This window comes from Bacillus cereus group sp. BfR-BA-01356 (genome assembly GCF_022663635.1).
GTDB lineage: Bacteria > Bacillota > Bacilli > Bacillales > Bacillaceae_G > Bacillus_A > Bacillus_A cereus.
Map to the genome: position 1 here is coordinate 1 of NZ_JAKUFX010000033.1, position 46,042 is coordinate 46,042.

A 46,042-nucleotide genomic window follows, 5' to 3' on the forward strand; every position below is an offset into this window, starting at 1 on the left:
GGCCCAACAGGAGCAACAGGCCCAACAGGAATAACAGGGGCAACAGGAATAACAGGGGCAACGGGTCCAACGGGGGCGACAGGAGGAACGGGAGCAACGGGTCCAACGGGAGCGCCAGGCGCAACAGGCGCAACAGGTCCAACTGGAGCGACAGGCCCAACAGGAGCAACAGGCTCAACCGGCTCAACCGGGGCTACAGGTACAAGTATCACGGCGACATATGCATTTGCAAATAATACGTCGGGAACAGCGATATCGGTAGTTCTTGGTGGAACGAATGTCCCGCTTCCGAATAATCAAAATATCGGTCCAGGTATTACGGTTTCCGGGGGAAATACAGTATTTACGGTTGCAAATGCTGGAAATTATTATATTTCATATTCGATTAATATAACAGCTTCATTATTGGTCAGTTCACGAATTACAATTAATGGAGCACCACTTGCTGGGACGATAAATTCTCCTGCTGTCGCAACCACATCATTTAGCGCAACAATCATTACAACTCTTGCAGCAGGAGATGCTATTAGCTTACAATTATTTGGTTTGTTAGCTGTCGCAACATTATCAACAACTACTCCAGGAGCAGTGTTAACGATAATAAGATTAAGTTAAACTATAACTCTCGTACTCTTTTAAGATTAAGAGAGTTTCTACATATAATAAGAAGTTAATGAAGTAAAGCATAGTTATGTAAAAGTCAGAATATTATGATTGTAACGTTATGGTGACTATAATATAATGAAAATAACCATCATGAATGAACATTCATTTATTTTTTATGTATTTGAAGGGGGAATGAAGGTGGAAAAACCATGGTTGAAAAGTTATCCAGAGGAAATTCCTAGTACGATTTCTTATGATATTCAGCCGCTTCATAGATATGTAGAACAGATGGCATCTCGCTACCCAGAAAAGAAAGCGCTTCACTTTTTAGGGAAGGATATTACGTTTTCGGACTTCCATGATAAGGTGAAGAGGTTTGCAAATTATCTTCAAAAGCTCGGTGTGGAAAAGGGTGATCGAGTTGCTATTATGTTGCCGAATTGTCCGCAAGCTGTAATTGGTTATTACGGCACATTACTTGCGGGAGGTATCGTAGTACAAACAAACCCACTGTATACAGAAAGAGAATTAGAATATCAGCTTCATGACTCGGGAGCAAAAGTAATTCTTTGTCTCGATTTAGTGTTTCCAAGAGTAACGAATGTTCAATCTGCTACAAAAATTGAGCATATTATCGTAACTCGTATTGCGGACTTTTTACCATTCCCTAAAAATCTATTGTATCCATTTGTGCAGAAAAAACAGTCAAATTTAGTTGTGAAAGTATCAGAGAGTGAAACGATTCATCTTTGGAATTCAGTAGAAAAAGAAGTGAATACGGATGTTGAGGTGCCTTGTGATCCTGAAAATGATCTAGCTCTTTTACAGTACACAGGAGGAACAACCGGATTTCCGAAAGGCGTTATGTTAACGCATAAAAACCTCGTCTCTAACACGTTAATGGGAGTTCAATGGTTATATAATTGCAAAGAAGGAGAAGAAGTCATTCTTGGGGTTCTTCCATTTTTCCACGTGTACGGCATGACGGCTGTTATGAATTTGAGTGTTATGCAAGGATACAAAATGGTCCTTATTCCAAAGTTTGATATGAAAATGGTTTTTGAAGCGATTAAGAAGCATAAAGTGACACTATTTCCAGGGGCACCAACTATTTATATCGCTCTTTTAAATAGCCCACTTTTAAAAGAATACGATATTTCTTCTATTCGTGCTTGTATTAGTGGGTCAGCACCACTACCAGTAGAAGTACAGGAAAAGTTCGAAACAGTTACAGGTGGTAAACTAGTAGAGGGATATGGTTTAACAGAATCCTCTCCGGTTACACATAGTAATTTTTTATGGGAAAAGCGGGTGCCAGGTAGCATTGGAGTTCCGTGGCCAGATACAGAAGCAATCATTATGTCACTTGAAACTGGTGAGGCATTACCGCCAGGAGAAATAGGGGAAATTGTAGTGAAAGGTCCTCAAATTATGAAAGGATACTGGAATAAGCCAGAGGAAACAGCGGCTGTATTGCAAGATGGCTGGCTCCATACAGGGGATGTTGGCTACATGGATGAAGATGGATTCTTCTATGTAAAAGATCGCAAGAAAGATATGATTGTCGCGAGTGGATTTAATGTGTATCCTCGTGAAGTTGAAGAAGTATTATATGAGCATGAAAAAGTGCAAGAAGTAGTGACAATTGGAGTTCCAGATCCGTACCGAGGAGAGACAGTTAAAGCATTTGTTGTGTTAAAAGAAGGTACGGAGTGCTCTGAGGAAGAATTAAATCAGTTTGCACGTAAATATTTAGCGGCTTATAAAGTGCCGAAAGTATATGAGTTTAGAGATGAATTGCCAAAAACGACAGTAGGGAAAATTTTACGCCGTGTTCTAATAGATGAAGAGAAGAGAAAGAATGAGGATGAGCAAACGGGCTAAGGCCCTTTCTTTTTGAAAAAATAGGATTGACACTTTTCTAAATAGTCAGTATTATAAGAATATGAATGGCTATTCATTCAGTCATCTTCTTGAAGGGGACAGTAAAGTGAAGAAAAATAGACCGAAATACAATCAAATTATTGATGCGGCAGTCATTGTGATTGCGGAGAATGGGTACCACCAAGCGCAAGTTTCTAAAATCGCAAAGCAAGCTGGGGTAGCTGATGGCACGATTTATTTATATTTTAAAAATAAAGAAGATATATTAATATCCTTATTCCAAGAGAAGATGGGAGAATTTGTCGAAACAATTCGTCAAAAAACAGCAGGAATTGAAAGCGCTGTATCGAAGTTATTCATGTTGGTAGAAACGCACTTCTTGCTGTTGTCGCAAAATGATCCTCTTGCTATCGTTACGCAATTAGAGCTGAGGCAGTCCAATCAAGACTTGCGCCTTAAAATAAATGAAGTATTAAAAGGCTACTTACAAGTTATGGATGAGATTTTAGAGACTGGTATAAAACAAGGTGAATTTCAAGCAGATTTAAATGTTCGCGTGGCAAGACAAATGATCTTTGGAACAGTAGATGAAGTAGTGACCAATTGGGTAATGAGCGATCATAAGTATGATCTGGTCGCACTTTCAAAAACGGTACACGGGCTACTTATTGCAGCTTGTGGTTATCGTCAATAATGGGAGGGATCATGTTGAAATTCCTATCTGTAAGAGTTGAAGATCATATCGCGGTGGCGACATTAAATCACGCACCAGCGAATGCGATGTCTTCACAAGTTATGCATGACGTTACTGAATTAATTGATCAAGTGGAAAAGGATGATAACATTCGTGTTGTTGTTATTCACGGTGAAGGACGTTTCTTCTCAGCGGGAGCAGATATTAAAGAATTTACATCTGTTACTGAAGCGAAGCAAGCAACAGAATTAGCACAGCTTGGACAAGTTACGTTTGAGCGTGTTGAAAAATGTTCAAAACCAGTTATTGCGGCAATTCATGGAGCGGCACTGGGCGGCGGCCTTGAGTTTGCTATGTCTTGCCACATGCGCTTTGCAACTGAAAGTGCAAAACTTGGTTTACCTGAATTAACACTTGGATTAATTCCTGGCTTTGCAGGTACACAGCGCTTACCACGTTATGTTGGGAAAGCGAAAGCTTGTGAAATGATGTTAACAAGTACACCAATTACTGGTGCAGAAGCATTAAAGTGGGGACTTGTTAACGGATTGTTCTCTGAAGAATCTCTTTTAGATGATACGCTTAAAGTTGCAAAACAAATTGCTGGAAAAAGTCCAGCAACAACTCGTGCTGTACTAGAGTTATTGCAAACGACAAAATCGTCTCATTACTATGAAGGTGTACAACGTGAATCACAGATTTTTGGTGAAGTATTTACGAGTGAAGATGGAAGAGAAGGTGTAGCTGCATTTTTAGAAAAGCGTAAACCTTCATTTAGTGGCAGGTAGTTCAATTATTTTTTAATATAAATTAACAGAAAATTAAAATTGATAGAATCTTTCTGAAAAACAAGGGGGTAAATGGAATGAACATCTACGTACTCATGAAACGAACATTTGATACAGAAGAAAAAATCGTAATTAAAAACGGTGCAATTTACGATGGCGAAGCGGAATTCATCATCAACCCTTACGATGAATATGCAATTGAAGAAGCAATTCAAGTAAGAGACGCACAAGGTGGAGAAGTTACAGTTGTAACAGTTGGTGGCGAAGATAGTGAGAAAGAACTTCGTACTGCATTAGCAATGGGCTGTGATAAAGCTGTATTAATTAATATTGAAGATGATGTAGAAAATGGTGACCAGTTCACGACAGCAAAAGTGCTTGCTGAATATTTAAAAGATAAAGATGCAGATTTAATTTTAGGCGGAAACGTTGCAATTGATGGTGCATCTGGACAAGTAGGACCACGCGTAGCTGAAGCGTTAAATATTCCGTATGTAACGACAATTACAAAACTTGAAATTGACGGTACAAATGTGAAGATTGAGCGTGATGTTGAAGGTGATACAGAAGTGATTGCAACTTCATTACCAGTTTTAGTAACAGCACAGCAAGGTTTAAATGAACCGCGTTATCCATCGCTTCCAGGTATTATGAAAGCGAAGAAAAAGCCGCTAGAAGAATTAGAATTAGATGATTTAGATTTAGAAGAAGATGATGTGGAAGCAAAGACAAAAACAATTGAAATCTATTTGCCTCCTAAGAAAGATGCAGGAAAAGTGTTACAAGGCGAGCTGCAAGATCAAGTAAAAGAACTTGTATCGTTGCTCCATACAGAAGCGAAAGTAATCTAATAAAATACGAAATTATATATGCAGGAGGGAAAATCTATGGCTCGTAAAGTATTAGTAATGGGTGAAGTTCGTGATGGATCGCTACGTAACGTTTCTTTTGAAGCGGTAGCAGCAGCAAAAACAATTGCAGAAGGCGGTGAAGTAGTAGGTCTTCTAATTGGAGACAGCGTTGCCTCTTTTGCAAATGAATTGATTCATTACGGTGCAGATCGCGTTGTGACAGTTGAAAATGATAAATTAAAATCATATACATCTGATGGTTATGCACAAGCGTTTTTAGCTGTACATGCTGAAGAAAATCCAGAAGGTATCGTTTTTGGACATACAGCACTTGGTAAAGATTTATCACCAAAATTAGCAGCGAAGCTTGAAGCTGGTTTAGTTTCTGACGTAACTGCTTTAGAGGTTGAAGGTGGAAATGTTATCTTCACTCGTCCAATTTACTCTGGTAAAGCATTCGAGAAGAAGATTGTAACAGACGGCATCTTATTTGCGACAGTGCGTCCAAATAACATTGCAACTCTGGAAAAAGATGAGTCTCGCAGCGGTGACGTATCTTCTATTACAGTTGATGTGAAAGATTTACGTACAATCATTCAAGATGTTGTCCGTAAAACAGCAGAAGGTGTGGATCTTTCTGAAGCAAAAGTTATTATCGCTGGCGGACGTGGTGTGAAGAGTGAAGAAGGCTTTAAGCCATTAAAAGAGTTAGCAGACGTACTAGGCGGCGCTGTTGGGGCATCTCGTGGTGCTTGTGACGCTGAATACTGTGATTACTCATTACAAATTGGTCAAACTGGTAAAGTTGTTACGCCAGACTTATACATTGCATGTGGTATTTCTGGTGCGATTCAGCATTTAGCAGGTATGTCAAACTCAAAAATAATCGTTGCGATCAATAAAGATCCAGAAGCAAGTATCTTTAAAGTAGCTGACTATGGTATTGTCGGTGACTTATTCGAAGTTGTACCTCTTTTAACAGAAGAGTTTAAAAAGTTAAAAGTACATTCATGATTTAAGTACCCTTGAGTTCCAAGTGAAGTACCCCTATATATAGAAAAAGGTGAGAGATCCCCTGTCTCTCATCTTTTTAGTATTTAATCCGTATTTTTATATAGTATAAAGGAACATTTTTTTGTTACAATACATAACGATACATATTATTCGCCACGTATATAAGTTAATGATATACTCTTGGTAGAATATACTTGAAGGAGGAAATAAAATGGCAATTGTAAACGCAAATGACCAAAGCTTCGCAGCAGAAACTAGCGAAGGTGTTGTATTATTAGATTTCTGGGCACCTTGGTGTGGACCTTGTAAAATGATCGCTCCTGTATTAGAGGAAATTGATGCAGAACTAGGCGAAAAAGTAAAAGTAGTAAAAGTAGACGTTGATGAAAACCAAGAAACTGCTCGTCAATTCGAAGTAATGAGCATTCCAGCTCTTTTCGTATTAAAAGACGGTAAAGTAGTTGATCAAGCGTTAGGTTACAAACCGAAAGAAGCGTTAGTAGAATTAGTTTCTAAACACTTCTAAAATAAAAAAAGCTACCATTTGGTAGCTTTTTTTATTTTCTTTTTTACAGTCTTTCCGTTACAATAAAAGAACGTATGTTGGGTGTTTGGGCATAGTATGTTTTCAAGGGAAAATAAAAATGCTAAGTATGTAGAAATGGAGGGAGACGAGTGCACGAACATTTGAAAGAGAAGTTGGCTATTTTACCAGATCAACCTGGTTGTTATTTGATGAAAGATAAGCAAGGAACGGTTATATATGTCGGAAAGGCAAAAGTGCTTAAAAATCGTGTGCGCTCGTACTTTACTGGTTCACATGATGGGAAAACACTGCGGCTTGTAGGAGAAATTGTTGATTTTGAATATATTGTAACCTCTTCGAATTTAGAAGCACTTATTTTAGAGTTAAATCTAATTAAAAAATATGATCCGAAATATAATATTCAATTAAAAGATGATAAAACATATCCTTTTATTAAAATTACGGCGGAGAAGCAACCGCGCTTACTCATTACTCGAAACGTAAAAAAGGATAAAGGGAAATATTTTGGTCCTTATCCAAATGCACAATCTGCTCATGAAACGAAAAAACTGCTAGATCGTATGTATCCACTTCGGAAATGCACGAATATGCCAGATAAAGTTTGTTTGTATTATCATATGGGTCAATGTTTAGCGCCTTGTGTGAAAGAAGTGACGGAAGAACAAAATAAAGAAATTGTAGATGAAATTATTAAGTTTTTAAACGGTGGACATAAAGAAGTTCGTTCAGAACTAGAAATAAAAATGTATGAGGCCTCAGAGAAACTAGAGTTTGAACGTGCAAAAGAGTTGCGTGATCAAATTGCTCATATTGATGCGATTATGGAAAAACAAAAGATGATTATGAGTGACTTAGTGGATCGTGATGTGTTTGGGTATGCAGTGGATAAAGGATGGATGTGTGTTCAAGTTTTCTTCGTTCGAAAAGGAAAGCTAATTGAACGTGATGTTTCTATGTTTCCAATTTACGATGAACCAGAAGAGGGTTTTTTAACGTTTATCGGCCAATTTTATGAAAACAGTAGTCATTTTAAGCCGAAGGAAATTGTCGTTCCAGGAAGTATAGACTCGGAATTAGTAGAGCGCTTTTTAGAAGTGGAAGCGACGCAGCCGAAACGTGGTAAGAAAAAAGACCTTGTAGAATTGGCAAATAAAAATGCGAAGATTGCTCTTGAAGAGAAGTTTTACTTAATTGAACGTGATGAAGAACGAACGATTAAAGCGGTAGATCATTTAGGGAAGCAGCTTGGGATTGAAACGCCGTATCGTATTGAAGCGTTTGATAACTCAAATATTCAAGGAACAAATCCCGTTTCTGCAATGATTGCTTTTATCGATGGGAAACCGGCGAAGAAAGAGTATCGAAAATATAAAATTAAAACGGTTCAAGGGCCAGATGATTATGAGTCTATGAGAGAAGTTGTGAGGCGCCGTTATACAAGGGCACTTAAAGAAAATTCACCTTTACCTGATTTGATTATTATTGATGGAGGAAAAGGCCATCTAGCGGCTGCAAGTGATATTTTAGAGAATGAGCTCGGATTATATATTCCGATGGCAGGTCTTGTAAAAGATGATAAACATAAAACCTCCCATTTAATTATTGGGGATCCACCGGAACCTGTGATGCTTGAGAGAAATAGCCAAGAATTTTATTTATTGCAGCGTATTCAAGATGAGGTGCATCGATTTGCGATTACATTCCATCGTCAATTACATGGGAAATCTGTCATTCAATCAGCATTGGATGATATTCCAGGAATCGGTGATAAACGGAAAAAGGTATTGTTAAAACATTTTGGTTCATTAAAGAAGATGAAAGAAGCTTCTATAGAGGAATTTGTCGAAGCGGGTATGCCGAAAAATGTCGCGGAGACGATTTATACGTATTTAACAGATAAGAAGACGTTGTAGTTTACAACGTCTTCTGTTTTTTGGTATAATTTCTGAAGATTTAAAATAAACTCATCTGAATGAAAATACAAAAAAGTCAACTAAACTGATATGTCTAGTTGACTGTAGGTAATGCTTACACTTCAATGAGATCTTTTATATCCCATTTTACAAGAAATGTAATAGAGTCAGAACGTTTTTTCTTTTCTTCGTATGACTCTGCAACGACGTTCCGTTGCTTTTGGATTTGTTCAGCGATGAATCCGGCTTCTAGTTGATAAGAAGAATGTCGTTTTTGTTTTTGACGTTCTGCGATGAGTGTGCCTTTAAGTTGGAACTGCATTTCACGACGCTTATGTTCAACAATGCTTAAAGTGCCCCAGCCAGCCTTTTCAAAGAACTGAATGATTTCTTCAATTGTTTCTAGCGGATATTTTCTTGCAAGGTTTCTACCAGACCAGTATAAAATACCATCTAAATCGTTGCCGATTAAATCAGGTAGTAATTCTTCACGTAGCAATTCATAAGCGAAGGCGTTCAATGAAACATCTTCTAAAGATGTTGTATCGATTGTATTTTTACTCACAATATTCCCCTCTTTCTATAGGGATTATTATATAACATTTCACATTTATAAAAACAGATTTTTCTTTAGGAAAATCTGAATATATAAGAAGAAAAAAAGAATTGGCAAATTATATGCAAATTATGTATACGTTTTCTTGACGCTTCGACAAAAATAGGAGTAAAATGAACTTGGTATCAAATTATGCTGAAATATTTCGAATAATTTTTTCAGTTTTTCTTATGCCAATAGTGAAAAAACATTATTGTCATAAACTAATCTGAAAACAGCAGTCAAACATTCAAGGGGGGTAATGGGGACATGAAAGGCCGCGAGTATACGTTTCGTAAGTGGCACTCATTAATGGGGGTCATCCCGGTTGGTGTCTTTTTGACGCAACATTTAATTGTAAACAACTTTGCAACACGAGGAGCAGAGGCTTTTAACAAAGCTGCAGGCTTTATGGAGCTCCTTCCATTCCGGTATGCGCTAGAAATTTTCATCATCTTTTTACCGATACTGTACCATGCTATATATGGCTTATATATTGCATTTACAGCTAAGAACAATGCGGTTTCTTACGGTTATTTCCGTAACTGGATGTTCGTCTTCCAAAGAATTTCAGGTATCGTTACGCTGATCTTCATTTCTTGGCACGTCTGGGAAACTCGTATTCAAGCAATGTTAGGTAAAGAGGTAAACTATGATATGATGGCAGATATTTTAAACAATCCAGCTATGTTTACATTCTACTTAGTTGGTGTTGTTTCAACAATTTTCCACTTTGCAAATGGACTATGGACATTCTGCATCAGCTGGGGAATTACAGTATCTCCACGTTCACAAAGAATCTCTACTTATGTAACATTAGCTATTTTCTTAGGTTTATCTTATGTAGGTGTGAGTGCATTATTAGCGTTCATCGATCCACAGCTAGCAAACCAGTAAGGAGTGGGAGAGCATGAAAGGGAAACTTATAGTAGTCGGCGGTGGCTTGGCTGGCTTAATGGCAACGATTAAAGCGGCAGAAGCAGGAGTAAATGTTGAACTGTTTTCTTTAGTACCAGTAAAACGTTCACATTCTGTATGTGCTCAGGGCGGAATTAACGGTGCCGTAAATACGAAAGGTGAAGGGGATTCTCCATGGATCCACTTTGACGATACAATTTATGGTGGGGACTTCTTAGCGAACCAACCACCAGTTAAAGCAATGTGTGAAGCAGCACCTGGTATCATTCATTTAATGGACCGTATGGGTGTTATGTTCAACCGTACGGAAGAAGGACTTCTTGATTTCCGTCGATTTGGTGGAACGCAACATCACCGTACAGCATTTGCTGGTGCAACAACTGGACAGCAATTACTTTACGCATTAGATGAGCAAGTACGTCGTCACGAAGTAGCAGGACTTGTAACGAAATATGAAGGTTGGGATTTCTTACGAGCTGTTGTTGATGATGAAGGTGTGTGCCGAGGAATCGTTGCACAAGACTTACAAACTATGGAGATTAGAAGTTTCGGAGCAGATGCCGTGATTATGGCAACAGGGGGCCCTGGTATCATTTTCGGAAAATCAACAAACTCCATTATCAATACAGGTACAGCAGCTTCTGCTGTATATCAACAAGGCGCATATTATGCAAACGGTGAGTTCATTCAAATTCACCCAACGGCAATTCCTGGAGACGATAAATTACGTCTTATGAGTGAATCTGCACGTGGTGAAGGTGGACGTGTTTGGACATATAAAGATGGTAAACCATGGTACTTCTTAGAAGAAAAATATCCGGCTTACGGAAACCTTGTACCTCGTGACATCGCAACGCGTGAAATCTTTGATGTTTGCGTAGAGCAAAAACTAGGTATTAACGGTGAAAACATGGTGTACTTAGATCTTTCTCATAAAGATCCAAAAGAACTAGATATTAAACTAGGTGGAATTATTGAAATCTATGAGAAATTTACAGGGGATGATCCTCGTAAACTACCGATGAAAATCTTCCCAGCTGTTCACTATTCAATGGGCGGACTATGGGTTGATTATAAACAGATGACAAATATTCCAGGTTTATTTGCAGCAGGTGAGTGTGATTATTCTATGCACGGTGGTAACCGTCTTGGTGCGAACTCACTATTATCAGCAATTTATGGTGGTATGGTAGCAGGACCAAACGCAATTGAGTATATGAAAGGTCTTTCTAAATCATCTGATGCTGTTTCATCTACTGTATATGAGCAAAATGAATTAATCGAAACAGAGAAATTTAACAATATTTTAACGATGGATGGTAACGAAAATGCGTATGTTCTTCATAAAGAGCTTGGAGAATGGATGACAGATAACGTTACAGTAGTTCGTGAAAATAAAAAATTATTAGAAACAGATGCGAAAATTGAAGAATTAATGGCTCGTTACAAACGTATTAACATTAACGATACAGCAAGATGGAGTAACCAAGGTGCTTCATTTACACGCCAACTTGCAAATATGTTTGAGTTAGCACGTGTTATTACAATTGGCGCATATAACCGTAATGAGAGCCGTGGGGCGCATTACAAACCTGAATTCCCAAATCGTGATGATGCAAACTTCTTAAAAACTACGATGGCAAAATTTGAGGGAGAAGGAAATGCACCAGCATTCCATTACGAGGACGTTGATATTTCGTTAATTAAACCGCGTAAACGTGATTATTCTTCAAAACACGATGTAGCTGCTAAGGGTGAAGAGAAGGGGGATAAACAACATGTCTGAGAAAACAATCCGCCTCATCATTACGAGACAAGACGGGCCAGATGCGCAAGCGTTTGACCAAGAGTTTGAAATTCCATATCGTCCGAATATGAATATTATCTCAGCACTTATGGAAATCCGTCGTAATCCTGTTGATTCAAAAGGGAACCAAACAACTCCGATTGCATGGGATATGAACTGCTTAGAGGAAGTATGTGGTGCATGTTCGATGGTGATTAACGGAAAACCACGTCAATCATGTACGGCACTTATTGATCAATTAGAGCAACCAATTCGCTTAAAACCGATGAAGACATTCCCGGTTGTACGTGACTTACAAGTTGATCGTAGTCGCATGTTTAATGCTCTAAAACGCGTTAAAGCGTGGATTCCAATTGATGGTACGTATGACCTAGGTCCAGGACCAAGAATGCCTGAGAAAAAGCGTCAATGGGCTTATGAGCTTTCAAAATGTATGACATGTGGTGTTTGCTTAGAATCATGTCCAAACGTAAACAGTAAGTCTGACTTTATTGGACCAGCACCGTTATCACAAGCTCGCTTATTCAACTCACATCCAACGGGTGAAATGCATAAAGCAGATCGCTTACGTGCAATTATGGGAGATGGAGGACTAGCAAACTGTGGTAACTCTCAAAACTGTGTGCAATCATGTCCGAAGGGTATTCCTTTAACAACTTCAATTGCGGCATTAAACCGTGATACAACAATTCAATCGTTCAAAGATTTCTTTGGTAGCGATAATAACTATTAATAAATATTGCCTCTTCATATCGAAGAGGCAATATTTATAACTGCATTTTTCTGTTTATTCTGTTTATTTCAAGGTGAAAAGGAGAGATAACAATGAAGAGGATTTCTTATATTGAAGACTTTGAGCAATGGGAAAGTGGTTTTTCGTTTTACAACCCTGTAAAGGTTCGTTTTGGTGAAGTAGATATGTTTGGACATGTAAATAATGTCGTTGCTTTTACTTATTTTGAAGAAGCTCGTATTGCGTTGTTTAAAGAACTTGGATTTATGCAAGAGTGGACACATGCATCATCAGAAACGATGATCGTTGTTGCGGATTTACAATGTAATTTTATTAAGCAAATATATTTTGATGAACAGCTGAAGGTGTATGTAAAGGCAGGATCGGTCGGGAATTCTTCTTTAGATTTACATTATATGGTGAAGAATGCAGCAGGAGAGGTTTGTTTAGTAGGTCGTGGAATGATGGTTCAAGCTTCGAAAAAAACAGGAAGAGGCGAACCATGGCCTGAAGAATGGAAGAAGAAATTACTACAATAATAGAGTGAAAGAAAAATAAGAGAGCAATTTGCTCTCTTATTTTTTGTCTTCCATCGCTTCTTCTAATGTTAAGTGATGTTTATATAGGTATGTAGCGTATGGATTACCAACGTAGCGTAAGTGCCATGGTTCATAGGCATATTCTGTTGTATCTGTTTTATCTTCTAAGTAACGAATGACAAAACCGAATTCATGAGCATGTTCCGCGACCCATTTTCCTTCTGCTGTCTCTCCGAAGATAGGCTCTAATTGAAATTTAGCTGATTTTGAACTAATATCCATTGCTAAACCCGTTTGGTGTTCACTTGTACCAGGAATTGCGCTTACCGAATTAGCTTCGGCTTTTCCTTGACGTCTAACGTATGTATCATGCAACGATTTTTGGCGTTTGTATGAACGATAACCAGATACAGCTGTAAGATCAAGCCCTTCTTTTTTCGCAGCTTTGAACATGTTTTCAAGTGCCTCGGCAGCATCTTTGCGCAGCAATGTTTTTTCTTTATCTTTTGGACTAATAAATGGTACATTTGGTCTCGTTAAGTCTTCAGGAATGTATCCATCTGGTAGTTTTCGATGTTTATTAATTAAGACAAGATTAGATTTTGGATTTGTTACAACTGAAAAGTCATTGTCTATTTTCTTTGCATTATGATCAGCTTTTGGAAAAGCAGGAATCTCTTCTTTTTTATGGTTATTATGCTTTTGACTTTCGACAGCTTTTGCTTCATTATGTAGTGGTGTTTTAGAACCAAAGTAAGCGAAAGATGTGATCCCGATTACAATAGTAGTGGCAGAAATAATTATTATCTTTTTCATGATGCCTTGTAATCACAGTCCCTTCTTCATAAAATGTGTATTGTTTTTTTATTATAAATCTAGTTTGTTGGAAAAGGAATATAAGAGTCATAACGTAATAGAAATGCAAAGAAAATGTCAGAAAATGTGTGAATTTGTAGTATTTTTTTATATAATTCATTTCTTATCTTTCATGATTTGCATTTTTTATGTAATATATATACATAAGAAGATGTAGCGATTATCGAGAATAAAGAACTTCTTGTATAGACTAGGAGTGAATGGGAATGGATTTTGCAACAATTATTGGACTTATTTTAGGATTTGTAGCAGTGGTAGTAGGGATGGTCGTCAAGGGCGCTGACATAACAGCCTTATTAAATCCTGCAGCAGCATTAATTATTTTTATCGGTACATTTGCTGCAGTATGTATTGCATTTCCGATGAATCAACTAAAAAGGGTTCCAAAACTATTTAAAGTTCTTTTTGGTTCAAATAAAAAGGATTTAAGTTATGAACAGTTGCTAGAATTATTTGTTCATTGGACATCTGAAAGTAGAAAATACGGTATTTTGTCTTTAGAGCAACAATTAGACAAAATTCAAGATGAATTTCTTTTGCGCGGTATGAAATTTGTGATTGATGGCGTATCCGCAGAAGATTTAGAGCAGATTTTGGAATCTGAATTAGAGGCAATTGAAGAAAGACATGCAAAGGGAGCTGCTATTTTTTCACAAGCTGGTACGTATGCACCGACATTAGGAGTTTTAGGTGCTGTTATCGGTCTTGTAGCTGCGCTTGGTAATTTAACTGATATTGAAAAGTTAGGTCATGCTATTTCTGGTGCGTTTATTGCAACGATTTTTGGTATTTTTTCAGGTTACGTATTATGGCATCCATTTGCAAATAAGTTAAAGCAAAAATCTTCAGCTGAAATTGAGAAAAAACGTTTAATCATTGATTGTTTATTAATGTTACAAGAAGGTACATATCCGTTTATTATGAAGAACCGCATTTTAGGTGCACTTTCTGCAACTGAGCGTAAAAAGCTAGAAAAAGGAGCAGAAAAAAATGCGGAGTAAGAAAAATAGAAGAGGCAAAAAGAAAAAACATGATGAGCATATCGATGAAACGTGGTTAATCCCATATTCTGATATGTTAACGTTGTTATTTGCATTGTTTATCGTTTTATTCGCAATGAGTAGTATAGATGCTGCGAAGTTTAAACAGATGGCAGTTGCTTTTCGAAGTGAATTAGCTGGGGGAACAGGTAACAAAGAATTTTTAAGTGATCAAAAGCCAAATGATGAAAAAGAATTATCAGCAAGTAGCCTTGAGGCAGAACAAGCAAAAAAACAAGAAGAAGCTAGAGCTAAAGAAAAAAAAGAGATGGATGAATTGAAAGCATTACAAAAAAAGATTGATCAATATATTAATGAAAAACAATTATCTTCTTCTTTTCAAACTAAATTAACTGAAAAGGGATTAATGGTGACAATATTAGAAAATATACTGTTTGATTCGGGGAAAGCAGATGTGAAATTAGAATCTTTAGGGATTGCAAAAGAGATGTCTAGCTTACTTGTTTCAGCGTCACCTCGTGAAATTACAGTATCGGGTCATACGGATAATGTCCCTATTGCCAATGCGCAGTTTGCGTCGAATTGGGAATTAAGTACGCAGCGGGCAGTTAATTTTATGCAAGTATTACTGCAAAATAAAGAATTACAACCAGAAAAATTTAGTGCGATTGGATACGGAGAATATCGTTCAATTGCTCCAAACGATACACAAGAAGGAAAGGCAAAGAATAGACGTGTGGAAGTATTTATCTTGCCTTTAACAGAGAAAGTAAAATAAAAGAGGATGGCGAATGCCATCCTCTTTTATTTTACATCAAATGATTTTAAGTTGTCGCGACGGATTTTATCTTTTTCTGCATCTGATTTTTTGAAATCATAATCATATAAAGCGCCTTCCCAATCGCCATACATTGGATTCGGGAAAATAATGAATTTCTCACCAAATTGTGCTTTTGAATCTGCTACTGTTTGGTTACGATCTTTTACAGATTTTCCATCAAAACCTGTGAAATCAGATAAGTTATCACCGAAGAATAAGACAATATCATGGGTTTGAGAAACGAGTTCACGGCGTTTTTCTTTTCCTTTTTCTTTCGGATCTTGTAGTAATATATGTTCTTTCGTTGCTTGAGGAGCACCTACACGCTCAAGATTTTTAATTGTTGCATCTAGTTGATTCGTTTTACGATTTGAGATGTAGTAAATATCTACACCTTTAGACTCTGTATATTTTAAGAAATCAATTGCGCCTGGAAGGGCTTCAGCTTCAGCTTTGTTAATCCAATCATCCCATTTGTAAGGATAGCCTTTGCCTGTTTTTACGCTCATTGCCTGATGAGGACTGTTATCTAAAACAGTTTCGTCTAAATCAAGCACGATAGCAGGTTTTTTCTCTGTCCCTTTTGCAAGAATTGCATCAAGCTTTAATTGACCAATGTTGTACCCTTGGTAGTAAAGTGCTTTCGTTTCACCGGCTGTTTGATACCATAAATCAGCCATTAATTGTTGTTCTGTTAATTTTACTTTCTCTTCTTTCGCCACTGTTTTCTCTGGTGTTCCTGAACATGCTACAAGTGATGTAGATAGAACCGCTACAGATAATAAAGTGGTAATGCCCCTCTTCATCTTCATATGTATCCTCCTTGATGTTAGAAAATCATTTTATATTATATATTAAAATATAATATTTTTATATGAACATTTGCATATTGTCTTTTGTATATATAGTAGTATGTCCTATATTAGAAAGATGAGCAAAATAATAATAGTTGTTTTGACAAGTTTTATTGTCGTAATGACAATTATAATTGACAAAAAGAACCTTGTTATTTACAATTTTAACTAAATAGAACAAATGATGGATTCATGACGATGTTTACATATAAGAGGATGAAGCGTGGTGCTATATTTTGTCTTGAATAAACATAGTCTTTGAAAGAGAGTACGAATGATACTAAAGGGGAGGCTTTATACTTGAGTTTACAAATTCAAAACTTAACGAAACAATTTGGGGAATCAAAAGCAGTTAACGGTTTGCAAATTTCGTTACCAAAAGGTGAAGTACTAGGGTTACTTGGACGAAATGGTGCAGGGAAAACAACAACAATCAAAATGCTTCTCGGATTATTAACGCCTAATGAAGGTTCGATTACATGGGATGGAAAAGCATTTGGAAATAGTGGTGTAACAATTGGGTATTTACCAGAAGAAAGAGGTTTATATACAAAAAGTAGAGTAATAGATCAGCTGCGATATTTTGGTAGATTAGAAGGAATGTCGAAGAAAGAAGTGGATCACGCTATTGATCACTGGTTAGAGCGTTTAGCGATACCAGAATATAAATTTAAAACGGCTGGAGAGCTTTCAAAAGGGAATCAGCAAAAAATACAATTAATTGCTGCTCTTCTTCATAATCCGGAACTTCTCATTTTAGATGAACCATTCAGCGGCCTTGATCCAGTTAATGCTGGGATGCTAGCTAGTATTATTGAAGAACAAGTACAGAGCGGAAAGACGATTATTTTATCAAGTCATCGTATGGAACAAGTAGAGGCTTTTTGCCAACATGTATGTATTTTGAAAAAAGGTGAAGCAGTCGTAAAAGGACAGCTAAGTGATATTAAGAAAGAATACGGTTTCCGTAATTTAACGATTGAAGATACAGTAGAGAATGAAAAGGGATTAGAAGCTATACATGTATCGTATGAAAAACAACAAGGCCTTCTTTATGTGAAAGTACAAGACGATGCGGAAGCTCTCAAGATTTTGCAACAGTTGCAAGAGCAAGGTGTTAGCTTACGACAATTCAAAATGTTAGAGCCGACGTTAAACGAAATCTTTGTAGAGAGGGCGAAATAACGATGCGTAAATTTTCTCACGTATTTTCATTTTATTTTAGGGAAGCGTTTTTATCTAAGAAATCATTAATTACGAGTGCGATTTTATTTTTAGTTGTGTTTGGGATTTTTGCATTTAATCATTTTACTTCAGGCGATGATAAAAATAAGGATAAAGATAAAATTGCAGTTGTAGTAGAGAGTTCCACATATAAAGTACAAAAAGATGAGCTAAATAAGCTATTGCCATCAGCAAAAATAACAATTGGTTCAAAGGATGATTTTGATAAACTGCATAAGCAAGTAGAAGAAGGCGATTTAGATGGTCTATTCCATGTGACGGAAAAGGGTGGGGCTCCATCGATTACATATATGTATAATGGATTTCCAAGCCAAGCAACTTCTGCAATTATGGCAGGATATTTAAAGCAACAATATACGATGGTGACGATTGCCAAAAATAATGTTTCACCAGAAATTGCACAGCAATTACAAACAGAAATTCAAGTAAAGCAAGAAGCGATAAAAGATCGTACATCTTCTTTCGGAATTGCCTATTTCTTTACATTTGCTTTATATATGTTTATTGTAGCGTTCGGAAATACAATCGCAATGAATATTGCATCTGAAAAGGCGTCACGTGTAATGGAAGTAATGCTTCCGAAAGTGAAGCCTCTTACGATGATGTATGCGAAAATTTTAGCGGTTGTTTCAACGGCGTTATTGCAACTTGTCATATTGGCGTGTGGTTATCTTATTCCATATTTGTTAGGCTGGGTCGATTTAGAAAGTGCCTCACTATTTGGTATTCCAATTGACTTTACGAAATTAGATGCAAAGGTTATCAGCATGTTTCTTGTTTATTTCATTACGGGATATTTACTTTATGCGATGATGTATGCTGCTGGAGCTGTCGTGTCTAAGACGGAGGATTTACAAGCTGTATCTTTCCCGGTAATGATTTTAATTATGGCTGCATTCTTTATTAGTATTAAATCATTAAGTGATCCGAATAGTACTATCGTTGTTGTAAGTTCTTACGTTCCATTTTTTACACCGATGGTTACCTTCTCACGTATTGTAGCTGGTGAAGCAGGTATGCTAGAAATTACGATAACATTAGCAGTCTTATTGGCGACAATTGCGGTATTAAATGCTGTTACAAGCCGCATTTACGTAAACGGCGTAATGAATTACTCAGATAAAGTGAAATTTAAAGATTTAGCGAAATTTATAAAGCGTCAATAATGAGAGAAAAGCATGATTTCCTATTGAAATCATGCTTTTTCTTTATGTATAAATTAAAAATAGTATATAATAATAAGAGTCGTCTTTTAATAGAATGAATAAAAAGGAGGGTGTGCAGATGGGGATTAGTAGTCGTTTTACAGTAGGTGTTCATATGCTGACATTACTTGCGATAGATCGAAACTCTCGCTGTACCTCTGAATGGATTGCCGGTAGTGTGAATACAAATCCAGTTGTGATTCGTCGCATTACAGGAATGTTGAAGAGAGCAGGGCTTGTTGATGTACAAGCTGGTAAAGGTGGTACGACACTTGCTCGAGATTTAGAAGAAATTACATTACTTGATGTATATAAAGCAGTGGAAGTTGTAGAAGAAGGACAACTATTTTCCTTCCATGAAAATCCCAACATTGAATGTCCAGTAGGAGCTAATATTCAATCAGTATTAGAAATTATTTTAATGCAAGCGCAAGAAGCGATGGAAAACGTACTTGCAAATGTAACGGTAGATCAATTAGTTACAAATTTAAAGTCTAAAATGAAAGAATAAAAAAAGCGAGCTTCCTCATAATGAGGGCTCGCATTTTTTTATTCAGAAATATTGAAAATTCTATTTTTCAGTATTTAAAATGAATTTACCTACGATAGCTGCGAAGATACCACCAAGAATTGGTGCTACGATGAATACCCATAGTTGAGAAAGTGCTTCTCCACCAACAAATAAAGCTGGTGCGATACTACGAGCTGGGTTAACAGATGTTCCAGTTAATGGAATTCCTAATAAGTGAATTAAAACTAATGTGAAACCAATTACTAGTCCAGCTAAAGAAGAACTTCCTTTTTTACCTGTTACAGCAACGATAACTAAAATAAATACGAAAGTTAAAATGAACTCAACTAAAAATGCTCCAGATAAACCAAGAGTTCCGAAACCATTTTGTCCTAAATTATCTAAAGGTGTTTTAGCAGATTTTAAAATTGTTACTAACGTTGCAGTTCCTAATAAACCACCTAAAATTTGAGCTAATACATAATAACAAAGTTCCATAGCGTTCATTCGTTTGTTGATGAACATAGCTACTGATACTGCTGGGTTAATGTGACATCCAGAAATTGTTCCGATGCTATATGCCATAGCTACAATAGATAGACCGAAAGCCATAGCGATTCCTAATGTTCCAATTCCTTCAATTCCGCCGCCAGTGACAGCTACTCCAGTTCCGAATAATACAAGTACAAATGTACCAATAAATTCAGCGATTGCTTTTTTTAACATAATTTACCTCCTATTAATGCGCATGAAACGTATTATAACATAAGTTTTAGTATAAACAGCCAATGAAATACTATTCTGATAAGGCGAAATAGGGGGACAATAAAAAAGAGTATGGTTCATCTCTATAGAACCATACCCTTTTTTTATGCCGATTTTTTCTGTTTAACGACTGGAACAGAACGGTTTAAAATACTATTTGCAACCATTCCTAACATGATAATAATCATTCCGATGAGAGAAAGTCCTTCAGGGAGTGAACCATTTAAGAAAATGATTTCTCCAAGTACGGTAAAGACCATCGTTCCAGCTTGTGTTGCTTCAACAGCTCCAAGTAGAGCGAGGTTATCTTTTGCTAAGTCAGTAGCAAAGAAAAATGTCATCGTTGCAATAACGCCGGAACATAACGCTAACAAAAATCCTTGAAGCATTTGGTTGGATGTTGGAATGCCAGTAGTAGAAAATCCGTATATACCAAGCAAGATTGTTATAGGAAGACTTCCAATTGCCATTCCTAATACACGTTGGAACGTATCAAGGCGTCCACCAACAAGCTCCATCATTTTTCGGTTACCGAACGGATATAAGAAAGCGGCTAATACGACAGGTAAAAAACCTGAAATGAACTGAGTCATTGTAATATGGCCTGCGGCAGTTGCTTGCATACAAATTACACCAAGTAAAATAAATAATGCAACATATAAGCTACGAAGTGGAATTTTTCCGCGTACAAGTTTCGTACCTGATTTTGTTTCTATTTTCACGAAAAATAGTGGTGATAGTAGTAAACCAGCTAAAATCGTAACTTGCCAAGTTCCAGCAACGAGCCAAGCTGGAGAAAAGACAGCTGCGAAACTTAATAAAGAATAAAAACCAATACCGGCAACAGAACCCCATCCGATCCATGCCAATGGATGTTTTTTTAACTCTTCCCATAATTCCCTAAAGTTTTTGCGAAATAAAACGATAAGGAATAAAATAGGAAGAGCAAATAAAAAACGGAAGGAAGCTGTCCAAGCCCAGCTCGTTCCAGATACATTCATTGCTCTATTAATAATAAAGGTTGCAGAAAAAAAGGCCGATGATAAAAGACCTAATAAAATTGCGCGCATGAAGTATAGCACTCCTTTCGGAAATAAATAATTATGTATAGTATGATATACTTTTATTTATTAAAAGTAAACTATTTTATACTTTAAGGTGGTTTTATATATGAAAGAAAATGACGATATGCAAACGAAAGAAGTCATTCAACAAGTTGGACAGTTATTGAGACAAATTCGAAATGAACAGAAATTAAGTTTAGAAGAATTAGCCCATAAAACAGGAGTTAGTAAATTAACATTAGGAAAGATCGAAAGAGGGGAAACAAATCCGACACTAGCTGTCATTTGGAAAATAACGAAAGGGTTATCAATTCCTTTATCCAGATTAATGGTTGTTGGAGAACCTGTAGCTGTTGCACGCTGTGGAGAAGGATTTGCAGTAGATGAAGGACAAGCGTGGCATTTAGAAACGATGTTCCGTTATACGAAAGAAACAGGGATGGAAATGCACCGTGCTTGTTTACGATCAAATAGTATATATGAGCCAGAAGCTCATCATGAAGGTGCGATTGAGCTTGTAACGGTAATGAAAGGGAAAGTGTCTATTCAAGTGGAGAATGATGTATACGAATTAAATGAGTTTGATTCCATTCAATTTGAAGCGAATAAGAAGCATATTTATAAAAATGAAGAAGAAGAAGTGGCGGTATTACATTTAACGATGAAATATTCTTCATGAAAAAATCACCTATAGGATTCTATAGGTGATTTGCTCTTCTTAAGTATGTGAAATAATGCCGTTAGTACGAACGTGGCATAAGTAATAAACAAATGAAATAAACTAAAAATCCTGTCCCAAAACATAAAACAGCAATAACCCAAATGATACGAATAAGAGTAGAGCTAATATCAAAATATTCTCCTAAACCACCACATATACCAAATAGCATTTTATCAGTTTCGGATTTACATAACTTTTTTGACATATTCCAATCAACTCCTTTTTATATCAAACTGCATACTTTTATTCTATATGGAAATTTATGAGAAGACTATGGGGTTGTATTACATTTTTTTGCGAGAAGGGATCGTATTAATTGTCTTAATTTTCAGTGGATATTAAACTTGTAGTTATGAGGTGATTTTTAATAAAGGGTGGGGAAATAGAGATGACAGTATATTGGTTGACTAACGTAATGCTTGAATCAGGATATACATATGAAGAAGAGAGAATTTCACAAACAGAAACAGAATTATGCAGTTTACTTATTGAAGATGGTCGAATTAAAAAAATTATAAAAGGGATTGTTCAAGAGGAAGATATAGTAACTTTTGATGCTAAGAACTTATTAATGTTGCCAGCTTTCAAAGAGATGCACATTCACATTGATAAAACATATTATAGTGGCCCATGGAAAGCTTGTATGCCAGCAGAAAGTATTTTTACACGTTTTAATGAAGAAGAAAAAATTTTACCAAAGCAATTAGCGACTGCCCAAAATAGAGCGGAAAATATGCTAGAGTTACTACTGCAAAATGGTGCAACGAATATTAGAACGCATTGTAATGTTGATCCAATTATTGGGCTTGGTAATTTGGAGGCGACGTTAGCGGCATTAGAAACATATAAAAATCGAGTGTCTAGTAGAATTGTTGCGTTTCCGCAACATGGATTATTGCGCAGTAATTCTGTGCAACTCGTGAAAGATGCGATGCGTATGGGTGCTCATCTAGTCGGAGGAGTAGATCCAGCTACAGTAGATAATGACATTGAAAAGTCATTACATACAATTATGGATATCGCAGTAGAATTTAATGCGGATGTTGATATTCATTTGCACGATGCGAATAATCTTGGAACGTTTACGATGAAGAGATTGGCAAGTTTAACAGAAGAAGCAGGATGGCAAGGCCGTGTAACGATTAGTCATGCACTTGGACTTGGTGGTGTTACTGATAAAGAGGCTGAAGAAGTGGCAGAAAGACTCGCAAATGTAAATATTGATATTACTTCAACGGTGCCAATTGGTAAACAAGTAATCCCAATTCCGTTATTAGATAAAAAAGGTGTTAAGGTTTCATTAGGCAATGATAGCATTACAGATCATTGGTCACCGTTTGGAACAGGTGATATGCTTCAAAAGGCGAATCGATTAGCAGAGCGTTTTGGGTGGAGTGACGAAAGGTCTTTAGGAAAAGCACTCCGCTTTATTACAGGAGGAAAAGAAACGTTAAATAAGGAAGGGAAACGAGTATGGCCGAATGTAGGGGATGAAGCGAGCTTTGTTTTGACGAATGCGACATGCGCTGCTGAAGCAGTAGCACGTCAAACAGAAAAACGTTTAGTCGTGTATAAAGGAAATATTGTTGTTGGAAGTTTAAATGAGGTGGAATTAAATAATCTTGTGTAGAAGAATCGTTTAAATATTTTGAGGAGGGTTCTAATGGTGAGTATAGAACTCTTCTTTTTTATTCTTACAATATATTTTTATAGGAAAGCTAGAAGGGATGAAAAAATTGGACAATCAACATAACCAAAATCATATTATGGGAACTTTGCAATGGTTTATATTTTTATTAGCAAATTCAATCGCACTACCAATTGTCGTTGGCGGATTATTTCATCTTACGACGGAAGAAATATTTTATTTAATGCAGCGTACGTTTTTGGTAGTTGGTATATCTTCTTTTTTACAAGGATGGCTTGGGCATAGACTGCCAATTGCGGATGGGCCGGCTGGATCTTGGGTTGGTGTATTTACCGTACTTGCTTATGCAACGGCTGGACAAGATCAATTACATAGTACACTGCAAATTTTAGAATTAGGAATGATAATCTCCGGTGTTATTCTAATAGGATTAGGAGTAACTGGTTTTATAGGACGTATTTTATTTTTATTTACGCCGCTTGTGACAGGGACGTTTTTACTTTTATTATGTTTACAATTAAGTGGTGTATTTTTAAAAGGAATGTTAGGAATTACAGCTACTATTTCTCAAATCGACGGATTTACAGCAATGATCGCGTTTAGTATATTTCTGTTCGTTATTATACTATCTAATTTTGGACAAGGCTTTGTCAAAAGTTATGCAGTTTTAATAGGATTAATTAGTGGGTGGGTTATTTTTCTCATTGCAGGAAAAGTGACAATCCCATCTCAAGTAACTCATTTTGTGCAACTTCCACATATATTTGCTTGGGGACTTCCAAAATGGAATACAGGTATGGCTGTATCAAGTTTTGTTATGGTATGTATTTTAGTTTCGAATACGGTGGCAGCTATTATAGCAATTAATCAAGCAACTATTCATAAAGCGACTATTGAACAAAAACAGTTGAAAGATGGAACATGGGTTGGAGGGATTTCGCATATCATCTCTTCTGTATTTTCAACTGTAGGTGTCGTTCCGTTACCAGCAACGGCAGGATTTATACGTTTAACAAAACAAAAGTATATACGATCGTTCTTAATGGCATGTGCGTTACTAGTCGTAATGTCTCTTTTTCCAAGTATTATTCGTTACTTAGCATCTTTACCATCAGCTGTCGCATCGGCTGTTTTAATGGCTTCGTTCGTACAGTTAATTGGAATTGGATTTAATAATATAAAACAAGTGCCGATGAGTGAAAGGAATGTGACGATTTTAGGCGTTGCAGTATTATTTGGCAGCGGCGTTATGTTTTTACCGTCTGGAGCACTCCAATCCTTGCCGTCTGTTATGCAATATATATTCGGTAATGGTTTATTTGTAGGTACGGTTGTAAGTATATTGCTAGAACAAATATGGCGCGTTGGAAATTAAGTGGATAAAAAGAGTGTACGCACTGTATAAAAGTCTAAAATAACATAGGAAATAAAGCCCATTTTCATTCACCACCTGCACATTTCGTTCATACAATATCTTGACTAAATAAACACCCAACTTACACATACACAGCTCTGGCTTAAGCAAGGAGGGTTATACCAGTTGAAGGAAAAAGCGTATCAATCTAAACCTTTACTCACAAAGAGAGAGAGAGAAGTATTTGAATTGCTGGTTCAAGATAAAACAACGAAGGAAATTGCAGGTGAACTTTTTATAAGTGAAAAGACAGTTCGCAACCACATCTCAAACGCAATGCAAAAGCTAGGGGTTAAAGGACGTTCACAAGCAGTTGTGGAGCTTCTTCGTATGGGAGAGCTCGAATTATAAGAAAGCAGCCGACTTTTATATAAAAGTCGGCTATTTTTTTGTTTGCTTCACTTGCTATATGAATGATAAAAACGTTTCATACATAAATAGGTAATAAGGAGGGGATATGTTGAAAAGGATACTGTTAGTTTCAACAAGTGCTCATGATATGAATGGACACCCGACTGGTTTGTGGCTTGAAGAGCTCGCAGCTCCTTATCATGTATTAAAAAAGGCTAAGTTTGATGTTGATATTGTGTCAATAAAAGGCGGGAGAGTACCTATAGATAGAGTGTCTATTCCGAATGGTATACCTCGCGAATTCAAGCATGTAGCTTCTTTATTGCAAAATACGAGGCCGATTTCAAATGTTCATTTTTCGGATTATGATGCGGTTTTATTTGGTGGTGGGCACGGGGCGATTGTAGATTTTCCAGGTAATCCATATGTAGCAAATTTGATTGAGAATATGTATAACAATAACCGGATTGTAGCGGCTGTTTGTCACGGAGTAAGCTCTTTAGTCGGTGTGAAAAATAAGGATGGCTCGTTTTTTGTTGCGGGTAAGCGTATAACAGGTTATACAAACGATGAAGAAAGAGCTGTACATTTAGAAAAGCGCGTTCCGTTTTTGCTAGAAAGTAAGTTGAAAGAAGAAGGAGCTTTGTTTTATGTAGCCCCCAATTTTACGCCGCATGTAGTAGTAGATGGTCATTTAATTACAGGACAAAATCCACAGTCTAGCGTGGAAATAGGTAAGGCTATAAAAAGGGCTGTAAATAAATTATAGAAAAAGTACCCGCTACTAACAAAGGTAGTGGGTATTTTTATCCCTCTATTTTCCAGGTAGTAGGACCGCGATTGGTGAGGGCTAATAATCAGTGGGGGATGAACAAAACTCCCACTGATTAAAGTTTCACTTTATTCTAAAATTCCCGCCTCAAAATTGGTTTTTAACCGTCCAGTTGGTAATAATTGATTATAGTTTTTTATGTATAGTATATGAAAATGTAATAAACTAAAAAGGCATAATGAGTATAATAACTTCATTTATAATCATTCGTGAATTTGCTATACTATTTTGTATGGACAAAAGGGGAGGCTCTTTTAAATGAGAAAAGTCGCATGTGCAAATACTTATATTAATAAAATAAAGCCCATTATTAGAAAGACAAGTTTTAGCCAATTGAAAATAGATGAAATTGCGAAATATATGGATATTAGTAAAGCTACTTTATATAAACGTTTTTCTTCGAAAGATGAAATTATTGAGGCGGTAGTAGAGGATTTCATGAACTATCTACTCGAAGGTGATGCGGATAATCAAGATGAAAGTATGTCATTTACAGAACGTTTCCAAAAGACGTTTATCCATTCTTTAAAATGTGTGACATATATTTCGGATGTTTTTTTGCAAGATTTGAAAGAAGCATATCCGCATTTGTCGGATCAATTAGTCGCTGCCCAACAAAATCGTAATCATAATTTGCAAATGTTTTTTGAAGCGGGTATGGAACAAGGTTATTTTAATAAAATGAATGCACAATTATTTATGGTACAAGATGATGTGATGTTAAGACGTATTATAGATCATTCTTTTTGTATTCAGTACGATATTACGTTAAAGAAAGCGATACTTGATTTTTATCAATTAAAGAAGTATCAACTTTTTAAACCAGAGTATATAGAAGCAATTGATGATTCTGAAATTGAAAAAGAAGTTATTGCTATTTTGCAAATGATTTCGTAAAAAAGCAGATCTCCCTTAATAGAGGAGAATCTGCTTTTTTAGTACATATTATTTTTGCAACTGCTTTAATACTAATTCGGCTACTGGACCACCTGAAGCTGGGTTTTGACCAGTGATAACACGATTATCTTCTAGAGCATAAGCTTCCCACGGTTGCGCGGCTTTTTCGTAAAGTCCTCCATTTTTAATGAGTTCATCTTCTGTTAAAAATGGAACGAATTGATCTAATTCAGCTAATTTTTCTTCTTCATTTGAAAAGCCTGTTACCTTCTTACCGCTAATTAAACGATCCCCATTGCTTAATGTAATATGAAATAAACCAGCAGCTCCATGACAAACGGAAGAAACAATTCCGCCGTTTTCATAAATATTGCGGCTAATATTTTGAAGTTCTTTATTTTCTGGGAAGTCCCAAATAACCCCGTGGCCACCTGCGTAATAAATAACAGCGTAGTCTTCTGGATTCACTTCACTTGGTTTCATTGTAGAACCGAGGCGATTCATAAACTCTTTCTTTTGATACCATTCCCAATCGATGCTCTCCGCCATTGCTAAACTATGTGGATCAATTGGTGTATAACCGCCTTGTGGACTGACGTAATCAACTTCGTAACCCGCTTCTTCTACTTTTTTTACGAAATGTACAGCTTCACCAAGCCAAAGTCCGGTAGCCCTATTTAAATTTGGATATTTTTCTACGCTTGTTAATACAACTAACATTTTTCTCTTCATCATAATCCTCCTATAATGTCTCTTCTATATAAAAGTTCTGTATGCGTTTCGTTTTATTAAGTTAAAAAATGTAAATTTGAATAATCATGCCAGTCCTCCTTATATCGGCTTCGAAATTAGTGTATAATAACTTTTGAACAAAATAAACTAAAAAGGCTTAATTAGTTTACTTTGTATATTTTTTCGTTGACAAACTGTAATGCTGAAACTATGATAGTTCCATGAATATCGAACAACATACGTGTTTCGTTTCGAATTCAATTTACCCCGCATTAACGGGCAGTAAGACCCCCATCTCAAAATTCAGCGGAAGCAAAGAAGTTAGGTGGGGGGTGGGCTGCCCGTAAAAGCCCGATTGGTGAGGGCTAATAATCAGTGGGGGATGAATACAAACCTCACTGATTAAAGTTTCACTTTATCGCGCGATAAATTAGCAACTTTTACACATTTAATGAAGTTGTTTAGTGGTGATACAACATTTAAATAACTTCATTTTTTTATCTATAGTTTGACAGTTTTAAAATTGCAATCAGGAGAGTGTTACACATGGGGAAAGATATAAGAAACCATTCGAAATGGTTTGTTTTTACATTATGTTTTATTGTTTTGTTAGGACCGATGAACGCTGTGTTATTTAATGTAGCGCTAGAGGATATTGCCAATGATTTATCAATTAGTCAATCGAAAGTAAGCTGGGTTGTAGTAGGGTATTCCTTAGTTGTCGGTATTGGTTCGATAATATATGGAAAGCTGGCTGATCGTTACAGTGTAAAAAGACTATTAATTATTTCTATTATCATATTTGTAGCTGGTTCTATTGTTGGATTTGTGAATCAATCTTATGAAATTATCATTTTCGCAAGGTTAGTGCAGGCGAGCGGGGGAGCAGCGTTTATTGCGCTTAGTATGATTGCGTTGGCGAAATTAGTTGCTCCAGCTAAAAAACCAGGTGCGTTAGCAATGATTAGTTCTTCTATTGCATTAGCGGTTGGTATTGGACCTTTAGTAGGTGGGGCAATTACAAATACGTTAGGGTGGCCGTATTTATTTTTATTTATGGTTATTTCAATGATTGGTATTTTCTTACTCGTAAAATTTATGCCAGAAGAGGCGCGACATACAGATGAAGTGTTTCGCTTTGATTTCATTGGAGCAGTTTTATTATTTGTATTGATTACGACCATTTTATTAGGAGTTAATATTAATAGTGGGCTTTTTGTGTTATCTGTTGTTTTTCTATTTTTATTTAAGGCTCATATGAAGAGAACAGAGTCGCCGTTTATTGATATTGAGTTATTTACAAATAAACCATTACTTCGTTTAATAGCGGTCGGATTTATCATTAATGTGGCGTTATGTGCTAGTTTATTATTATTACCATTACTGTTAGGAAGAGGACATGGATTGTCTCCATTCGTTATTGGAATTGTATTGTTTATTGCATCTCTCTTTGATATTGTATCTAGTTTTATTACCGGAAAGATTATTCCTTCGTTTGGGAATGTGAAGATGATGTATGTAGCTTCTGTAGTTATGATCATTGGCTTTTTAATTTTAGGGATTATTCCGGACGGGAACTTACTCTTTATTTTATTTGCGGTTATTTTAACATTTATGAGTTATTCGGCAATTCAAGTATCATTAAACACATTTATCCCGAAAACATTAAATCCAGCTAAAGTTGGAGTCGGTCTTGGTTTATATAATTTAATTAACTTTTTCGGTATGGCATTTGGACCAGCTGTAGCGAGCAAAATTATGGAATCTACAAATAGTTATCGATTGAATTTTATTTTGATCGTCATTTTAATTGCTGCTCATTTCTTCTTATTAATGGGAATGTCTTCTTTTCAAAAAAAGATGGAGCAATGAATATGCACTTTATATAGAAGAAACCGACTTTCTTATAGAAGGTCGGTTATTTTTCTATCTTGCAAATTACGAAAAAAAGGAGCAAAATAAAAAAGGTCCTAGTCTATACATGGGAAAATGAAAATTTTCATACAGAAGCATTTGAAGTGAGCGAACTTAAAGTGTGTAAAATATAATGATAAACATAAAAGATGATGAATGAGAAAACGGGTGATGAAGTTGAATAGAGCAATCGGTGTTATCGATTCAGGAGTTGGCGGTTTAACAGTAGCGAAGGAATTAATTCGTCAGTTGCCGAAAGAGCGTATCATATATTTAGGAGATACAGCACGTTGTCCTTATGGTCCACGTTCTCGAGAAGAAGTACGTCAATTTACGTGGGAAATGACAGAGCATTTACTAGATTTAAATATTAAAATGTTAGTTATTGCGTGTAATACAGCAACTGCAGTTGTATTAGAAGAGATGCAAAAACAATTACCAATTCCAGTAGTAGGAGTTATTCACCCAGGATCACGTACAGCTTTAAAAGTGACAAACACGTATCACGTTGGGATTATTGGAACGATTGGAACGGTGAAAAGTGGTGCATACGAAGAGGCGTTAAAGTCTATTAATAACCGTGTTATGGTAGAAAGTTTAGCTTGTCCACCTTTCGTTGAACTTGTAGAGAGTGGGAATTTCGAAAGTGAAATGGCGTATGAAGTTGTAAGAGAAACGTTGCAACCACTGAAAAGTACCGATATTGATACACTTATATTGGGGTGTACACATTATCCGATTTTAGGACCTGTTATTAAAAAAGTAATGGGAGATAAAGTGCAACTAATTAGTTCTGGTGATGAAACAGCACGTGAAGTAAGTACAATCTTATATCATAGTAAAATGTTGAATGAAGGAGAAGAACAAAGCGATCATCTCTTCTTAACAACAGGAAAAATAGGCTTGTTTAAAGAAATTGCATCAAAATGGTTCGGTCAACCGATTGAAAATGTGAAGCATATTCATTTAGAAAAAGAATAATAGTAGAATTTATATAAGTGAGCTCCTGAGAAATCAGGAGTTTTTGTTTTATCTTGCTATTTGCTGGGGAGTAAGACCCCTGTTGATTAAAGTTTCAATTTATAAGAGGCGCAGCTTGTTCTAAAACGTGAAACAGCTCGTATACATAATAGTACAAACTTAGATTTTAGGGGGGAATGGCATGCCTAAATCCACTTTTAAATGGGTTGTTGGTGCTACTGTGAGTGCTGTTTTACTAACAGGGTGTGGCTTTATAAATCAAGAGAAAGCAACTGAACAAATTGATCCGCCAAAACAAGTTACGTATACAGAGGGTGGGAAGAAAGAAGTAGCTAAAAAAGATAAGCAAGGGCAAATGGTAAATAGAGAACTATACCTTGTTGATAAAAATGGTTATGTTGTACCACAAACGTTAGCTATACCTACTCCGAAAGCAAATGAGACTGTGAAGCAAACGTTAGAATACCTTGTGAAAGATGGACCGGTAACGAATTTATTACCGAATGGGTTTCGTGCAGTCATTCCGGCGAATACAACGATGACCTTAGATTTGAAAAAGGACGGAACGGCAGTTATTGATTTCTCTAAAGAAATGAAAAACTATGCGAAAGAAGAAGAGCGTCAAATCGTTGAATCTATAGCTTGGACGTTGACGCAATTTACAGAGATAAAACAAGTGCAGTTCCAAATAAATGGTGAGAAATTGGCAAAGATGCCGGTTGGTGGTACACCGCTTGGTGAAGGAGTGAGCCGTGCAAATGGTATTAACTTCGATGATGAACAAGTAGCAGATGTAACAAATACAAAACCAGTCACACTGTATTTTATGGCGCAAAATAATAATAAACAGCAATACTACGTACCAGTCACACGCCGCGTTGCGGAAGGTAAAGAAAATGACTATGCAACAATTATAGATGAACTTGTAAAAGGTCCGATCCATCAATCGCTCCTGAATGATTTTAATCCAGGCGTTAAGCTTATTACGAATCCGAAATTACAAGACGGAAATCTTACATTAAACTTTAATGAAAATATATTTGTAAACCCAGATAAAAATATGATCTCAAATTACGTATTGAAGTCGTTAGTTTTATCTTTAACAGAAAAGAAAGGTGTGAAAAATATTTCTATTGAAGTGAATGGAAAAGCAAATCTTATAGATGAAAAGGGCGGAAAGTTAATAAAACCTGTAGATCGTCCAGAAAACGTGAATACAGGTAGTTTTTAATCGTCAATAATTTGATATACTTAAGTAAGAAAGAGGAATTGCTTTTTGGGTTCCTCTTCTTTTATTGTATACATATCATACATTTAAATTTGGCTATACTAACAAGTAGTTATGAGGAGGTTATTTTTATGCGAGTAGATGGTAGAGAGAAAACAGAATTACGCCATATACATATTCATACGAATTATTTAAAACATCCAGAAGGATCAGTGTTAATTGAGGTTGGGGATACAAAGGTAATTTGCTCAGCGACAATTGAAGAGCGTGTCCCGCCATTTATGCGTGGAGAAGGAAAGGGCTGGGTAACAGCTGAATATGCGATGATTCCACGTGCGACAGAACAACGTACAATTAGGGAGTCAAGCAAAGGGAAAGTAACAGGACGTACAATGGAAATCCAGCGCTTAATAGGACGAGCATTACGTGCGGTAGTTGATTTAGAAGCGCTTGGCGAGAGAACAGTTTGGATTGACTGTGATGTCATCCAAGCAGATGGTGGAACGAGAACAGCTTCTATTACAGGTGCATATGTAGCGATGGTATTAGCTTTCGAGAAATTATTACAAGCAGAAAAAGTATCTAAAATTCCAGTAAAAGATTATTTAGCAGCAACATCAGTAGGAATTGTTGAAGAGCAAGGTGTTGTTTTAGATTTAAACTATGCAGAAGATTCTAAAGCAGACGTTGATATGAATGTAATTATGACTGGAAAAGGTCAGTTCGTTGAAGTGCAAGGAACTGGAGAAGAAGCGACGTTTAGTAGAGCGCAGTTAAATGAATTACTTGATGCAGCAGAACAAGGCATTTTCCAACTGATTGATATGCAAAAAGAAGCGTTAGGTGACATCGTATCTCATATAGAGTAGAGGTGGAAAGTATGAAACAAGTTGTTGTAGCGACAAAAAATATGGGGAAAGTACGTGAATTTGCTGAGTTATTTGAGCGATTTGATTTAGAAGTGAAATCATTACACGATTTTCCTCATATTGAAGAAGTCGAAGAAACTGGTGAAACATTTGAAGAAAATGCGATCTTAAAAGCGGATAGTTTGAGTAGACAGTTGAATGCAATTGTAATTGCGGATGATTCAGGTCTTATTGTAGATGCGTTAAACGGGAAACCAGGCGTGTATTCAGCTCGTTTTGCTGGAGAGCCAAAAGATGATCAAGCGAATATTGATAAAGTTTTACAAGAATTAAATGAAATACCGTTTGATAAGCGTAAAGCTCGCTTCTACTGTGCATTAGCAGTAGCTTTCCCTGAAGGTGATAAAAAGCCTGTCATTGTAAACGGGACATGTGAAGGATTTATTTTAGAACAACGCCGCGGAGAAAATGGCTTTGGATACGATCCGATCTTTTATGTGGAAGAGTACAAAAAAGCAATGGCGGAATTAAGTTCAGATGAAAAAAATGCTATTAGTCACCGCGGACGTGCTCTTCGTAAGTTAGAAGAAAAAATCCCGGAATGGTTTTTAGGAGAATAAGGGAGAGAGAATGATGAAAGCTTTAATCGTAAGCGATAGTCATAGCTCTGTGAAGGAATTACAGCAGTTGAAAGAGAAGTATGAAGGGAAAGTAGATATCATGATTCATTGCGGTGATTCAGAGCTAACATCTGCTCATGAAGAACTGCAAGGTTTCCATGTTGTAAAAGGAAACTGTGATTATGCTAACTTTCAAGATGAAATTGTAACTGATGTAGATGGAATTCGCTTCTTAGTTGTGCATGGACATCGCCATAATGTGAAAATGACATTACAAACGCTAGCGTACCATGCTGAAGAAGTGGGAGCACAAGTTGCATGCTTCGGACATTCTCACGTATTAGGTGCGGAATTAATCGAGGGCGTTTTATTTATTAATCCAGGCAGTATTTTATTACCACGTCAGCGTGTAGAAAAGACATTTGCTTTATTAGAAATGGATGAAAATCAAATGGAAGTTCGTTTTGAAACGTTAGACGGACAACTAGTTGAACAGGCAGTTTTTAAAAGAGGATAAGAAAATTTATCCTCTTTTAAAAAAGGTGTTGACTTTATGTGTGGTTATACATATAATAAATATTGTCGATAGGGCAACGGCGCTAACGAAGAAAAGAAAATAACATATGCGGGTGTAGTTTAGTGGTAAAACAAGAGCCTTCCAAGCTCTGGTCGAGAGTTCGATTCTCTTCACCCGCTCCATGTCCCAGTAGCTCAGCCGGATAGAGCATACGCCTTCTAAGCGTACGGTCGGGAGTTCGAATCTCTCCTGGGACGCTAAAAAAACCTTGTTATCTTTTGATAACAAGGTTTTTTGTTTGGGTTATAAGTGTAGTTCATGCTTAATATTTGCGACCTTTCCTTTGATATTAAGCAGTTGCATATGTACTTCTTTTTCTTAAATAAAAAGAGGACCATTTATGCGCCCTATTCCTCTTATTTAATTTAAAGAATCAATAGGTTTATGATGGAACTCAAATCCATATCCAGATTCTCTTAATTGTTTACTTACAATATTATAAAACTCTTTACCATTCTAGTACGATTGAGCAGCAGTTATCGGAACTTATCCCTGTGAGTGTGTTACAATTAATAGAAGCGGAAAACGAGAATCTCCAATTGACTGGACCTGTGATTGGTTAGATGGTTTAAGAAGGTCGTATAAAAAAGGGAGATGGCGCAAAGATGGCGAGATCAAATGAGAATGATTTAACGGAGAAATTGGCAGAAGGCCACCGAAAATATGGTGATGGCAATTTTACAGTACAGAACATCGGTGATGAAACTAACCCGAATTGGACTGTCGTAAAAAATGTGAGGAAGGGATCGGCAGGCATTCGCGAAGGAGAAGATATATTAAGACTGCGATCAAAATATATAAAATAGTACGGAAATGGGCGGAGCGGGAGTTCGAATCTCTCCTGGTACGCTACAAAAACCTTGTTATCTTTTGATAACAAGGTTTTCTGTTTAGTTATTAATAAACTTCTCAAATACAAAACCATAATCTTTCACATTATATTGTTTCTTCGTATCAACAAGCCAGTTAAAGGCAATCTCGTTCATTTCTTTAAATTGCTCTGCTAAATTTACTTGTGCGTTTGAAATGCGGCTAAAGGCATTAGATGCCATATCTAAACTTTTATGTGCATATTGTAATGTAATATCGTTGTCGTATGAAATTTCTTCGATTTTAAGTAAAGCCTTATATAAATCTTTTAATTCTTCAATATGTTTTTTATGAACATCAATTGAGTAATGTTCATCGCCCATTTGAAACTTAATTTCTACATCTAAATCAATCGTTCCTGCAGTTTCAAGTGCTACGTTTTTAATTTGATATTTGCTATAACTAAAGCGGCGTAGTGTACGTTTTTTACTTGTTGCGCTTGTACCGTCTAAGTGAATTAACCCTTTGTTTGTGAAGCAATATTCATCTGATTTCGATTTAATTAGAAAGTAAATTTTCTCCCCATCTTCATGCATTACATAATCATCGGCATCGACCTTATCATAGTCTTTAGGTGTAATAACAGAACCTACATCGCTTAGTCCTAATACATCTGCGGCCATTTTTTTAAACATATATAATCCCCCTTGTAAATTAAATTCTTAATTGTACAAAAATATATTAACATGATTTTCATCCTTTGTTTTCTTGTAATACGAAAATATCTGAAGGTAAGTTAAGAAAAGTAATGAATAATTATTTTGATCCTAAATTATTTAGTAAATCTATTAGTTTAAGATTGGATTCTCCGAAAAATAACCAAGAGAAAAAAGTTAATTTTGCAAGTGATTATAGAGAAATTCCGTGAAAGCACCTCAAGCTATGTGAGGTGTTTTTCTATCCTCTTTTGAAATCTTACAATTCTGTAAGGTAACTGTAAGGTAGTTCGATGGTAACAAATTGCTAATCTTTTATAATGAAGATAACAACGATAAAACGAGGAGGCAGAAATGATGAAAGGATTAGTTGTAACGGGCTTAACGGTTGCTTTTGGATTTGTAGCGTATGAGAAATTAACGTATGTAGTTGATGTTGTGAAACATTTGATTGCTTAGAGAAAACAGCCATGAGAGGGAAAGGGAATGAGTGAATGAATGGAATGGTTATTTGGAATTATAGGTACTTGTAGTGTAGTGTTATTGTTCTTTGTCCCAAGTGGTATACTTAGTTCGACAACAAGTTTGTTCTTCTTAAGTTTGTTTGCTTGTACGATGCTTATTATTATGTTTTTAATGAAGCGAAGTAAACCAATCTTCTATTTTAGCATGATTGTTATGGCAATTATTGTTCTCCAAATTATTACCCTTGTAATATACCCCACAATTATAAAAGCTTTCCATTAATGATGAATCCTCTGCGTTTGTTGCTGGGGATTTTTATTTGTACAATTTTAATTTTTAGTAGAGATTTATTCGTATTGGAATGTAAAAATTAAATATTTTCATATTTCAAACAAATAATTTGGGGATGTTGTGTTCTCATTACGCATTTGATATATTTACTTTGAACATAATTAAAATCAAGAAAAAGAGGCGGACGTATGGATAAAAAAGAAAATACGGTCGTATTGTTTCCGCAGCTATCAGAGCGCTATATTGATGAAGGTTTTTTAGCGTTGAAAGAGCGGAAGTTCGAAGATGCATTGCGCTGCTTTGAAATATTACGTCAGTATAATGCGGAAACGGAACAAACGGAATTAGCTTCAGTTATTTGTTTACTCGAATTAAAACGTATGGAAGAAGCGAAAGACAAATGTGAACAGTTGCTTAAAACAGGAGTTGTCTTATTTGGTGATATTCTTGAAACGTACGTGACTATTTTAGTTCAAACAAATGATTATGAAGGTGTTATTGAAACTGTTGAAAAGGTTTTACAAACGAATGATATAATGCCTGATCAAAAGGAAAAATTAGCGCAGCTTGCTTTATTTGCAGAAGGTATGCTAAATGAGGGAGACGCATCGCTAGTGGATTCAAATTTTGAGTTGAATGAGTTTACTAATGAAATTTTTGGAGAAAACTTTGGACAGAAGCTAAGAGCGATTCAGCGACTTTCATTAAAAGACTTAGATCTTGCATTACCTGTTTTAAAGAAATTTTTAATAGATGAAGAGCAACACCCCTATTTGAAAACTTCTATTTTGTATAAAATGATAGAAAGTCAGGTAGAAGAGGAAATAGAGGTAGAAAAGTTTGGGAATACGATTAAGGTAATTCCAGCATTTACAGGTCATAATGAGGAGCAATCCAATAACATTATACATAAATTATCAAGTCGATTAGAGCAAAATTATCCCGATATATTTGAAGCGATGGTTACATATTGGAAAGAATTGCAAATTAGCATTTTCCCATTCGCTCTATTAATGGATAAAGAAGAGATTTGGTCAGCTGTTTTAGAGAGAATTGGAAGAAAGCGTTTCGGATTGGCTATTGATGAAGAAGAGCTTATGGCAGCATACAATATCGAATTGGAAGAGTTTCATATTGCCTATCAATGGTTATTACGTGTTGAAAGAGAAGGATATTTGCCCGTATAATTATGAAAAAGAATCGTTCAGTTCTTGAAACGAGCATATTCTATGTTATAATGTAAGGGTTGCAAAAGGCAGAAAACTGCCTGTTTGTAAGAGAAGAGAAGTGTAATTCTCTTACTTAATATGTTTCATATTATTCTCGAACAAAATATACCGTAGTTGTCTTCTGGGCAATTAGTAGATTGGAACATTATATCTGAAAGCTTTTGCTAGAGGATTATTTGTGTATTTGTTATTTCAAAAAAGAGATAATGAAGATCTTAATCTATAGAGGTATGTGCATACATTATTATAGTTGGAGGGAAAGAATAAATGTCTACAAAATGGGAAAAATTAGAAGGTAACGTTGGCGTTTTAACAATCGAAGTTGATGCTAAAGAAGTAAACAACTCTATCGACGCTGCGTTCAAAAAAGTAGTAAAAACAATTAACGTACCAGGTTTCCGTAAAGGAAAAATGCCTCGTCCATTATTCGAACAACGCTTTGGTATTGAATCTTTATACCAAGATGCTTTAGATATCATTTTACCAAAAGCATACGGTGAAGCGATTGAAGAAGCTGGTATCTTCCCAGTTGATCATCCTGAAATCGACATCGAGAAGTTCGAAAAAAATGCTAACCTTATCTTCACTGCAAAAGTTACAGTGAAACCTGAAGTTAAATTAGGTGAGTACAAAGGTTTAGCAGTAGAAAAAGTTGAAACAACTGTAACTGACGAAGATGTAGAGAACGAATTAAAATCTTTACAAGAACGTCAAGCTGAACTAGTTGTTAAAGAAGAAGGAACTGTTGAAAACGGTGATACAGCTGTAATCGACTTCGAAGGTTTCGTTGATGGCGAAGCATTTGAAGGCGGAAAAGGCGAAAACTACTCTCTAGCAATCGGTTCTGGTACATTCATCCCAGGTTTCGAAGAGCAAGTAATCGGTCTTAAATCTGGTGAGTCTAAAGACGTTGAAGTATCATTCCCAGAAGAGTACCATGCTGCTGAATTAGCTGGCAAACCAGCAACATTCAAAGTAACAATTCACGAAATCAAAACAAAAGAACTTCCTGAGTTAAACGACGAGTTCGCTAAAGAAGCAGACGAAGCGGTTGCAACTCTTGATGAATTAAAAGCAAAACTTCGCATAAACTTAGAAGAAGGCAAAAAGCACGAAGCTGAGCACAAAGTACGTGACGAAGTAGTAGAATTAGCTGCTGCTAACGCTGAAATCGAAATTCCAGAAGCTATGATCAACACTGAGTTAGATCGTATGGTTCGTGAATTCGAGCAACGTTTAAGCCAACAAGGTATGAACCTTGAGCTTTACTACCAATTCACAGGTACTGATGCTGACAAATTAAAAGAGCAAATGAAAGAAGATGCACAAAAACGTGTAAGAATCAATCTTGTTCTTGAAGCTATCATTGAAGCTGAAAACATCGAAGTTACTGAAGAAGAGGTAACTGCAGAAGTTGAAAAAATGGCTGAAATGTACGGTATGCCAGTAGACGCTATCAAGCAAGCTCTTGGAAGCGTAGACGCTTTAGCTGAAGATCTTAAAGTGCGTAAAGCTGTAGACTTCTTAGTAGAAAACGCTGCATAATAAAATAACAAGGCACGATTAAAATCGTGCCTTGTTTTATAAATATAGAAATATATTTATAAAACTTTTCGATGGAGAAGGAAAAGTTCCTTTACAAGTCGAATATACATATTTCAAAAGTTTTAAAAATTTTTTATTTGTACATAACTAGTCATATTATTTGTATTTCTCGCCACGTAGTGACATAATATGTATTTACATACGATACATTTATCGTGTACATACGAAGGCAAGAGGTTAGCACTTTGTAAGGGGTGTGAAAATATGTTTAAATTTAATGATGAAAAAGGGCAATTAAAATGTTCTTTCTGTGGTAAAACACAAACGCAAGTTCGAAAGTTAGTGGCAGGTCCAGGTGTTTACATTTGTGACGAGTGTATCGAACTTTGTACTGAAATTGTACAAGAGGAGCTTGCGAAGGACGAAGAAGTAGAATTCAAAGATGTACCGAAACCGGTAGAAATTCGTGAAATCTTAGATGAGTATGTCATCGGGCAAGATAGCGCGAAAAAAGCACTAGCGGTAGCGGTATATAACCATTACAAACGCATTAATTCTAACAGCAAAATTGATGATGTAGAATTAGCGAAGAGTAATATCGCACTTATCGGGCCAACAGGTAGTGGTAAAACATTACTGGCACAAACTTTAGCGCGTATTTTAAATGTTCCATTTGCAATCGCGGACGCAACATCTTTAACAGAAGCTGGATATGTTGGGGAAGATGTAGAAAATATCTTACTAAAATTAATTCAAGCAGCTGATTATGATGTAGAGAAAGCGGAAAAAGGAATTATTTATATTGATGAGATTGATAAAGTGGCACGTAAGTCCGAAAATCCATCAATTACACGTGATGTATCTGGTGAAGGTGTGCAGCAGGCACTTCTGAAAATTTTAGAAGGTACTGTAGCAAGCGTTCCACCTCAAGGTGGTCGTAAGCATCCGCACCAAGAGTTTATTCAAATTGATACAACGAACATCTTATTCATTTGTGGTGGAGCGTTTGATGGCATTGAGCCGATTATTAAACGTCGCCTTGGTGAAAAAGTAATTGGATTTGGTTCTGAGAAGAAAAATGCTGATGTAAATGAGAAGCATGTTTTATCTTACGTATTACCAGAGGATCTTTTAAGATTTGGTTTAATTCCAGAGTTTATCGGTCGTCTTCCAGTTATTGCGAACCTAGAGCCACTTGATGAAGATGCTCTTGTTGATATTTTAACGAAACCGAAAAATGCACTTGTTAAGCAATTCCAAAAATTATTGGAGCTTGACGATGTTGAGTTAGAGTTTGAAGAAGGTGCACTAATCGAAATTGCGAAAAAAGCAATTGAACGTAAAACGGGTGCTCGTGGACTTCGTTCTATTATTGAAGGCTTAATGCTTGATGTAATGTTCGAACTTCCATCTCGTAAAGATATCGAGAAGTGTATTCTTACAAAAGAAACAGTAGCTGATAATGAGCCGCCAAAATTGGTGTTACAAGACGGTACTGTACTTGATACAAAAACATCTGCATAATGAGAAAGGGAAACAGCAATTTTTATAATTGCTGTTTTTCTTTATGTTTAGCTACGTTCCTCCGCGGAAATACTAAGAGATAAAATATTGCGGGAGGAAATAAATAATGAGCTGGACAAATATATTTTTAGTTGTTCAACTTGTTTTTGGTGTAATTGTCGGATTGTATTTCTGGCATTTACTTCGAAATCAACGAACACAAAAAGTTTCAATTGATCGAGAATCGAAAAAAGAATTAGAACAGCTTCGTAAAATGCGTGAGATTTCTTTAACAGAACCGCTAGCAGAAAAGGTGCGTCCTACAACCTTTTTAGATATTGTAGGGCAAGAGGACGGAATTAAGTCGTTAAAAGCGGCTCTTTGTGGTCCGAATCCGCAACATGTAATCATATATGGCCCGCCAGGTGTTGGGAAAACAGCGGCAGCACGTCTTGTATTAGAAGAAGCGAAACGAAATCCTAAATCTCCATTTCGTACGAATGCAACATTTATTGAACTTGATGCGACAACAGCTCGGTTTGATGAACGTGGTATCGCAGACCCTTTAATAGGTTCGGTGCATGATCCGATTTATCAAGGTGCTGGGGCGATGGGGCAAGCAGGTATTCCGCAACCGAAAAAAGGTGCTGTAACAGATGCACATGGTGGTATTTTGTTTATTGATGAGATTGGCGAGCTCCATCCGATTCAAATGAATAAAATGTTAAAGGTGTTAGAAGATCGAAAAGTATTTTTAGAAAGTGCGTACTATAGTGAAGAAAATACGATGATCCCAACATATATACATGATATTTTCCAAAAAGGCTTACCGGCAGATTTTCGCTTAGTTGGAGCAACGACACGTTCGCCAGAGGAAATTCCTCCTGCTATTCGGTCACGTTGCTTAGAAGTATTTTTCCGTGAATTAGATACGGAAGAAATTCAAAAAGTAGCGAAAAATGCCGCGGAAAAAGTGGAAATGCAAATAGGTGAAAATGGTATTGAAATGATCGGGATGTATGCAAGGAATGGACGAGAAGCGATTAATCTCGTGCAAATCTCTGCTGGTATGGCGATAAATGAAGAACGTTCTTTCATTAAGGATGAAGATATAGAGTGGGTTGTTCACTCAAGTCAGCTTACACCGAAATATGAAAAGCACATTTATCCGATTCCAAGGATTGGTCTTGTAAATGGTCTTGCTGTATACGGACCAAATACAGGTGCGTTATTAGAAATTGAAGTAACAGCAATCAAGGCGAAAGATAAAGGATCGGTAAATGTTACCGGAATTGTGGAAGAAGAAAGTATTGGTAGTCAAACGAAATCGATTCGTCGTAAAAGTATGGCGAAAGGCTCTGTTGATAATGTATTAACAGTACTTCGTTCTTTAGATGTGTTGCCAGAAGGATATGATATACATATTAATTTTCCAGGTGGTATCCCAATTGATGGACCTTCTGCAGGAATCGCTATGGCAACAGGTGTATATTCTGCGGTGCACCGCACGTATGTAAATAATGAAGTAGCGATGACAGGGGAAATAAGTATACACGGAGAAGTAAAACCTATTGGTGGCGTGTACGCAAAAATAAAAGCTGCGAAAAAAGCGGGAGCTAAGAAAGTCATTATTCCTGCTGAAAATATGCAACCATTTTTGTATACGATCAAGGGAATTGAAATTATTCCTGTCCGTAAGTTAAAAGAAGTATTTGAGTTAACGTTTATGCAAGAAAATATGCATAGAGAGCTAGATGTACATACTCACGTAGACGAAACAGATGCACAATCTATGTAAAAATAAACAATAATAAAATTTGCCAGACTTCGTTTAAGTTTGTATGCTTAATCGGAGTCTTTTTTCTTTTCGTGAGGTAGAAAAACAAGCTATTTACAATTGCGCGGAATCTCAGCAATTGCATCTAGGTGTATTGTAATATAAAATAGTTGAACAGGAGTTTAATTTATTATGGAGGTGCTATGTCTAGTATGAATACGAACGAAAGAATCGTGCCCCTCCTACCATTAAGAGGCGTTCTCGTATATCCAACGATGGTTTTGCATCTTGATGTAGGACGTGATAAATCGATACAAGCACTAGAGCAGGCGGCAATGGATGAAAATATCATCTTTTTAGCAATGCAAAAAGAAATGAATATCGATGATCCGAAAGAAGATGACATATATAGTGTAGGTACGGTGGCGAAAGTGAAGCAAATGTTAAAATTGCCGAACGGTACGCTTCGTGTCCTTGTGGAAGGTTTACATAGAGCAGAAGTAATAGAGTTTATCGAAGAAGAAAATGTAGTACAAGTGTCTATTAAAACGGTAACTGAAGAAGTAGAAGATGATTTAGAAGAGAAAGCTTTTATGCGTACGTTACTGGAGCATTTCGAACAATATATTAAAGTCTCGAAAAAAGTTTCAAATGAAACATTTGCAACGGTAGCTGATGTGGAAGAACCAGGGAGATTAGCTGATCTAATTGCTTCTCACTTGCCGATTAAAACGAAGCAGAAACAAGAGATTCTAGAGATTGTATCTGTAAAAGAACGATTACAAACACTTATTTCAATTATTCAAGATGAACAAGAGTTACTTAGCCTAGAAAAGAAAATTGGGCAAAAAGTGAAACGTTCCATGGAGCGCACGCAAAAAGAATATTTCTTACGTGAGCAAATGAAGGCGATTCAAACTGAACTTGGCGACAAAGAAGGCAAGGGCGGAGAAGTAGAAGAACTTCGTGAGAAAATTGAACAGTCAGGAATGCCGGAAGAAACAATGAAGGCTGCGCTGAAAGAATTAGATCGTTATGAAAAGTTACCAGCAAGTTCTGCGGAGAGTGGTGTTATTCGCAATTATATTGATTGGTTATTAGCGCTTCCGTGGACAGAGGCAACAGAAGATATAATTGATCTTGCTCATTCGGAAGAGATTTTAAATAACGATCATTACGGTCTTGAAAAAGTGAAAGAGCGTGTACTTGAATATTTAGCTGTACAGAAGTTAACGAATTCATTAAAAGGACCTATCCTTTGTTTAGTAGGCCCTCCTGGGGTCGGCAAAACTTCGTTAGCGCGTTCAATTGCAACATCATTGAATCGTAACTTCGTCCGTGTATCTCTTGGTGGTGTGCGTGATGAATCTGAAATTCGTGGTCACCGCCGTACATATGTTGGAGCAATGCCAGGACGCATTATTCAAGGTATGAAAAAGGCGAAAACAGTTAATCCAGTCTTCTTATTAGATGAGATTGATAAAATGTCTAACGATTTCCGTGGAGATCCATCAGCGGCATTACTTGAAGTATTAGATCCAGAACAAAACCATAACTTCAGTGATCATTACATTGAAGAACCATATGATCTATCAAAAGTTATGTTTGTAGCAACTGCTAATACACTTTCAAGTATTCCAGGTCCATTACTTGACCGTATGGAAATCATTTCGATTGCTGGCTATACAGAACTTGAAAAAGTACACATTGCTCGTGAGCATTTATTGCCGAAACAATTAAAAGAACATGGCTTACGAAAAGGTAATTTACAAGTGCGTGATGAAGCGCTGCTTGAGATTATTCGTTATTATACACGTGAGGCTGGTGTTCGTACGCTAGAGCGCCAAATTGCAAAAGTTTGCCGTAAAGTAGCGAAGATTATCGTTACAGCAGAACGTAAACGTATCGTTGTGACAGAGAAAAAGATTGTTGATTTACTTGGTAAACACATATTCCGTTATGGGCAAGCTGAAAAAACAGACCAAGTTGGTATGGCAACAGGTCTAGCTTACACAGCAGCAGGCGGCGATACACTTGCCATTGAAGTTTCTGTAGCGCCAGGAAAAGGGAAACTAATTTTAACAGGGAAACTTGGGGATGTTATGAAAGAATCAGCACAAGCTGCGTTTAGTTATATACGTTCTCGTGCAGAAGAGCTTCAGATCGATCCGAATTTCCATGAGAAAAATGATATTCATATTCACGTTCCAGAAGGAGCAGTTCCAAAAGACGGACCGTCAGCAGGTATTACGATGGCAACGGCACTTATTTCTGCGCTAACAGGTATTCCTGTAAGTAAAGAAGTGGGTATGACAGGTGAAATTACACTTCGTGGTCGTGTATTACCAATTGGTGGTTTAAAAGAAAAAACATTAAGTGCTCACCGCGCAGGCTTAACAAAAATTATTTTGCCAGCAGAAAACGAGAAAGATTTAGATGATATTCCAGAGAGCGTAAAAGAAAACCTTACGTTTGTGCTTGCATCTCATTTAGATGAAGTATTGGAGCACGCATTAGTAGGAGTGAAACAATGAAAGTAACAAAAGCAGATATTGTAATTAGTGCTGTTAAACCAGAACAATATCCAGACAGTGATTTACCAGAAATTGCATTAGCAGGTCGTTCAAATGTGGGGAAGTCTTCCTTTATTAATAAAATTTTAAATCGTAAAAAGTTAGTACGTATTTCTTCTAAACCAGGAAAAACGCAAACGCTGAACTTTTTCTTAATCAATGAGATGATGCACTTTGTTGACGTTCCAGGTTATGGATATGCGAAAGTATCTAAATCGGAGCGCGCTGCATGGGGGAAAATGATTGAAACGTACTTTACAACGCGTGAACAATTAGACGCAGCTGTATTAGTAGTTGATTTACGTCACCAACCAACAAGTGATGACGTGATGATGTATGATTTCTTAAAGCATTATGAAATCCCAACAATTATTATTGCGACGAAAGCCGATAAAATTCCGAAAGGGAAATGGCAAAAGCATTTAAAAGTTGTAAAAGAAACGCTTGCTGTTGAAATTGGCGATGAAATTGTTCTATTCTCTTCTGAAACAGGACTTGGAAAAGAAGAAGCGTGGAAAGCAATTCATAAATTTACAAAAACAAAAAACGCGTGACGAATGTCGCGCTTTTTTGTTTTGCTAAATTTTTTAGCGTACGTTTAATGTAACTTCAATATTTCCTCGTGTTGCTTTCGAGTAAGGACATACACCGTGAGCCGCTTCCACAAGTTCTTGTGCTTCGCTATGTGAAACGCCAGCCACATGTACATCAAGTACAGCAGATAGGCCGAAACCACCATCTGTATCTTTTCCGATAGAAACGTGAGCAGTTACTTCTGTACTTTCTACTTTCACACGTTTTGTACGAATGACAAGTTGTAATGCACTATCGAAACAAGCTGCATAACCAGCTGCAAATAGTTGTTCTGGATTTGTTGCTTCTCCGCCTGCACCACCTAGTGCTTTCGGCATTTTTACATCAAGATTTAATATGCCATCATCTGAAACTACTTTCCCATTTCTTCCACCTGTTGCTGTTACTGAAGCAGTATATAATTTATCCATATTTATTCCCCTCGTATATTAATATTTAAGCCCTATCTCAGGCTTAGTTTTACTCTCTAATAAGAGTCCAGTAATAAAGAAAATACTTGGACGTCTCAAGATATTTCTAGATAAT

General features: G+C 36.5%; 46 protein-coding genes, 2 tRNA genes and 1 pseudogene. 39 read left to right on the forward strand and 10 right to left on the reverse strand.

Features of this window, described 5'->3' with window-relative positions:
- The 8 genes from MR168_RS13750 to uvrC form a co-directional block, all read left to right on the forward strand.
- Positions 1 to 615, forward strand: a 615-nt coding sequence (locus tag MR168_RS13750) for a BclA C-terminal domain-containing protein (RefSeq protein ID WP_481747025.1), incomplete at its 5' end; no start/stop codon positions are given.
- Between the two features lie 189 nt (positions 616 to 804).
- Positions 805 to 2,490, forward strand: coding sequence for a long-chain-fatty-acid--CoA ligase (locus tag MR168_RS13755; protein ID WP_000414743.1), 1,686 nt, complete (start codon positions 805 to 807; stop codon positions 2,488 to 2,490).
- 106 nt (positions 2,491 to 2,596) lie between these two features.
- Positions 2,597 to 3,184: a TetR/AcrR family transcriptional regulator gene (locus tag MR168_RS13760; RefSeq protein WP_000742223.1), complete on the forward strand. Its 588-nt coding sequence runs from the start codon at positions 2,597 to 2,599 to the stop codon at positions 3,182 to 3,184.
- An 11-nt stretch (positions 3,185 to 3,195) separates the two neighbouring features.
- Positions 3,196 to 3,972 (forward strand): enoyl-CoA hydratase, encoded by a 777-nt coding sequence (locus MR168_RS13765; RefSeq protein ID WP_000911292.1) that lies wholly within the window; start codon positions 3,196 to 3,198, stop codon positions 3,970 to 3,972.
- 77 nt (positions 3,973 to 4,049) lie between these two features.
- Positions 4,050 to 4,823, forward strand: a complete 774-nt coding sequence (gene etfB, locus MR168_RS13770; RefSeq protein ID WP_001029028.1) for an electron transfer flavoprotein subunit beta — start codon at positions 4,050 to 4,052, stop codon at positions 4,821 to 4,823.
- Between the two features lie 36 nt (positions 4,824 to 4,859).
- Entirely contained in the window at positions 4,860 to 5,837 is a 978-nt protein-coding gene (etfA, locus tag MR168_RS13775) for an electron transfer flavoprotein subunit alpha (protein ID WP_000101945.1), read from the forward strand.
- A gap of 211 nt (positions 5,838 to 6,048) precedes the next feature.
- The gene (gene trxA / locus MR168_RS13780) at positions 6,049 to 6,363 is read left to right on the forward strand and encodes a thioredoxin (RefSeq protein WP_001018943.1); all 315 of its coding nucleotides are present in this window, start codon (positions 6,049 to 6,051) and stop codon (positions 6,361 to 6,363) included.
- Between the two features lie 149 nt (positions 6,364 to 6,512).
- Positions 6,513 to 8,297 (forward strand): excinuclease ABC subunit C, encoded by a 1,785-nt coding sequence (gene uvrC, locus MR168_RS13785; protein WP_000544296.1) that lies wholly within the window; start codon positions 6,513 to 6,515, stop codon positions 8,295 to 8,297.
- A gap of 115 nt (positions 8,298 to 8,412) precedes the next feature.
- On the opposite strand, the gene MR168_RS13790 is transcribed toward uvrC, so the two are convergent.
- Positions 8,413 to 8,862 carry a YslB family protein gene (locus MR168_RS13790; protein WP_000042221.1) on the reverse strand — a complete coding sequence of 150 codons (450 nt, stop codon included), beginning with the start codon at positions 8,860 to 8,862 and terminating at the stop codon, positions 8,413 to 8,415.
- 300 nt (positions 8,863 to 9,162) lie between these two features.
- Between MR168_RS13790 and sdhC the strand changes: the two genes are divergently transcribed.
- The 4 genes from sdhC to MR168_RS13810 all read left to right on the forward strand — a co-directional run bounded on the left by sdhC (position 9,163) and on the right by MR168_RS13810 (position 12,889).
- Entirely contained in the window at positions 9,163 to 9,789 is a 627-nt protein-coding gene (gene sdhC / locus MR168_RS13795; protein ID WP_000678355.1) for a succinate dehydrogenase cytochrome B558, read from the forward strand.
- Positions 9,790 to 9,802: 13 nt separating this feature from the next.
- A complete protein-coding gene (sdhA, locus tag MR168_RS13800) occupies positions 9,803 to 11,596 on the forward strand; it encodes a succinate dehydrogenase flavoprotein subunit (RefSeq protein ID WP_000676750.1) in 1,794 nt (597 codons plus the stop codon).
- Positions 11,589 to 12,350, forward strand: coding sequence for a succinate dehydrogenase iron-sulfur subunit (gene sdhB, locus MR168_RS13805; RefSeq protein ID WP_001291827.1), 762 nt, complete (start codon positions 11,589 to 11,591; stop codon positions 12,348 to 12,350). Before sdhA ends, sdhB begins: the two co-directional genes overlap by 8 nt.
- Before the next feature lie 92 nt (positions 12,351 to 12,442).
- Positions 12,443 to 12,889, forward strand: coding sequence for an acyl-CoA thioesterase (locus MR168_RS13810; RefSeq protein WP_000822734.1), 447 nt, complete (start codon positions 12,443 to 12,445; stop codon positions 12,887 to 12,889).
- Positions 12,890 to 12,925: 36 nt separating this feature from the next.
- On the opposite strand, the gene MR168_RS13815 is transcribed toward MR168_RS13810, so the two are convergent.
- Positions 12,926 to 13,705 carry a M15 family metallopeptidase gene (locus tag MR168_RS13815; protein WP_000720201.1) on the reverse strand — a complete coding sequence of 260 codons (780 nt, stop codon included), beginning with the start codon at positions 13,703 to 13,705 and terminating at the stop codon, positions 12,926 to 12,928.
- 266 nt (positions 13,706 to 13,971) lie between these two features.
- Here MR168_RS13815 and motA point away from each other — a divergent pair, with 266 nt between their 5' ends.
- The gene (gene motA / locus MR168_RS13820) at positions 13,972 to 14,766 is read left to right on the forward strand and encodes a flagellar motor stator protein MotA (protein ID WP_000344853.1); all 795 of its coding nucleotides are present in this window, start codon (positions 13,972 to 13,974) and stop codon (positions 14,764 to 14,766) included.
- The gene (gene motB / locus MR168_RS13825) at positions 14,756 to 15,544 is read left to right on the forward strand and encodes a flagellar motor protein MotB (protein WP_001256734.1); all 789 of its coding nucleotides are present in this window, start codon (positions 14,756 to 14,758) and stop codon (positions 15,542 to 15,544) included. The genes motA and motB overlap by 11 nt, the downstream gene beginning before the upstream one ends.
- A gap of 26 nt (positions 15,545 to 15,570) precedes the next feature.
- Here the strand turns inward: motB and MR168_RS13830 are convergent, their stop codons facing one another.
- Positions 15,571 to 16,398, reverse strand: a complete 828-nt coding sequence (locus MR168_RS13830; protein ID WP_000782767.1) for a 5'-nucleotidase, lipoprotein e(P4) family — start codon at positions 16,396 to 16,398, stop codon at positions 15,571 to 15,573.
- Positions 16,399 to 16,740: 342 nt separating this feature from the next.
- Here MR168_RS13830 and MR168_RS13835 point away from each other — a divergent pair, with 342 nt between their 5' ends.
- The 3 genes from MR168_RS13835 to MR168_RS13845 all read left to right on the forward strand — a co-directional run bounded on the left by MR168_RS13835 (position 16,741) and on the right by MR168_RS13845 (position 19,401).
- On the forward strand, positions 16,741 to 17,625 hold the full coding sequence (locus tag MR168_RS13835; RefSeq protein WP_000058117.1) for an ABC transporter ATP-binding protein: 885 nt from the start codon (positions 16,741 to 16,743) through the stop codon (positions 17,623 to 17,625).
- Positions 17,626 to 17,627: 2 nt separating this feature from the next.
- On the forward strand, positions 17,628 to 18,851 hold the full coding sequence (locus MR168_RS13840) for an ABC transporter permease (RefSeq protein ID WP_242291390.1): 1,224 nt from the start codon (positions 17,628 to 17,630) through the stop codon (positions 18,849 to 18,851).
- Positions 18,852 to 18,969: 118 nt separating this feature from the next.
- Positions 18,970 to 19,401, forward strand: coding sequence for an Rrf2 family transcriptional regulator (locus MR168_RS13845; RefSeq protein WP_000512998.1), 432 nt, complete (start codon positions 18,970 to 18,972; stop codon positions 19,399 to 19,401).
- Between the two features lie 60 nt (positions 19,402 to 19,461).
- On the opposite strand, the gene MR168_RS13850 is transcribed toward MR168_RS13845, so the two are convergent.
- Complete coding sequence (locus MR168_RS13850; protein ID WP_000913213.1) at positions 19,462 to 20,127, reverse strand: aquaporin; 666 nt, start codon at positions 20,125 to 20,127, stop codon at positions 19,462 to 19,464.
- Positions 20,128 to 20,270: 143 nt separating this feature from the next.
- The gene (locus tag MR168_RS13855) at positions 20,271 to 21,236 is read right to left on the reverse strand and encodes a DMT family transporter (protein ID WP_001201624.1); all 966 of its coding nucleotides are present in this window, start codon (positions 21,234 to 21,236) and stop codon (positions 20,271 to 20,273) included.
- Positions 21,237 to 21,336: 100 nt separating this feature from the next.
- On the opposite strand from MR168_RS13855, the gene MR168_RS13860 reads away from it, so the two are divergent.
- Complete coding sequence (locus tag MR168_RS13860; protein ID WP_242291391.1) at positions 21,337 to 21,909, forward strand: helix-turn-helix domain-containing protein; 573 nt, start codon at positions 21,337 to 21,339, stop codon at positions 21,907 to 21,909.
- A 61-nt stretch (positions 21,910 to 21,970) separates the two neighbouring features.
- On the opposite strand, the gene MR168_RS13865 is transcribed toward MR168_RS13860, so the two are convergent.
- The gene (locus MR168_RS13865) at positions 21,971 to 22,156 is read right to left on the reverse strand and encodes a PspC domain-containing protein (protein ID WP_000038411.1); all 186 of its coding nucleotides are present in this window, start codon (positions 22,154 to 22,156) and stop codon (positions 21,971 to 21,973) included.
- A 183-nt stretch (positions 22,157 to 22,339) separates the two neighbouring features.
- On the opposite strand from MR168_RS13865, the gene MR168_RS13870 reads away from it, so the two are divergent.
- The 5 genes from MR168_RS13870 (at position 22,340) to MR168_RS13890 (ending at position 27,093) form a co-directional block, all read left to right on the forward strand.
- Positions 22,340 to 23,581, forward strand: coding sequence for an amidohydrolase family protein (locus MR168_RS13870; protein ID WP_000219564.1), 1,242 nt, complete (start codon positions 22,340 to 22,342; stop codon positions 23,579 to 23,581).
- A gap of 97 nt (positions 23,582 to 23,678) precedes the next feature.
- Complete coding sequence (locus MR168_RS13875) at positions 23,679 to 24,974, forward strand: purine/pyrimidine permease (RefSeq protein ID WP_002024861.1); 1,296 nt, start codon at positions 23,679 to 23,681, stop codon at positions 24,972 to 24,974.
- Positions 24,975 to 25,139: 165 nt separating this feature from the next.
- A complete protein-coding gene (gene gerE / locus MR168_RS13880) occupies positions 25,140 to 25,364 on the forward strand; it encodes a spore germination transcription factor GerE (RefSeq protein WP_000659484.1) in 225 nt (74 codons plus the stop codon).
- 106 nt (positions 25,365 to 25,470) lie between these two features.
- Complete coding sequence (locus MR168_RS13885) at positions 25,471 to 26,133, forward strand: type 1 glutamine amidotransferase domain-containing protein (RefSeq protein ID WP_000919610.1); 663 nt, start codon at positions 25,471 to 25,473, stop codon at positions 26,131 to 26,133.
- Between the two features lie 321 nt (positions 26,134 to 26,454).
- On the forward strand, positions 26,455 to 27,093 hold the full coding sequence (locus MR168_RS13890; RefSeq protein ID WP_001233006.1) for a TetR/AcrR family transcriptional regulator: 639 nt from the start codon (positions 26,455 to 26,457) through the stop codon (positions 27,091 to 27,093).
- A gap of 48 nt (positions 27,094 to 27,141) precedes the next feature.
- Here MR168_RS13890 and MR168_RS13895 read toward each other — a convergent pair whose 3' ends face one another.
- Entirely contained in the window at positions 27,142 to 27,825 is a 684-nt protein-coding gene (locus MR168_RS13895) for a type 1 glutamine amidotransferase domain-containing protein (protein ID WP_000823848.1), read from the reverse strand.
- A 546-nt stretch (positions 27,826 to 28,371) separates the two neighbouring features.
- Between MR168_RS13895 and MR168_RS13900 the strand changes: the two genes are divergently transcribed.
- The 8 genes from MR168_RS13900 to MR168_RS13935 all read left to right on the forward strand — a co-directional run bounded on the left by MR168_RS13900 (position 28,372) and on the right by MR168_RS13935 (position 34,211).
- Complete coding sequence (locus MR168_RS13900; protein WP_242291392.1) at positions 28,372 to 29,697, forward strand: MFS transporter; 1,326 nt, start codon at positions 28,372 to 28,374, stop codon at positions 29,695 to 29,697.
- Positions 29,698 to 29,910: 213 nt separating this feature from the next.
- A complete protein-coding gene (gene racE, locus MR168_RS13905) occupies positions 29,911 to 30,720 on the forward strand; it encodes a glutamate racemase (RefSeq protein WP_000774005.1) in 810 nt (269 codons plus the stop codon).
- A gap of 181 nt (positions 30,721 to 30,901) precedes the next feature.
- Complete coding sequence (gerM, locus tag MR168_RS13910) at positions 30,902 to 31,951, forward strand: spore germination protein GerM (protein WP_001126748.1); 1,050 nt, start codon at positions 30,902 to 30,904, stop codon at positions 31,949 to 31,951.
- Between the two features lie 128 nt (positions 31,952 to 32,079).
- Positions 32,080 to 32,817, forward strand: coding sequence for a ribonuclease PH (rph, locus tag MR168_RS13915; RefSeq protein ID WP_001261765.1), 738 nt, complete (start codon positions 32,080 to 32,082; stop codon positions 32,815 to 32,817).
- A gap of 11 nt (positions 32,818 to 32,828) precedes the next feature.
- The gene (locus MR168_RS13920) at positions 32,829 to 33,437 is read left to right on the forward strand and encodes an XTP/dITP diphosphatase (protein ID WP_000815939.1); all 609 of its coding nucleotides are present in this window, start codon (positions 32,829 to 32,831) and stop codon (positions 33,435 to 33,437) included.
- Between the two features lie 13 nt (positions 33,438 to 33,450).
- Positions 33,451 to 33,954: a metallophosphoesterase gene (locus MR168_RS13925; RefSeq protein ID WP_000645511.1), complete on the forward strand. Its 504-nt coding sequence runs from the start codon at positions 33,451 to 33,453 to the stop codon at positions 33,952 to 33,954.
- Between the two features lie 108 nt (positions 33,955 to 34,062).
- Positions 34,063 to 34,136 (forward strand) — tRNA-Gly (locus MR168_RS13930).
- 1 nt (position 34,137) lies between these two features.
- A tRNA-Arg gene (locus tag MR168_RS13935) sits at positions 34,138 to 34,211 on the forward strand.
- A 163-nt stretch (positions 34,212 to 34,374) separates the two neighbouring features.
- Here the strand turns inward: MR168_RS13935 and MR168_RS33900 are convergent.
- Positions 34,375 to 34,467: pseudogene (locus tag MR168_RS33900) on the reverse strand (DUF6572 domain-containing protein); the annotation flags it as partial.
- A 152-nt stretch (positions 34,468 to 34,619) separates the two neighbouring features.
- Here MR168_RS33900 and MR168_RS13940 point away from each other — a divergent pair.
- Positions 34,620 to 34,820, forward strand: a complete 201-nt coding sequence (locus tag MR168_RS13940; protein WP_000124460.1) for a hypothetical protein — start codon at positions 34,620 to 34,622, stop codon at positions 34,818 to 34,820.
- A gap of 84 nt (positions 34,821 to 34,904) precedes the next feature.
- On the opposite strand, the gene MR168_RS13945 is transcribed toward MR168_RS13940, so the two are convergent.
- Positions 34,905 to 35,519: a PH domain-containing protein gene (locus MR168_RS13945; protein WP_000473869.1), complete on the reverse strand. Its 615-nt coding sequence runs from the start codon at positions 35,517 to 35,519 to the stop codon at positions 34,905 to 34,907.
- A gap of 519 nt (positions 35,520 to 36,038) precedes the next feature.
- Between MR168_RS13945 and MR168_RS13950 the strand changes: the two genes are divergently transcribed.
- From MR168_RS13950 to ysxC, 7 genes are all read left to right on the forward strand, one after another.
- On the forward strand, positions 36,039 to 36,287 hold the full coding sequence (locus tag MR168_RS13950; RefSeq protein ID WP_001983650.1) for a hypothetical protein: 249 nt from the start codon (positions 36,039 to 36,041) through the stop codon (positions 36,285 to 36,287).
- Positions 36,288 to 36,484: 197 nt separating this feature from the next.
- A complete protein-coding gene (locus MR168_RS13955) occupies positions 36,485 to 37,483 on the forward strand; it encodes a hypothetical protein (protein WP_242291393.1) in 999 nt (332 codons plus the stop codon).
- 309 nt (positions 37,484 to 37,792) lie between these two features.
- On the forward strand, positions 37,793 to 39,070 hold the full coding sequence (tig, locus tag MR168_RS13960; protein WP_242291394.1) for a trigger factor: 1,278 nt from the start codon (positions 37,793 to 37,795) through the stop codon (positions 39,068 to 39,070).
- Positions 39,071 to 39,334: 264 nt separating this feature from the next.
- Positions 39,335 to 40,594 carry an ATP-dependent protease ATP-binding subunit ClpX gene (clpX, locus tag MR168_RS13965; protein WP_242291395.1) on the forward strand — a complete coding sequence of 420 codons (1,260 nt, stop codon included), beginning with the start codon at positions 39,335 to 39,337 and terminating at the stop codon, positions 40,592 to 40,594.
- Positions 40,595 to 40,700: 106 nt separating this feature from the next.
- Positions 40,701 to 42,371, forward strand: a complete 1,671-nt coding sequence (gene lonB, locus MR168_RS13970; protein ID WP_000119170.1) for an ATP-dependent protease LonB — start codon at positions 40,701 to 40,703, stop codon at positions 42,369 to 42,371.
- A 182-nt stretch (positions 42,372 to 42,553) separates the two neighbouring features.
- A complete protein-coding gene (lon, locus tag MR168_RS13975) occupies positions 42,554 to 44,884 on the forward strand; it encodes an endopeptidase La (RefSeq protein ID WP_000097285.1) in 2,331 nt (776 codons plus the stop codon).
- Positions 44,881 to 45,477, forward strand: a complete 597-nt coding sequence (ysxC, locus tag MR168_RS13980; RefSeq protein ID WP_000869116.1) for a ribosome biogenesis GTP-binding protein YsxC — start codon at positions 44,881 to 44,883, stop codon at positions 45,475 to 45,477. Before lon ends, ysxC begins: the two co-directional genes overlap by 4 nt.
- A gap of 33 nt (positions 45,478 to 45,510) precedes the next feature.
- Here ysxC and MR168_RS13985 read toward each other — a convergent pair whose 3' ends face one another.
- Positions 45,511 to 45,927 carry an organic hydroperoxide resistance protein gene (locus tag MR168_RS13985; protein WP_000359781.1) on the reverse strand — a complete coding sequence of 139 codons (417 nt, stop codon included), beginning with the start codon at positions 45,925 to 45,927 and terminating at the stop codon, positions 45,511 to 45,513.
- Positions 45,928 to 46,042: the final 115 nt, after the last annotated feature.

Coding starts and splice junctions, on each gene's coding strand:
- MR168_RS13875 (WP_002024861.1), top strand. CDS start 23,679: ATGAAAAAATTGGACAATCAACATAACCAAAATCATATTATGGGAACT.
- MR168_RS13885 (WP_000919610.1), top strand. CDS start 25,471: ATGTTGAAAAGGATACTGTTAGTTTCAACAAGTGCTCATGATATGAAT.
- MR168_RS13840 (WP_242291390.1), top strand. CDS start 17,628: ATGCGTAAATTTTCTCACGTATTTTCATTTTATTTTAGGGAAGCGTTT.
- lonB (WP_000119170.1), top strand. CDS start 40,701: ATGAGCTGGACAAATATATTTTTAGTTGTTCAACTTGTTTTTGGTGTA.
- lon (WP_000097285.1), top strand. CDS start 42,554: ATGTCTAGTATGAATACGAACGAAAGAATCGTGCCCCTCCTACCATTA.
- MR168_RS13865 (WP_000038411.1), bottom strand. CDS start 22,156: ATGTCAAAAAAGTTATGTAAATCCGAAACTGATAAAATGCTATTTGGT.
- sdhB (WP_001291827.1), top strand. CDS start 11,589: ATGTCTGAGAAAACAATCCGCCTCATCATTACGAGACAAGACGGGCCA.
- ysxC (WP_000869116.1), top strand. CDS start 44,881: ATGAAAGTAACAAAAGCAGATATTGTAATTAGTGCTGTTAAACCAGAA.
- motB (WP_001256734.1), top strand. CDS start 14,756: ATGCGGAGTAAGAAAAATAGAAGAGGCAAAAAGAAAAAACATGATGAG.
- MR168_RS13765 (WP_000911292.1), top strand. CDS start 3,196: ATGTTGAAATTCCTATCTGTAAGAGTTGAAGATCATATCGCGGTGGCG.
- MR168_RS13845 (WP_000512998.1), top strand. CDS start 18,970: ATGGGGATTAGTAGTCGTTTTACAGTAGGTGTTCATATGCTGACATTA.
- MR168_RS13955 (WP_242291393.1), top strand. CDS start 36,485: ATGGATAAAAAAGAAAATACGGTCGTATTGTTTCCGCAGCTATCAGAG.
- MR168_RS13945 (WP_000473869.1), bottom strand. CDS start 35,519: ATGTTTAAAAAAATGGCCGCAGATGTATTAGGACTAAGCGATGTAGGT.
- MR168_RS13870 (WP_000219564.1), top strand. CDS start 22,340: ATGACAGTATATTGGTTGACTAACGTAATGCTTGAATCAGGATATACA.
- sdhC (WP_000678355.1), top strand. CDS start 9,163: ATGAAAGGCCGCGAGTATACGTTTCGTAAGTGGCACTCATTAATGGGG.
- etfB (WP_001029028.1), top strand. CDS start 4,050: ATGAACATCTACGTACTCATGAAACGAACATTTGATACAGAAGAAAAA.
- etfA (WP_000101945.1), top strand. CDS start 4,860: ATGGCTCGTAAAGTATTAGTAATGGGTGAAGTTCGTGATGGATCGCTA.
- racE (WP_000774005.1), top strand. CDS start 29,911: ATGAAGTTGAATAGAGCAATCGGTGTTATCGATTCAGGAGTTGGCGGT.
- sdhA (WP_000676750.1), top strand. CDS start 9,803: ATGAAAGGGAAACTTATAGTAGTCGGCGGTGGCTTGGCTGGCTTAATG.
- gerM (WP_001126748.1), top strand. CDS start 30,902: ATGCCTAAATCCACTTTTAAATGGGTTGTTGGTGCTACTGTGAGTGCT.
- MR168_RS13940 (WP_000124460.1), top strand. CDS start 34,620: ATGGCGAGATCAAATGAGAATGATTTAACGGAGAAATTGGCAGAAGGC.
- rph (WP_001261765.1), top strand. CDS start 32,080: ATGCGAGTAGATGGTAGAGAGAAAACAGAATTACGCCATATACATATT.
- MR168_RS13890 (WP_001233006.1), top strand. CDS start 26,455: ATGAGAAAAGTCGCATGTGCAAATACTTATATTAATAAAATAAAGCCC.
- MR168_RS13900 (WP_242291392.1), top strand. CDS start 28,372: ATGGGGAAAGATATAAGAAACCATTCGAAATGGTTTGTTTTTACATTA.
- MR168_RS13830 (WP_000782767.1), bottom strand. CDS start 16,398: ATGAAGATGAAGAGGGGCATTACCACTTTATTATCTGTAGCGGTTCTA.
- MR168_RS13920 (WP_000815939.1), top strand. CDS start 32,829: ATGAAACAAGTTGTTGTAGCGACAAAAAATATGGGGAAAGTACGTGAA.
- clpX (WP_242291395.1), top strand. CDS start 39,335: ATGTTTAAATTTAATGATGAAAAAGGGCAATTAAAATGTTCTTTCTGT.
- trxA (WP_001018943.1), top strand. CDS start 6,049: ATGGCAATTGTAAACGCAAATGACCAAAGCTTCGCAGCAGAAACTAGC.
- MR168_RS13860 (WP_242291391.1), top strand. CDS start 21,337: ATGAAAGAAAATGACGATATGCAAACGAAAGAAGTCATTCAACAAGTT.
- MR168_RS13950 (WP_001983650.1), top strand. CDS start 36,039: ATGGAATGGTTATTTGGAATTATAGGTACTTGTAGTGTAGTGTTATTG.
- tig (WP_242291394.1), top strand. CDS start 37,793: ATGTCTACAAAATGGGAAAAATTAGAAGGTAACGTTGGCGTTTTAACA.
- MR168_RS13895 (WP_000823848.1), bottom strand. CDS start 27,825: ATGAAGAGAAAAATGTTAGTTGTATTAACAAGCGTAGAAAAATATCCA.
- MR168_RS13815 (WP_000720201.1), bottom strand. CDS start 13,705: ATGAAAAAGATAATAATTATTTCTGCCACTACTATTGTAATCGGGATC.
- motA (WP_000344853.1), top strand. CDS start 13,972: ATGGATTTTGCAACAATTATTGGACTTATTTTAGGATTTGTAGCAGTG.
- MR168_RS13985 (WP_000359781.1), bottom strand. CDS start 45,927: ATGGATAAATTATATACTGCTTCAGTAACAGCAACAGGTGGAAGAAAT.
- MR168_RS13810 (WP_000822734.1), top strand. CDS start 12,443: ATGAAGAGGATTTCTTATATTGAAGACTTTGAGCAATGGGAAAGTGGT.
- MR168_RS13925 (WP_000645511.1), top strand. CDS start 33,451: ATGAAAGCTTTAATCGTAAGCGATAGTCATAGCTCTGTGAAGGAATTA.
- MR168_RS13855 (WP_001201624.1), bottom strand. CDS start 21,236: ATGCGCGCAATTTTATTAGGTCTTTTATCATCGGCCTTTTTTTCTGCA.
- MR168_RS13850 (WP_000913213.1), bottom strand. CDS start 20,127: ATGTTAAAAAAAGCAATCGCTGAATTTATTGGTACATTTGTACTTGTA.